This is a genomic window from Aquabacter sediminis (assembly GCF_028863665.1).
Taxonomy (GTDB): Bacteria; Pseudomonadota; Alphaproteobacteria; order Rhizobiales; family Xanthobacteraceae; genus L1I39.
In genome coordinates, this window is sequence record NZ_JARBFX010000006.1 from 343,594 (window position 1) to 401,264 (window position 57,671).

Below are 57,671 nucleotides of genomic sequence, written 5' to 3' on the forward strand. Positions count from 1 at the left end.
CAGCGCCCCGGCCACCGGCCAGCGCGCTGGCGAGCGGCAGCACCGAGAGGCCGGCCTCCAGGCCGTGCAGGTCCGAATGGGCGCGAGAGAGCACACCGTTCACGAACAGGATGCGGCGGGCGCCGGGGATGGACAGCGCCCGGAACGAGCCTTCGGCCGCATCGGCATCGGACAGCGCCCCGGCGGGGGTTGGCGCGGTGCGCAGCAGGGCGCGCAGATCCGTGTATTTCCACTCCTCCACCCGGCGGTGGGGCAGGCCGAAGCGGGCAAAAGCGTCGGCGCCGGATCGGCGCAGCTCGCTGATGCGGGCGCCGAGCGGACCTTCCACCGGATCGGAGACGAGGCGGGCATCGAGAAAGCCCTTCAGGGCCTCCTCGGCCGCGGTGCGCGGCGGCTGGTTCTGGATGTTCATCGACCGATCCTCACGCCGCGTCCTGGCCATAGGCCGCATAGCCGGAGGCTTCCAGCTCCAGCGCCAGCTCCTTGCCACCGGAGCGCACGATGCGGCCCTTGTGCATCACATGCACCACGTCGGGCACGATGTGGTTCAGCAGGCGCTGATAGTGGGTGATGACCACCATGCCCCGGTCGCGGCCGCGCAGAGCGTTCACGCCCTCGGCCACCACTTTCAGCGCGTCGATGTCGAGGCCGGAATCGGTCTCGTCGAGGATGCAGAGCTTGGGCTCCAGCAGCGTCATCTGGAGGATTTCGTTGCGCTTCTTCTCGCCGCCCGAAAAGCCTACATTGACGCCGCGCCGCAGCATCTCCTGGGAGATGCCAAGCGGCGCCGCCTTCTGCTTGACCAAGCGCAGGAAGTCGGGCGTGGAGATTTCCTCCTCGCCGCGCGCCTTGCGCTGGGCGTTCAGCGCCGTGCGCAGGAAGGTCATGTTGGCGACGCCGGGGATCTCGATGGGATACTGAAAGGCCAGGAACAGGCCGGCGGCGGCGCGGGCGTCCGGCTCCATCTCCAGCAGGTTCTGCCCGTCGAGCAGCGCCTCGCCGTCGGTGACCTCATAGTCTTCCTTGCCGGCGAGCACATAGGACAGGGTCGACTTGCCAGAGCCGTTCGGCCCCATGATCGCGTGCACCTCACCTGGGTTCACGGTGAGGTCGAGGCCGCGCAGGATGTCGTTGTCCTCGATGCGGGCGTGCAGGTTCTTGATTTCGAGCAGAGCCATGGTCGTGTCCGTTTCGTTGGCGCTGCCGCCGGCCGCGGCGCCCTGACATGGGGCCGCGCGGGGCGCGCGATCACAAGGGATGCGGCCGGACACCCCGGCCGCGAAGAGCATCGGGCCTCAGCCCACCGAGCCTTCCAGGCTCACCGCGATGAGCTTCTGGGCCTCCACGGCGAACTCCATGGGCAATTGCTGGAGCACGTCCTTGACGAAGCCGTTGACGATCAGCGCCACCGCCTCCTCCTCGGAGAGGCCGCGCTGGAGGCAATAGAACATCTGGTCCTCGGAGATTTTCGAGGTCGTCGCCTCGTGCTCGAAGACGGCGCTGGAATTCTTCGCCTCGATATAGGGCACCGTGTGCGCGCCGCAGCGGTCGCCGATCAGCAGCGAATCGCAATTGGTGAAGTTGCGCGCATTGGTGGCCTTGCGGTGGGCGGTCACCTGGCCGCGATAGGTGTTGTCCGAATGGCCGGCGGCGATGCCCTTGGAGATGATGCGGCTCGACGTGTTCTTGCCGAGGTGGATCATCTTGGTGCCGGAATCCACCTGCTGGTAGCCATTGGAAATGGCGATGGAATAGAACTCGCCCTGGCTGCCGTCGCCGCGCAGGATGCAGCTCGGGTACTTCCAGGTGATGGACGAGCCGGTTTCCACCTGCGTCCAGGAGATCTTGGAATTGGCGCCGCGGCAATCGCCCCGCTTGGTGACGAAATTGTAGATGCCGCCCTTGCCGTCCTTGTCGCCGGGATACCAGTTCTGGACGGTGGAATATTTGATCTCCGCATCCTTGAGCGCCACCAGTTCCACCACGGCGGCGTGGAGCTGGTTCTCGTCGCGCTGGGGCGCGGTGCAGCCTTCCAGATAGCTAACATAGGCGCCCTCGTCGGCAATGATGAGGGTGCGCTCGAACTGGCCCGTATTGCGCTCATTGATGCGGAAATAGGTCGACAACTCCATGGGGCAGCGCACGCCCTTGGGGATGTAGACGAAGGAGCCGTCCGAGAAGACCGCCGTGTTGAGCGTGGCGTAGAAATTGTCCGAGACAGGCACCACCGAACCCAGATACTGCTTCACCAGGTCGGGATGCTCGCGGATGGCTTCCGAGATGGAGCAGAAGATGACGCCGGCCTTGGCCAGCTCCGCCTTGAAGGTGGTGGCCACCGACACGCTGTCGAATACCGCGTCCACCGCCACCTTGGGCGCGCCGCTCTCGATGCCCAGCAGCGCCTCGCGCTCGCGCAGCGGGATGCCCAGCTTGTCATAGGTGGCAAGGATCTCGGGATCGATCTCGTCCAGGGACTTGGGCTTCGCCTTGGGGGCGGAATAATAGTAATAGTCCTGGAAATCGATCTTGGGATAGCTGACCCGGGCCCAGGTGGGTTCCTCCATGGTCAGCCACCGGCGGAAGGCGTCGAGGCGCCATTCCAGCATCCATTCCGGCTCGTTCTTCTTGGCCGAGATGTAGCGGACGGTGTCCTCCGACAGGCCCTTGGGGGCCTTCTCGCTCTCGATATCGGTGACGAACCCATACTTGTACTGATCGACGTCGATCGACTTTGCGAGGTCGATCGTCTCCTGGACCGCAGGCATCTTCCTGTCTCCTCTCCCGCGCGGGTTCAAGGCCCGCGGGTCAAGTCCTCATGCCACCCGTGCCGGGCGACTGCTCAAACGCGGCACCGCGCGGCCAAGAGCCGCCAGCGCCAGATCCACATCCTCTTCCCCGCTCGACCAGCCGAGCGAAAACCGTATGGCGCCCGCCGTCGCCTCCGGCCCGAGGCCGGAGGCCGCCCCCATGGCCGCGAGCACATGCGAGGGACCGACCTTGCCCGAGGAGCAGGCAGACCCGGCGCTCACGCGGACATGGGCGAGATCGAGCGCGATCACCAGGGTTTCGGCCTTGAGGCCCGGAAACACCGCACAGACCGTATTGGGCAGGCGCGCCGCACCCGCCCCCGCGATCCACGCGTCCTGGAGCCGTTCCACAATCCCCGTTTCGAGGCGGCGGCGCAAGCCCGTCAGGCGCATGGCCTCTGCGCTCAGATGGGCCGCCGCGTCGGCGGCAGCAGCGCCGAAGCCGACCATGGACGGCACATTCTGCGTGCCGCCCCGTCGGCCCCGCTCCTGGCCCCCGCCCGCCATCAAGGGCACGCGGGCTCGGCTGTCGGGATGGGCGGCCACCAGGGCACCCGCCCCCTGCGGCCCGCCCAGTTTGTGGGCGGACAGCGTGACGAAATCCGCCTGCAAGGCGGCGCAAGTGGTCTCCACCCGCCCGGCGGCCTGGACCGCATCACAATGGACGACGCCACCGACCGCGTGCACCCGCTCTGCCGCCTCCGCCACCGGCTGGAGGACACCCGTCTCGTTATTGGCGGCCATGAGCGAGAGGTAGGGGCGAAGACCCATGGCGGCAAGGGCGGCGAGCCGGTTTTCGAGGACTTTGAGGTCGATTACGCCCGCCTCGTCCACAGGGATCACCTCGACCTTGTCGACCGGGAAACGGTGACCCGACAGGACGCAGGGATGCTCCACGGCGGAGACGAGGAGCACATCGCAGGTCACTGGCCGGCCGGCAATCTCCAGATCGGGGTGAAGGATGGCGCAAGCCGCCTCGGTAGCCCCCGACGTGAAGGTCACGCCGCGCGGATCCACATCCAGGAGCCCCGCCACCTGCCCTCGCGCCCGCTCGAGACGCGCGCGCGCGGCGCGCCCGTCCGCATGCACGGACGAGGCATTGCCGCCCGCCTCCAGCGCCTCAAGAAAGGCCGCTCGGGCGGCGGGACGCAGGGGGGAGGTCGCGTTGTGGTCGAGATAGGCGACCGTGCGTGGGGAGGTGAGGGAGGCGGCGCTCATGCCGCGCCCCTTAGCTTGAAGATTATGAGAGGCATAGAGGCTGGCGCGCGGACACAGGTCTGCGCGTGCGAGAAGGAGCCATCCTTCCGCCCGAGCCAAGGCTTGCAATTGCGCCCGATCTCGGTCATACCTCAAACTTCATCCGATCCTGCCTTGCCGCGAGACCACTCTCGCACGCCCGGCTGGGATAAATTAGAATTATTCTAAATAGATAGGGTGGCGTCCGGGCTGAGTCAAGACGTCGAGCACTGACGTCCGAGCGGGACGCGCGATTCCGGGGCACCCGGAAACGAGATCCCCGACTTCGCCGCGCCCCCCAGAGGTTGCGGACTCCATGCCAGAAGTCATCTTCACCGGCGAGAAGGGGCGGCTCGAAGGTCGCTATCAGCCCGCAAAGACGCGCAATTCCCCCATCGCCATCATTCTTCATCCCCACCCCCAGTTCGGGGGGACGATGAACAACCCGCTCGTCTACAATCTGTACTACCAGTTCGTGAACCGCGGCTTCTCGGTGCTGCGCTTCAATTTCCGTGGGGTCGGCCGCAGCCAGGGCTCGTTCGACCACGGCACGGGCGAACTCTCGGACGCCGCCGCGGCGCTCGACTGGGCGCAATCGGTCAATCCCGATGCGCGCGCCTGCTGGATCGCCGGCGTCTCCTTCGGCGCCTGGATCGGCATGCAGTTGCTGATGCGCCGTCCCGAGGTGGAAGGCTTCATCTCGGTGGCCGCCCCGGCGAGCCTCTATGACTTCTCCTTCCTCGCCCCCTGCCCCTCGTCCGGCCTGTTTGTGCATGGCGACAAGGATGCGGTGGTCCCCACCTCGGCGGTGGCGACCCTGGTGGACAAGCTGAAAACCCAGAAGGGCATCGTCATCGAGCAGCAGATCGTGCCCGGCGCCAACCACTTCTTCGACGGCAAGAATGACGAGCTGATGAGCGTGGTGGGCACCTATCTCGACAAGCGCCTGCCCGGCACGCGCAAGGACAGCGCGGCCTGAGCCTGACCCGGCGCCTTGCGGCGCCGCGTGCGAGACATCTGAAGCGCCCGGCCCTCGGCCGGGCGCTTTGCGTTTCAGCTCCCTTTTTGCGGTCCGGACCCGTCTCGCCTCAGTGCTTGTGGCGCAAGGCGCTTTCCGCGCGCACCACGCCATGATCGCCGATCTGTGCCTCCGCCAGCACCTCGTCGGAGACATAGGCCCGGAACTTCGCCTCGCTCAGGCGGCAGCGCACCGCGTGGTAGAAGACGCCGATGGAGAGCAGCACCACCAGGAGAGTATCAAGGCCGTGGGTGAGGACCCCCATGCCGCCGAATGTGCTCAGTCCCGAAATGGCGCCCATGCCAACGAAATAGGGCCCGAGCCAGGCCGCCTCCGCAAGGTCCGTCGTACCCTTGATGTGCCGTACCCCATAGGTGAAGAACAGCACCGCACCCGCCGCCAGGCACAGGCCGAGGCGCCACACGGTGCTCCAGCCCGCCCACAGGATGATGAGACCGCACACCACGAAGGCGGCGCAGGCCAGCACCTTCACTGCCGGTAGCACGATGGGCCGGCGCGCCGTGGGCAGGATATAGCGCAGCGCCACCACCCCCACCGGGCCGACGATGAAGGACAGCATGATGGCGGATTCGTTCAGCTTCACCACCTCCTCGAAGGGCAGGAGGATGAAGGTGAAGACCGCCACGGCAAGGTTCATGAACAGGGCGGTCAACGGCACGCCCCGGTCCGACAAGGTGGCGATGAGGCGCGGGAAGAGGCCGTTTTCGGCGAGGGCGAAGCTGATGCGGGCGCACGAGCCGGTCGCCACCAGCGCGCCGCCCATGGGACCGACCACCGCGCCCACGTTCAACAGGCTCACCAGCCACATGAGACCTAGCGCGCTCGCCACCGCGCCCAGCGGGCCATAGTCGGAGGACAGCTTCAGCGACCCCCAGCCATTCACCAGCTCCTCCGGCTTCAGGGCGCCGATGAAGGCCAGTTGCAGCCCGCCATAGATCAGGAAGCAGATGAAGACCGAGAGGATCAGGGCGGTCGGGATGGTGAAGCCGGGATTGCGCACCTCGCCGGCCATGTCCACCGCATGGCGGAAGCCGATATAGGAGAAGATGACGCCGCCGGACGACACCGCGCTCATCACCCCCGCCCACTGGAATGGCGCGAAACCCCCATGGTCGGTGAAGTTGGAGACCTCAAACCGGGTCGCCAGCAACATCACCACCAGGATCAGCGGGATGGCGATCTTGGCCCAGGTGATGGAGCTGTTCACATAGGCGAAGAACTTCACACCGATGGCGTTGATGACCACGAACACCGCCAGCAGCGTCATGGAGATGGCGATGCCGGTCCAGGACAAATCGGTGCCGGGGCCGGCCACATAAAGCCAGTTGGCGTGCGGCCCCACATAGCGCAGCATGGCCTCCACCTCGATGGGGGCCTGCGTGGTATAGCCCACCCAGCCGCTCCAGCCCATCATGGTGCAGACGAAATTGCCGTGGCTGAACAAGGGCACGCGGGCCACGCCGCCAGGCACCGGCAGCATGGCGGAGATTTCCGCGAAGGTGAGCGCCAGCAGCAGCATGGCGACGCCGCCGATGATCCAGGCGATCAGCGCGGCCGGACCCGCATGCTGGGCAGCAAGCAGCGGCGCGAACAGCCAGCCCGAGCCGATGATGCCGCTGACCGCGACGAACGTCAGGCCCACGAGCCCGATGTCACGGTGCATCTTGTGGGATCCGTGCGCTTCCATATTCCCCCCGCTGGGCCTTTTTCGTCACCCTGACGGATCGCCCGCTTTTCCCCCGCTGGCGGCCCCTCCGGGAGGTAGTCTAGCGCAACCATTTAGCCGCGCATCCCCCCGGCGGCGGTCAATCCGCTTGAAAAATCAAGCCGCCCGTGAGGGGGGCCGAGACCCCCGTTGTGGTGGGAAAGGTCAAGGGCAGGCCTCGCAGCGCGCGCACCGCCAGATACCCGAAGGCATGGGCTTCCAGGGCATCCGCCGACCAGCCCACCGCCTCCGCCGGTCGTACGGGGCGGTGGAGGCGCCCCTCCAACTGTCCCAGCAGCACGGGATTGCGCGCCCCGCCCCCGCCGACGATCCACATCTCAGGCGGGCGCGGCAGGAGGGGGACCAGTGCCGCCACCGCCGCGGCGGTGAGCGCGGTCAGCAGCAGAGCCCCATCCGCCGTGCTGCGGCCGGAAAGGCCGGCGCGATCCGCCACGAAGGCGCGGAAATCGTTCCGATCCAGAGACTTGGGCGGCGGAGCGGTGAAGAAGGGATGGCGGAGGAGATCGGCCAGAGCCGCCTCGTCCAGCCTGCCGGATGCGGCGATGCGGCCGCCCTCGTCAAACGGCAGACCGGTGCGGGCAAAAACGAAATCATCGATCAGCGCATTGCCGGGGCCGGTGTCGCAAGCAATGGGATCGGCCTTGCCGTCGAGCCAGGTGACATTGGCCACGCCCCCCACATTGAGCACCGCCACCGGACCGGGAAGGTTGAGGCTGGCCACCAGCGCCTGGTGAAAGACCGGCACCAAAGGGGCGCCCTGCCCGCCCGCCGCCACGTCGGCGGCCCGGAAATCGGCCACCACCCGAGTGCCGAGGAGCCGCGCGAGGCGCGCACCCTCCCCGATCTGCACGGTAAGCCCCGCCTCAGGGCGATGGAAGACGGTCTGGCCGTGAAAGCCCACCACGTCGAGGTCGGAGGGGGACAGGCGCAGCGGGGTGAGAAGCGCATGCACCGCCTGCGCATGAAGGTCCGTGATCCGCCGTTCCGCCGCCGCGAGCGCGCCCGGCCGGCCGTCCCGGCTGTTCAACCCGCGTGCGTCCTCCAGCGCCGCGCGCAGGAGCGCCCGGTCGTCCTCCCCATAGGGCAAAGTGAGGGACGGCCCGAGCCAGTGCACCCCCTCTCCGTCCGTGTCGATGAGGGCGGCGTCGATGCCGTCCATGGACGTGCCGCTCATCAGCCCCAAAGCCCGCATGACAGCTCCCCCGGCACGACCGATGCATTTATCGGCAAACCCTGTTAAAGGAGCCCCCTTTCCGAAGCCTTTTCGCACGGGCCCCCATGACTGGTTTTCGCTCCGACTTCATGCGCACCCTCGAGGCGCGCGGCTATATCCACCAGTGCTCCGACGCCGAGCGCCTGGATGCCAAGGCGTGCGAAGGGCCCATCACCGCCTATATCGGCTTCGATGCCACCGCCTCCAGCCTCCATGCCGGGCACCTGTTGTCCATCATGATGCTGCGCACGCTCCAGCGCACCGGGCACACCCCCATCGCGCTCATGGGCGGCGGCACCACCAAGATCGGCGACCCGTCCGGCAAGGACGAGGCGCGCAAGATGCTCACGGACGAGCAGATCAATTCCAACATCGCCTCCATCCGCCGCGTCTTCTCCCGCTTCCTGGACTTCGATGCCGGGGCGATCATGGAGAACAATGCCAACTGGCTGGACGAGCTGAAATATATCCCGCTGCTGCGGGAGGTGGGGCCGCACTTCACCATCAACCGCATGCTGACCTTCGATTCGGTCAAGCTGCGGCTGGAGCGCGAGCAGCCGCTCACCTTCCTCGAATTCAACTACATGATCCTGCAGGCCTACGACTTCGTGGAGCTCAACAAGCGCCATGGCTGCGTGCTTCAGATGGGCGGCTCCGACCAGTGGGGCAACATCGTCAACGGCATGGAACTGGGCCGGCGCATGCACGGCGCCGACCTGTTCGCGCTGACGACGCCGCTTTTGACCACCTCCTCGGGCGCCAAGATGGGCAAGACGGCGGGCGGCGCCGTGTGGCTGGATAGCGACCTGCTGCCGGCGTTCGAATATTGGCAATATTTCCGCAATACCGGCGATGCGGACGTGGTGCGTTTCCTGAAGCTCTTCACCGAGCTGCCGCTGGACGAGATCGCCCGGCTCGGCGCGCTGGAAGGCCAGGAGATCAATGTGGCGAAGGAAATCCTCGCCACCGAGGCCACCGCCCTTCTGCATGGCCGCCAGGCTGCCGAGGACGCCCGCGCCACCGCCCGCGCCACCTTCGAGGAAGGCGCTTTGGCGGTGAACCTGCCCACCATCGAAGTCCCCGCCGCGACCCTGGAGGTGGGCCTGCCGGTGGCCACCGCATTCGTGACCGCAGGCCTCGTCGCCTCCACCTCGGAAGCCCGCCGGCAGATCAAGGGCGGCGGCCTGAAGGTGAATGATGCGGGCGTCGCCGACGAAAAGGCCGTCCTCACGCCGCGTGACCTCACCCCCGAGGGACTGCTGAAGCTCTCGCTGGGAAAGAAGCGGCATGTGCTGCTGAAGCCGGTGTGACGCAAGAAACCGCCCGGCTTAACGCCGGGCGGTTCCGTTTTCAGGGGTTGCTCGGGACGAGGGCGCCCGGTCAGCGCTTCCAGCGGCCCTCATACTTGAATTCGGGGGCGGCCTTGAGGGCGTCGCGGGTGGTGTTCATCACCGCCGTCCATTTGGCGTCCTTGTCCGAATAGGCGATCTTGATGGCATTGGGGCGCACGATCACATAGCGCTCGCCGATGCCGAGGAAGCCGCCCACGGAGAGGATGTAGCCGGCCAGCTCGCCCTGAGAGAGGATGAGATCCTTGATCTCGCCCACACTCTCGTTCTGGCCGTTCACCACGTTCAGGCCGATGAGGTTGTAGCTGAGCACGTCGGTGGGACGAGCGGCGGTGAAGGTCTCGGTGGCGACCGCATTCTGCGCCATGGCGCCCGCCTGGGGCACGATCAGGGCGGCAGCGGTGGCGAACGCGATCAAGGTCGTCTTCATGGGAAAATCATCTCCTGCCGAGGCGCGCGAAGCCGTTCGGGCAGCGGTCACCCGCCCGGGACATCACATGCCAAGTCGTTGAGAGACGGACGCTCTTTGAACCGGCGCCGCGCGTCCGGGACAAGCCTCCGTCTCGGCAGGATAAATTCCCAAGCGGGGCTATTGGTTCCGGGGCGGCCGGAAAATACCCGCGCTGGACGCTAGGACGCGGCCCGGATGGAGCGGGAAGGCGCGGTCCGCCTTATCGTGGCGGCACAGGCGGGGCGTCGTTCTGGTCGCGGAACTCGAACATCTTGCGCAGGAAGCCCGGCGCCACGGCGGAGAGCGGGTTCACAGTGAGGCGCGGGCCGCTCAAGGGGCCGACAATCTCGAAGGTCACGCCCACCAGGCCCTCATTGGGCCCGCCGCCCAGCAGCGCCCCGATCACCGGCAGCTTGGAGAACAGGTTGTTGAGGCCATAGGCGGGCACATAGGTGCCGCGAATGCCGATCCGCTCGGCGATGAAGTCCACCGAGCCGTCCAGCGTCACGCCCGCCACCGGCCCCCAGATGGCGGCCTCGCGCACGGCGATGGCGCCGGGGGTGCGGGTGAACTTGGCCTGCGCCTTCTGGAACACCGCCGTGCCGGCTTCCGCCTTGCCCGAGGAATCGCGGGCGGCGTCGGAGAGGATGGCAAGGCCCGGCTCGCCGCGCACCACGAAGTCGCGCAGGTTGAGTGTGCCTTCCTGCGGCGAGGGATCGGAGCGGGGGGGGTCGAGCACCACCCACATCTCGCCGCCGTCGATCTTGGGATAGACGTCGAGGAAGCGCAGCACCGCGCCGGCATCGGAGGTGGTGACCAGCATGGCCCGCTTGCCGTTGGGCATGCCGCGGATCTCGCCGGCCACGGTGCCGTCGCGCCCCGCCTTGGCGCTCAACTGAAAGCTGCGCAGTTCCACGCCCCGGCGCCCCAGCGACAGGTCCATCTGGCGGAGCACCTCGCCATGATTGCCGGTGAGGGCGCCGATCTTGGCCTCCACGTCCACATCCTGGCCGGTGCGGTTCTGGCGCTGTTCGCGCCGCGCCGCCGCGCTCGACGAATTGGCAGTGGCGGCGGTGGCCGGAGTGCTCATGAGGCTCTTCATGATGCCGCGGGCGTCGATCACCTCGCCGGTGATCTTCACCTTCAGCACATCGCCTGCCCGGTCCGCCTTCAGGCTCGCCTTGTCGCCGTCGGAAATCTGGAAGACGGGGAAGTTGGCCCCGTTCACCTCGCCCGCATTGGACAATTCCAGCGAGCCCTTGATGAGGGTGCCGGAGCCTTCCAACGTCAGGTCATTGATCTTCAGCGACGAGCCGCTGTCCACCGAGGCGAACTTGGCTTTCAGCGGCTTGCCCGCTGGCTTGGTGAGGCCGGGCACCAGGTCGCTGATGCGGGCATTGGTGAGGTCGAGTTCGATATTGGCCCGGGTGTCCTTGTTGTTGGTGGTACCCACCAGGCGCACCAGCACCGGCCCGCTGACGGCGGGCAGGTTCACGCCCAGCTTGCCGCGGGCACTGTCATCCAGGGTGGCGTTCACCTTGATGTCGGCGTCGGCCACGTCCTTGCGCTTCTCGTATTCGAAATTCATGGGCGCGCCGGCAATCTTGCCGTCGCCGCGCAAGAGGATGCCCGCGGGGGTCGCGAAAGCGGAGACGGTGGCGCCCTCCACCCGCTGGCCGGCGAACACATTGTCGAGGCCGAAATCGGTGAGCGTCGCCTCCACCGAATAGTCAGTGTCTGTAGGATCGGCCACCTTCCGGAAATGGATATTAATCTGCACCAGGGCCGAAACCTTGCCCCGGGTGGTTGCGGGATCATAGGCGGTGCCGGTGGGGCCCTTGAGGGCGTCCATGCCCAAGATCTCAACACCCGCATCAGCGGGCCCGGCAAACTTCACCCGCACCTGCGCCTTGGGTTCGCGGGGGAAATAGTCGGGCATGAAGAAGACCCCGTCGGAAACCGCCAGCTTGCGGTTCTGCGGCGTCACCACGGTGCCTTCGGGGATATCCACGCGCACGGAGCGCCCGGTCACCACCACGGACAGGCGCATGTCGCGCAAAGGGGGCAGGCCCTTCAGTGCCATTAGGGTGAAGCCGGAGCCGGTCATCTCCAGATGCACCGCGTCCTCCGGCAGCGGCACTTCCTTCTGCCCGATCAGGTCGATGGGCATGTTCACCGTGACCTTGGTGCCGTCGACGGTGCCGCCGGAGAGGTTCTCCAGCACATAGGCGCGCGCAGGCGGGGCGATGCTCACGGGCCAGAAGCGCCGCACGGTGGAGGCCGGCATGCGCGAGCCGGTAGCGTTCAGCTTGATGGTGGGCACGTCCATGCCGAAATCCACCATGCCCGCGAAGGTCAGCGACCCGGTGGGGCCGGCGAGGGTGCCGGTGTCGAACATCAGGCGCTTGTCGGCGGGCACATAGCGCCCGGTAACGGAGACGGTATCCATCACCAGCGGCGGGTCGGGCATTTCCGGGCCGGCGAACAGCACCTTCTGCTGGCGCAGCACATAGGGCCATTCGGCGCCAGCGGTGGCGGGCACGGTGATCTCGCCGGTCAGCGCCACGATATTGGCATTCTTGCCAGCGCCGAGCGGATCGATGGTGATGATGCGCCGGGCGGGATCGAGTTTCAGCCCGAGCTTCATGTAATCGAGGACGAATCGCTCCTGCGGGTCCTCGCCATTGCCGATCTGGCCGGCGCCCAGCTCCACATGCGCCTCGCCCGCGAGCACCCGTCCATCGCGGGCGATACGGGCGGACACGGACGCATTGAGCGGCATGTCCATGTAGAAGCGCTTCCAGTCCTGGGTGAAGGCGTGGACCAGGTCCTCGGTCTCCACATTCTTCACTTCGAAGGTGAGCGAGCGCTCGTTCCCGGTGACGGGTCCCACCCCGGCCGTCAGGCTCGCGGTGCCGCTCGGCCCTTCCGTGCTGAAGGTGAGCACCGCGCCGCCGCCATCGGGACGGTTCAGGGAGATGGAGATATCGTCGAATGTGACGCGGCGGCCGTTGGATTCGTTCTCCACCTCCACGGTGGCATCGCGGATGCCGATCTCGCGCAACGCGCCGCCATCGAACACGCCGTTGTCCAGGTCCTCCATCCATTGGGCGAGCACCCGCAGGACCAGAGGATCCATGCCCGCGGCCCCGTTGGCGGCCGGAACGGCCGGCGCACCGGGCGCCGAGGACTGCGCCGGCGCCACCACGGGCGGGGCGGGGGCGACGGGTGTGGAGGTGATGGGCTTGGCGCCCTTGCCGGTGGAGACCGCCAGGCTGCCGGAGGCCGCGATCTTCACGAACATTTCGGCGCCGATCAGATCGAGGCGCCCCACCTTGGGCGAGAGGGTCAGGATGGAGCCTTCCATCTCCACCTCGGCGGAGGGGGCGGAGGCGATCAGCTCGCCCTTGGGGCCGAGCACGCGGATGTCGCGCACCACCAGAGCGGTTGAGCCCTTCTTCATGGTCTCGAAGGCGATGGCGCCGATCTGGACGTCATATTCGCCACCGAGGCGGGCTTCGATGGCGCGTTCCACATAGGGGGTGGCCATGTTGGCCGTCAGCACGCCCGTTGCGACCAAGCCATAGACGCCCAGCGCCAGCGCGCCCGCCAGCGCCACCAGCCACACCAGCGACCAGACGAGGATGCGCGCAAAACGCCCGCGCGGCACCAGCGCACCGGCAAGACCCCGCACATGCCCCCGTCGCAGATGGCGGCCGCCCGCAACGGTCGAGCCGCTCTCTTCGCTCATCCCCACGTCGTGCTCCGCGCCCTCATCGTGCCCCGCTGCGCTGCGCACCGCCTTTCCAAGGCCGGCAGAATGGACCATCCATGGTGTCAGGCAAGACCCGGACTTAACCGAGGTCCGCCTGGATGTCCTGCCGGTAGGACGCGCTCACGTCGAAAGGAAGGCAGATGACGAAGATTCCCGCGCCCGGCACGCCCGCACCCGCATTTTCCCTCAAGCGGGACGGCGGCGGGGAGGTGTCGCTCAAGGACTTCGCTGGCCGCAAGCTGGTGCTCTACTTCTATCCCAAAGCCAACACCTCAGGCTGCACAAAGGAAGCCATTGCATTCAACGGACTTCGGCAGGACTTCGAGAAGGCGGAGACGGCGATCCTTGGAGTCTCCGCCGATCCGGTGGCCGCCCAAGACAAGTTCAAGGCCAAGTATGACCTCGCCTTCCCCTTGGCCTCCGACGAGCAGACGCAGATGCTGTCCGACTATGGGGTGTGGGTGGAAAAGAGCATGTATGGCCGCAAATATATGGGGATAGAGCGCGTCACCCTGCTCATCGACCGCGACGGAACGGTCGCGAAGGTGTGGCCGAAGGTGAAAGTGGACGGCCACGCCGCCGAAGTGCTCGCCGCCGCACAGGCGCTGTGATTCGCGGCGGGCGGGAGGCACGCCCTCCCCGCCCGCCCGGTGCCCTGTAGCGGAGGCCGCCCGGCCCGCCGGTCAGTCGTCCCAACCCGCATTCACATGGGGCACCGACCAGCGCTCCACCGCCTTGGGCTCCAGCACCGGCGCGCCGAGGAACGGGGCAGAGAGGCAGTAGAGCCCCGCATGGGTGGACAGCCAGATGAGGTTGCGGTCCCACTCGATGAACACCGCCTCCGAAGTGCCCCGCCGCCAGCTCATATAATCCTCGATCTCCCCATCCCGGGGCGGGACGAAATAGGCCACCTCCTGTGGCGCGGTGGGGTCGGAAATGTCGAACAGGCGCAGGCCGGCATTGAGGTAGGACAGGGCGACGATCTCCGGCCGCGCCTTCCCCGGCGCGATCCAGTGCTGCATCACCCGCGAGGAAAACCGCCCGCGTGCCATGGCGAAGTCCTTATAGGGGGCGTCCGGATGGGGGATGGGGCGGGGGAAGAGGCCGATGATGCGCGGCTTTTCCGGGTCCTTCACATCGATCACATAGCTCGTATGGAAAGGCTCACGGCAATCGGCCTCCAGGCTCTCGGGGATGCCGATGACGAGATTTTGGAGGTGCGGGTGGGTCTGCGGGTCGGCTTCCACCGGCACCACATGGTGGAAGGGAATGCCGCCGATCGCCTCCAGCGGATGGGCGACCTTGCCCAGCACCTTCGGGCGGGTGATGTCCGAGAGATCATGGACATAAAAGCCGAAATGGCCCCAGCCGCCATAACCGATCCGACCGCCATCCTCCACGCGCTTGGGCACGATGCAGGGGGTGCGGTTGGAGGTCCATGAGCATTGGTCGCCGGCGAAGGGATAGGTGGCGCGATAGAGGGCCTCTTCCTCCAGCCGCTGGCCCGGCACCCACCAGCGCGAGACTTCCTTTACCGCTGAGGGATCGGCCATGTCGACGATCATGAGGCCGTTGGAGAAGACACGCTCGGTGCTCTCCATGCGCATCTGGTCGTCCCAGCCGCAGGCCAGATACGCATAGCGCCCACCATCATAGAAGGGCGCATGGACGCCGTGGCCGGTGGCGCCGGTTTCGAAGGCGTTGAGCAGGACCGGCCGTTCAGGGTTCGTCACGTCATAGGTCTTGATGCCCCGAAAGCCCGGATCCTCCATCGACTTGCGGGCATAATCGGGATGGTACTTGCCGCGCGGATATTGGGGCGTGCCGGGAGTGAGCGGCATCTGGTGGGCGACCACGCGGATCCACTTCTTCAGCGCGGTGTTGAAGACGCAACTCTGGAAGACGCCGAGCCCGCTCTCGCCAATCACGCTGGCCTTCAAGGGATCGGTGATGTCCACAAAGCCGCCCTGATAGGCGAGCATGCGCCGCGCGCCCCGCGCCCAGAGGCAGGAATGCTCGTCCCCGAAGATCATCAGCTTGATGTCGGGAAAATAGGAAACCACCTCCATGTTGGAGATGTAGGAGGCGCGGTCCAGATAGGTCAGCGCGCCCGCCGGCAGGCGAAACGGCACGGTGCCGCCGCCTTCCATGACGCCGGGAGCGGGGTGAGGCGCTTCGAGGTTGGGATGGGTGCCGTGGGGGTGATGATCGCCAGCCATGCGGTTTCCCTCGCCAGTGGCCCGCGCGGGCGTGCGCGGCAAGGGAACGCTAGCAGCATTAAGGCTTCTTTCAAATCACTTGAATAAAGAGAAAGAGACTTGAAGGAAGCTCGGGCGGCCGCTCGGCCGCCCGTCGGACGTCAGTCCACGTCCTCCACCTGGGCGGGGCCGCCGCCATAGGCACGCTGGGCGAGGGCGGCTTCCATGAACGGATCGAGATCGCCGTCCAGCACCTCCTGGGGGGTGCCGGAGGTCACGCCCGTGCGCAAATCCTTCACCAATTGGTAGGGCTGGAGCACATAGGAGCGGATCTGATGACCCCAGCCGATGTCCGTGCGGGCGGCCTGCTCGGCGGCGGCGGCTTCCTCGCGCTTCTTCAGTTCCATCTCGAACAGCTTGGCGCGCAGCATGTTCCAGGCGGTGGCCCGGTTCTTGTGCTGGGAGCGGTCGCCCTGCGAGACCACCGCAATGCCGGTGGGAATGTGGGTCAGGCGAACGGCCGATTCGGTCTTGTTCACGTGCTGGCCACCGGCGCCGCCGGAGCGCATGGTGTCCACGCGCACGTCGCTTTCGTTGATGTCCACCACGATGCGGTCGTCGATGACCGGATAGACGTCGATGGAGGCAAACGAGGTCTGGCGGCGGGCATTGGAATCGAACGGCGAGATGCGCACCAGGCGGTGCACGCCGGCCTCCGTCTTCAGCCAGCCATAGGCATTGTGGCCCTTGACGATGATGGTGGCGGACTTCAGGCCCGCCTGCTCGCCGGCGGACTCATCCACCAGTTCCACCTTGAAGCCGTGCCGCTCGCACCAGCGCCGGTACATGCGCAGGAGCATCTCGGCCCAGTCCTGGCTGTCGGTGCCGCCGGCGCCCGCATGGACTTCCAGATAGGTGTCGTTGGAGTCGGCTTCGCCGGACAGCAACGCGTCCAGCTCGCGTCGCGCCAGCTCCACCTTCAGCGCGTCGAGCGCGGCGGAGGCCTCGGAGATGACGCCCTCGTCGCCTTCCATCTCGCCGAGCTCGATCAGCTCGATATTATCAGCCAGGTCCTGGGTCACCCGGTCGATCGCGCCCAGCGCATCCTCCAGCGAGGTGCGCTCCTGCATGATCTTTTGCGCCCGCTCGGGATCGTCCCAGAGCTTGGGGTCCTCGGCGATGGCATTGAGCTCCGCGAGGCGCCGGCGCGAGCGGTCCACGTTGAGATGCTGGCGCAGCAGCTCAACGGACTTGTTGACCTCGTCGACTTTCGCGGCGAGTTCCGCACGCATGGTTCACTGAGCTCCGATGAAAGGCCGCGGAAAATAGCGAGGGGGGCCCGCAGTGTAAACGGCCCTTTGGGCAGGGCCGCCTCGGAAAAAGGCAGCCCCGCATGTCACGGTGGCGGGATTTAAGGTCCGGCTAATAGAGCCCGCCGGTGCCTGAGCGCACCGCCCGCTCCGCCTCTGGGGTGACGCCGAGGCTCGAATCGGACGAGCCGATCACCGAATAGCTGTCGGGGGGTGCCGTGCCCGGCTTGAAGGCTTCCAGGATGGAATTCTCGCCCGGCCCGGCGCGCAGGCCGCTCTTGGGATTAATGCGCACCAGCTTGATACCGGTGGGCACCCTGAAGGGAATGGCCGGCTGGTTGGCCAGCGCTTCCTTAAAGAAGTCGCGCACGATCGGGGCAGACAAGACACCACCGGTCGCGCCCTTGCCCATGGCGCGGGGACGGTCATAGCCGAGATAGACACCCACCACGAGCTGGGGGGTGAAGCCCACGAACCAGGCGTCCTTCTCGTCATTGGTGGTGCCGGTCTTGCCGGCAATAGGCCGTCCCAGCTCTTTGAGCGCGGTGCCCGTGCCGCGCTGGATCACGCCTTCCATCATGGAGGTGATCTGGTAGGACGACATGGGATCGAGCACCACCGGCCGCCGGTCGATCAGCGACGGCTCGGACTGGTTTTCCCACTTGTCCGCGTCGCAGCCCCGGCATTCGCGCTCGTCATGGCGGTAGATGGTGTGGCCGTAGCGATCCTGGATGCGGTCGATGAGCGAGGGCGTCACCTTGCGCCCGCCATTTGCGATCATGGCATAGGCGCTGACCATGCGCATGAGCGTGGTCTCGCCCGCGCCCAGCGACATGGACAGCACGGGGAGCATGTCGTCATAGATGCCGAACTTCTTGGCATAGTCGGCCACCAGCGGCATGCCGATGTCCTGCGCCAGGCGCACGGTCATCACGTTCCGCGACTGCTCCAGCCCGAAGCGCAGGGTCTGCGGGCCGTAGAACTTCTTGGCATAGTTTTCCGGCGCCCAGACCGGCATGCCCGGCCCTTGGTCGATCTCGATGGGGGCGTCCAGCACCACGGTGGAGGGCGTGTAGCCATTGTCGATGGCGGCCGCATAGACGAACGGCTTGAAGGACGAGCCCGGCTGGCGAAGCGCCTGGGTGGCGCGGTTGAACTGGCTTTCGTCATAGGAGAAGCCACCGACGAGCGCGACCACGCGGCCGGTCAGCGGCTCCATCACCACCATTGCCCCTTCCACGTCGGGGATCTGGTGCAGACGATACTGGCCGTCCTTGTTGGCGATGGGCTCCACATAGATGACATCGCCGGGCTTGAGCACCTGCGCCACCGACGTGACCGCGCGTCCCGCATCCGGCCCCTTGGTCCAGCGCGCCCATTTCACGCCATCGAGGGTGATAAGCCCCACGTCGCGCTGGGTGGAAATGATGCCGCCCTTCTCCCGCGGCGGCTGCAGGCCGATGCGCGCATTGTCCTTGCTGGAATCCAGGACCACCGCCAGCTTCCAGGGGATGTCGGAATAGGGTTTGATCTCGGCCAGCTTGGCGCCCCAGTCCGGCCCCAGCTCGATCTTGGTGATCGGCCCGCGCCAGCCGCGCTGCTCGTCGAACCGCACCAGCCCATCGGTCAGAGTCTTCTTGGCGAAGCGCTGGAGCTTGGGGTTGAGCGCGGTGCGCACCGAAAGCCCGCCCTCATAGAGCTTGTTCTCGCCGTAGCGGTCGATGATCTGGCGACGCACCTCTTCGGCGAAATATTCGGCCGCGAAGATCTGCGCGCCGGTGGGCCGGGGGGTCACGTCGAGGGACGACTTCTTGGCCGCCTCCGCCTGGGCGGCAGTGATGAAGCCGTTCTCGGCCATGCGGTCGATGACCCAGTTGCGCCGGTCGATGGCGCGCTCGCGGTCGCGGAAGGGGTTGTAGGAAGACGGCGCCTTGGGCAAAGCGGCGAGATAGGCCACCTCGGGCACGGTCAATTCGTCCACCGACTTGTCGAAATAGACCAGGGCTGCGGCGGCGATGCCGTAGGCGCCCATGCCCAGATAGATCTCGTTCAGGTAAAGTTCGAGGATGCGGTCCTTGGAATAGGCGCGCTCGATGCGCAGGGCCAGCAGCGCCTCCTTGATCTTGCGATCGAAGGACACCTCGTTGGTGAGCAGGAAGTTCTTGGCCACCTGCTGGGTGATGGTGGACGCGCCCTGCGGCCGGCGGTTGGAGCCGAAATTCTGCGCGTAGACCATGGCCGCGCGGAAGATGCCGGACGGGTCGATGCCGCCGTGCTCGTAGAAATTCTTGTCCTCGGCGGAGAGGAAGGCCTCGATGACGAGCTTCGGTACGGACTGGATGGGGATGTAGAGCCGGCGCTGGCGCGCCCATTCGGCCACCAGAGCACCGTCGTCCGCATGGACGCGGGTCATGACGGGCGGCTCGTAATTCTGGAGCTGGGTATAGTCCGGCAGGTCCTGGGAATATTTCCACACCAGGTATGTGGCCGCGGCGGCGCCTCCCAGCAGCACCACGGTGCCGAGCGCAAAGAGAAAGCCGAAGAACCTCAACAGCAGCCGCATAAGCGGGCTCCTTCCGCCCCTGGAGCCTGACCCGGCGAGCCCTTCGGCCCGGCCGACCTTTCAGCCTCGCCACCAACCAATAACACCTGGGCAGATCGCGCCGCGCATCCGACCCCGCACTTTCCATCCCCGGCACCACCCCGGAGAGGACCAGCCGCCCACAAGCCTCAACTCCGGCAGCGACGCAAGGGTTCGTTCACGAGCGCGAACTTTTGCGCCCGCTCTCCCCGCGGCTTCCGGACGGCTCAGAGTCCGATCCGGTCAACTGCGTGCCATGCAGTCTGATCGGAACCGGCTCCAGGTGCCTGTGGGTCCGCTATGTTGGCTAAAAGTGGCTGCTTCGCGGCCAAGCCCCCTATTCGCCCTGCGTCATGGGGCCCTGACGCACGGAAATGGCGCCCTAGCCATCTTACGCAAGGGCAGACCGGTCACTTTCCGGCGGGCGTACGGGCCGTGATGGTGCCGGTGGCGCCGACCCCGGAGGCAAAGCGCGGGGCGAAGAAGTCGTCGATCGCCCCCGCCATGGCCTGGGCCAGCTTTTCCCGCCAGGCGTCGGAGGTCAGCAGCTTGAGGTCCTCGCGCGAGGACATGTAACCCAGTTCGACCAACACAGAAGGCACGTCATGGGCTTTCAGCACCTTGAAGCCGGCAGACTTTACTGGCGTCTTGTGCACCCGCCCGACGCTTTTCATGGCGACCACCATGGTCCGGGCGAAGGTGGCGGAGAAGTTGCGCGTCTCGCGCTGAGCGAGGTCGAACAGGATGCCGGCCACCTCGTCGCTCTCCTCGGACAGATCGACGCCTGCGATGAGGTCCGCCTTGTTCTCCTTTTCCGCCAGATGGGCGGCGTCGGCGTCGGAGGCGGTCTCAGACAAAGTGTAGACGCTGGCGCCCCGGGCATTGCCATCGTCGCGGGCGAGGGCATCCGCATGGATGGAAATGAACAGCGCCGCCCGGTTGGCACGGGCGATCTGCACCCGCTCACCCAGCGGCACGAACACATCCGTGCTGCGGGTCATCACCACCCGGTAGCGTCCCGCGCGCTCCAATTCCGTGCGCAGCGCCAGGGCCACGTCCAGCACGATGTTCTTCTCGTTGAAGCTGGAGGCGCCGGACGTGCCCGAATCGATCCCGCCATGGCCGGGGTCGAGCACGATGACGGGGCGCACGTCGCCATCGGCCACCGGGCCCGGCGCCAGAGCGGCCGACGGCGCGCCGCGCGCCTCGGCGGCGGTGGCCACCGTGGTGTTGAAGGTGGCCGCATCCGTGCGCACCAGGTCCAGCACCAGGCGCGCCGGCTGGCCCTCGGCGGGGGGCAGCACGAAGGCCTTGTCGATCATCACCGGCTCGGTCACGTCCAGCACCATGCGGGCCTTGCCGGGGGCCAGGACGCCGTAGCGGAAGCTGGAGACGAGGCCGCGCCGGGTCTGCACGCGGGTCTCGGCGAGGGTGAAGGTCACATCCGTCAGATCGAGGATGACCCGATAGGGGTTGGCCAGGGTGAAGGCACGGAATTCCGCCGGCTTGCTGAGGTCGAGGATCAACCGGGTACGCTGCCCGTCGCCCGCCAGGCGCGCATCAAGGGCGGAGACCGGCGGCGGCTCCGTGGCCGGGTCCGTCGCGGCAGCCACCGGTACGGAGAGCGGGATGGCGGAGGGGGAGCTGGCGGCGGGGGCGGCGGCGGCGACCATCGGCGCGGGGTTTGGCGCACCCTCCCCCGCAACGCCGGCCGCGGACGCGCGCTCGCCCGCGCGCACCATGCCTGTGGAGCCGACTGCCCCCATAGCCAACAGGGCCGCTAGAGCGAGAAGCGCCACCAGCTTGCGGCCAATGGAACGGGCAACTCGACCGGCAGGGCGGCGCGAGAGCAACGGGACAAGGGCCCGTGCAAGGGCAAAAGCGGCACCCGGCGCGCCGGAGCGCTCCGCGCGCGCGCGACTCAAGGCCCGGAGTTGCGCGTTCCGGACGTGTGAGTTCCGAACCTGCGCGGACTGCCGCGTGTGCGCCACCATGGGCTCACCCTCGTCCCGATCGGCGAACATTATCATAGCCAAGGGATAGGCGCCCGCCGTTAATCGAGGGTTCACGGCCCCCAATCGCCCCCGCCCCGCGCGCCGGCCGGGCCTTCGGCGCGTCCCGCGCAACCTTTCGCCACGGGAGAATGTTGCCGCGCAAACAGGCATGAACCTTGCCAAGATGCGAGCCCGACGTTTAAGAAGGAACTCGCATATGGTTCGCGTTCCGGAGCAGGCTGTTCGGCCCCGGGTGCGCGGCACCCGCCGATACCTCCCTCCGGCCAAGCCGGGCCTGGGGTGTCACCCGTCGTGCGTTCTCCCCCGCCAGGCCGTTCATGCCAGGCCAGAGACCGGCCGGCGAGCGCGCGATACGCGTGCGAGGGCGGAGGGTCGCCATTCGACGATAGGCCGGGCGCCCCGCATTGAAGGGGACCGAGCGGACATATGCCGGGGTCGGACAGCAGTCCGATCCGAACGCTTCGCTTGAGGGACTGGTTACCCAGGGCATGGACGCTCAACCGCACGAACGCCGCGCAATGCGTGCTCCCGTGTGCCCCGACGCCGATCGCGTCGCGCTGAGGCCTGACTGCCGCCGCCCCTCACCTTCCTTCCGCCTTCATTCGTGGCGCAACGACGGTCCGCAGGCCTTGCCGCGCCGGCCGTTGCCGAGCCTTGGGTCCGCCCATGGCCGCAGCGCCGCCCAGAGAGATTTACATGGCCAACAAGATGCTCATCGATGCCACCCACCCGGAGGAGACCCGGGTGGTGGTCGTGCGCGGCAACCGGGTCGAGGAATTCGACTATGAGTCCGCGTCCCGCAAGCAGTTGCGGGGCAACATCTACCTTGCCAAGGTGACCCGCGTCGAACCCTCCCTCCAGGCGGCGTTCGTGGAATATGGCGGCAACCGCCATGGCTTCCTCGCCTTCAGCGAAATCCATCCCGACTATTACCAGATCCCCGTCGCCGACCGCCTCGCTTTGATCGAGGAAGAAGAACGCGCCGCCCGCCTTGCCGACGAGGAAGATGAGCGCCGCGAGCGTCGCCGCGAGCGCTCGCGCCCCCGCCGCGCCGCCGAGGACGACGCCGTCTCCGGCAATGTGGTGGAGATCGAGGACGCCGAAGTGGTGGAGACCATCGAGGACGGCCAGATTTCCGGCGGCGACCATGACGAAGATGGCGACGCGCCAGTCGCCGAAGCCCTGTCCGAGCAGCCGTCCGATCCCTCCGAGGCCCCGGAGGCCGACGGCGCCATCGCCGGCGAAGACGGCACCAGCACCGATGCCGTCGTCGGGACGGCAGAAGAGGCTCCCGCGATCGCGCCCGTCGAGACGCAGGGTGAATCCGCGTCGGAGGCAGCTTCCGCGCCCGAAGCCCTGCCCGCCCCCCAGGAGCAGGCCGCGCACAGCGACGCCGAGCAGGCCGCCGAAGCCCCCGAGGGTGAGCGTGAGGAGTCCCCCGTCGTCAACGCCTTTGCCGAGGCGGCCCCCACCGAGGCCTCCGACGACGAGGATGAAGACGACAGCGACATCGAGCAGATCGACGACGAGGAAGAAGTCGTCGAGCAGCTCGGCTCCGGCGACGACGCCATGGAGGAAGTGCCCGAGCGCACCCCCCAGCGGCGCGGCCGCACCTACAAGATCCAGGAGGTCATCCGCCGTCGGCAGGTGATGCTGGTCCAGGTGGTCAAGGAAGAGCGCGGCAACAAAGGCGCGGCGCTCACCACCTATCTGTCCCTGGCCGGCCGCTATTCGGTGCTGATGCCCAACACCGCCCGGGGCGGCGGCATCTCGCGCAAGATCACCAATGCCGTGGACCGCAAGCGTCTGAAGGAAGTGGTGCAGGACCTGGAGGTGCCCGAGGGGATGGGCGTCATCCTGCGCACCGCCGGCGCCAACCGCACCAAGGTGGAGATCAAGCGCGACTTCGAATATCTCCTGCGCCTGTGGGAGACAGTGCGCGAGCTGACGCTCAGCTCCAGCGCCCCGAGCCTCGTCTATGAGGAAGGCTCGCTCATCAAGCGCGCCATCCGGGACCTCTACAACAAGGACATCGACGACATCCACGTCGCCGGCGAGGAGGGCTTCAAGGAAGCCCGTGACTTCATGCGCATGCTCATGCCGAGCCATGCCAAGAACGTCATTCCCTATCGCGAGGCCCAGCCCATCTTCGCCAAGCATGGCGTGGAGCACCAGCTGGACGCCATGTTCTCGCCGGTGGTCCAGCTCAAGAGCGGCGGCTACATCGTCATCAACCCGACCGAGGCGCTCGTTTCCATCGACGTGAATTCGGGCCGGGCGACGCGCGAGCACCATATCGAGGACACCGCGCTCAAGACGAACCTGGAGGCCTCCGAGGAGATCGCCCGCCAGTTGCGCCTGCGCGACCTTGCCGGCCTCATCGTCATCGACTTCATCGACATGGAGGAGAAGCGGAACAATCGGGCGGTGGAGCGCAAGCTCAAGGACTGCCTGAAGAATGACCGCGCCCGCATCCAGGTCGGCCGCATCTCCCATTTCGGCCTCATGGAGATGTCCCGCCAGCGTATCCGCACCGGCGTGCTGGAAAGCTCCATCGAGGTGTGCCCCGTCTGCGGCGGCACCGGCCATGTGCGCTCCGCCGCCTCCGTGGCGCTGCAGTTGCTACGCGCTTTGGAAGAGCAGCTGCTGCGCTCCACCACCCATAACCTTATCGCCCGCACCCGCGGCGAGGTGGCCCTCTATGTGCTGAACCAGAAGCGCGCCCATCTGCGCGAGCTGGAAGACCGCTTCTCGGTGACGCTGATCATCAGCGCCGACGAGAGCGTCACCGGCCACCAGCCCTTCCTGATCGAGAAGGGCGACCTGGCCGCCCCCGCCCCCGCCGCGCCCCGTTCCGGCCGCGTGGTGCAGCCCGATTCCATCCTTCCCGACGAGGAGTATGAGGAAGAGGACGAGGCGCTGGAGGAGGCCGAGATCACCGAGGCGACCGAAAGCGCCGAGGAGAGTGAGGACAATTCCGAGCGCGGCGAGGATGGCGGCCGCCGCCGGCGGCGCCGCCGCCGTCGCCGTGGCGGCGAGCGTGACGTGGAAGCCCGCGAGCCGCGCCCCGAAGGCGAGGCCGCCGAGGGCGAGGATGACGCCGCCTCCACCGAAGCCGACGGCGAGGCCGAAGGCGAGGAGGGGGACGACGAGGACCGCTCCGAGAGCCAGAACGAGCGCCGCCGCCGCCGTCGCGGCCGTCGCGGTGGCCGCCGCAATCGCCGTGAAGGCGAGGAGGGCGCGCCCTCCGAGCGCGGCGAGGGCGAGGAGGATGGGGCCGAGGACGGCGAGGCATCGACCGATGCCGAAGCGCCCGTGACCTTTGCCTCCGGTGCCATCTCCGAGGTACCGCAGGCGGAGCGCCCGTCCGCCGAAGCCGCCAGCTTCGAGAGCCCCGCCCCCGCGCCGGACATGACGGCGCAGGACGCATCCACTCCCGCAGCGGCTGTCGAGCCGAGCGCCCTTGCCGAGCCGGCTCCCGTCGCAGAGGCGCCCGTCGCGGCTCCTGCGATCCCGGCAGAGCCCGCGCCCGAGCCCAAGCCCACCCGTCGCCGCTCGACGGTGCGCGAGAAGGCACCGTCCGTGCTCGCCGCCGCACCGGCCGAGACCATTGCGGCCGAGGCCGCCCCGGTCGAGGCCGCTCCGGCGGAAGCCGCTGTCACCGGCGAGGAGACGGCCCGTGCGGGTGAGCCGAGCATTGATGCCACCGGCGCCGACGCCTCCATGCCCATCTCCAACGCAGACTTCGCCAGCGGCGCTGGCGTGACCGAGACGCCGGCCGCCGAGCCGGCGGCCGAAGCCGCGCCGGCCGCCGCCCCCCCGCAGACCGAGGACGCTCCGAAGGACACCGGCAAGCGCAAGTCCGGCTGGTGGCAGCGCAAGCTGTTCGGCGAATAGTCCAACCTGCGCTTGAACGTTCCTGAGCGGCGCCGCCGCACCCGAGGCGGCGCCGCTTGCGTTTGGGGCGCACGGCTGCGCCTACAGCCCCGCGCCGGGCACATGACCGATGGCGGGGCGATGGCGTTATCATGGGGCAACCGGCCGGATCACACGCGCCGGGCCAAGACACGGGGTCGCACCCCGCAGGGAATGGAGATGCCAGGGCCCTCCGGTCGGTTGGATCAATGCGACCGGCATGTGTGCCCGCCATAGGTTTGATCGCAGACGGGGCTCGGCCGCGCCCTGGGTCACGGATGATCCGACGGCCAGGCTTCCGCCGTGGCAGAGGAGGCAGACCATGAAATGCCAGTTCAAGGACGATGACTTCCACCAGGCCATCCTCGACATCGTGGCCGACAAGGACGGGCAAGCCCTCGTGATCCAGGTGGTGGGAGGCGCCACCATCACCGGCTTCGCGCCCGTGAGTGTCGGCCGGGACTATCTGCGCTGCCAGGTTTCCGCCGGCGGCAATCACAAGGAGCAGATCGTCCCCTTCCACTCCATTACCTGTATCAGGTAGGGTGCCGCCCGCGCGGTCCCCGCGCCCGGTCTCTGCCGGTTCCCGCCTCCTTCGCCGACCGTCCCGGGCGAGCCGAGCTTGCCCCCGACGGCGCGGCATTCCCGCGCTCAGCGCGCTGTCCCGTCCTGAAGGAAGTTCCGCCATGGCTCTCACCGCTTCCGCCCCCATTCCCGGCGACGCGCCCGAATTTGCGCTGATGCGCGAGCAGATGCTGATCGGTGGGAAATGGGTGGACGCCGATGGCGGCGGGACCATCGCGGTGATGAATCCGGCCACCGGCGATCTGCTCGGAACCGTTCCGGATGCCGGCGGCGCGGAAACCCGCCGCGCCATCGAGGCGGCGGCCGCCGCCTTCCCCGCCTGGCGGGCAAAGACCGCCGCCGAACGCGCCACCGCGCTCCACAAGCTGGCCGACCTGATCATCGCCAACACCGATGAACTGGCCCGCCTGCTGACCACCGAGCAGGGCAAGCCGCTGGCCGAGGCCAAGGGCGAGATCGGCGCGTCCGCCGCCTATGTGCGCTGGTTCGCAGAAGAGGCCCGCCGGCTCTATGGCGATGTCATCCCCTCCCCCTGGCCCGGCCGCCGCATCCTGGTGACCAAGGAGCCGGTGGGGGTGGTGGCCGCCATTACTCCCTGGAACTTCCCCTCCTCCATGCTCTCGCGCAAGATCGGCGCGGCGCTGGCAGCCGGCTGCACCGTGGTGTGCAAGCCCTCCGAACTCACCCCCTATTCGGGCCTCGCCTGGGGCGTGCTGGCCGAGCAGGCGGGCATTCCGGCGGGTGTCATCAACATCGTGCTGGGCGATGCCAAGGCCATCGGCGCGGAGATGACCTCCAATCCGTTGGTGAAGAAGGTGACCTTCACCGGCTCCACCCCCGTGGGCAAGCTGCTCATGAAGCAGTCCGCCGACACCATGAAGAAGATCTCCATGGAACTGGGCGGCAATGCCCCCTTCCTGGTGTTCGACGATGCGGACGTGGACGCGGCGGTGGAGCAGGCCATCGCCTCCAAGTATCGCAATGCCGGGCAGACCTGCGTGTGCACCAACCGCTTCTATGCCCAGGCCGGCATCTATGATGCCTTCGTGGAAAAGCTCGCCGCCGCCTCGAAGGCGCTCAAGGTGGGCAACGGCCTGGATGAAGGCGTGGTGCAGGGTCCGCTGATCGAGGAGAAGGCGGTGGCCAAGGTGGAGCGCCTGTTGCAGGACGCGCTCGACAAGGGCGGCCGCGTGGTCACCGGCGGCAAGCGCTCGGAGCTGGGCGGCACCTTCTTCGAGCCCACCGTCATCGCCAACGCCACCTCCGACATGGCCTTTGCCCGCGAGGAGATTTTCGGCCCCATGGCCCCGGTCTTCAAGTTCGAGACCGAGGAAGAGGCGGTGCGCCTCGCCAACTCCACCGAATATGGCCTGGCCTGCTATTTCTTCACCCGCGACGTCGGCCGGACCTTCCGCGTCTCCGAGGCGCTGGAATATGGCCAGGTGGGCGTGAATGCGGGCGTCATCACCACCGAAGTGGCCCCCTTCGGCGGCGTCAAGGAGAGCGGCGTCGGCCGCGAGGGCTCCAAGTATGGCTGCGACGACTATCTCAACATCAAATATGTGTGCATCGGCGGGCTCTGAGTCCGGGATCACGCCCTTCACCTGCCGGGCAGGGGCGCCGGCCCGTGCGTAACCCAGCCTGCGACCGGGCCCGCTTCGGCGGGCTCTTTCGTTTCGGGCGCAGCGCAGATTGAGCGGGAAGAGAAAGAGAGAAGCGCGGCGCCTCTGGGTGGGGGGCGGAAGAGGCGCCGCGCTTTGCTTCGACCGATCCGAGGGTGGGGAGATCGGAGCCGGTTACCGAAGTGAATTCACCCTAGACGGCGAAGCTTGCGTCAGGCTGTTGCTGCAAGTGCGGTATGCACGGGCCACAGCGCGCGCAGGACGGGCAGACAGGCCGCGCCGGGCGAGGCATGATCGGCAAAATAGGAGGAATCATGCGCGTCCAGGCCTTGCTTCTGGCGGCCCTGCTCGCCCTCGCCCCGCTTGCGGCGAAGGCCCAGCCCGTGGCCCGGCCCAGCACGGAACCCGCCGTGCCGCTGGCGGTGGAGGTGCGCAATGACAGCGTGCCGGAGACCTGCGCCGAGAAGGACAATGTGGCGCTTACCTTCTCCAATCCGGCGGTGCGCCGCTTCCGGGTGGAGGCGGTCCATCCCGCTTATATCGGCACGCTCCAGCGCGACCGCACCGCGCCGGACTGGACCGCCTGCGACATGACGGCGGACCCGGTGGTGCCGGCCCGTCCCCGGCGGGACGTGCTGTTCAATTCCGATCGCTACCGGCTGGTGGGCTTCACCTTCCCCTCCTTCTGGCGGCCCGCCGACGTGCCGGTGCGCATCGGCGGCCATGTGTTTCCCGGGCTGCACATGGTGCAGCTCTTCGTGCCCCACGGGGTAGGGCGCTATGAGGTGCTGGTCTTCTATCCGCCTGACGGCTATTGGCGCGCCCGTCCCATGGCGCCCTTCCCTCTGCGCGAGGCCGCCTACGGCTCCTCCTTCCTCCTGGGCCCGGTGGAGGTGCAGGGTCGGCCGCTGGTGCGGCTGAAGGAAGTGGTTTTCGAGCCCGAGACCGGAAGCTTCACCTTGTCCTTCGCCGCCGGCGGCTCGGCTCAGTTGCGCATCGCCACCCTGGATGCCGAGCGCCAGGTCCTGGACGTGACCTTGGACGCCACGCCGGGCGACCGCCCGTTCGCGGCGCTGCGCTCCATGTATGTGACCGCTTTCAACAACGACGTATCGTCCGTGGCCTGGCGCGCGCCGGGTGCGGCCGGCTGGAAGGAAGGTCCGATCATGGACTTTCCTGGCGGTCAAGCCCTGGGCCTGTGGGCGGGGCGGCTCACGCCGTCCCGCCACAATACCAGCTCGCCCGACATGGTGTTCGGGCCGTTCGGGGCAAGCCCCTGACAGGGGGCGACCTCACATGGCCTTGGTGGGCAGCACGGCCATGTCGCGCACCTGCCCCGTGAGCCCGGTGATCTTGCCCTTCGCAATCGCCGCGCCGGAGGTGAGGTCCACCGAGTAGAGCGTGTCGCCGGCGATCAGCCACGTCCCATTGCCGGCGCCGTCGGACACAATGTCGAAGGCCACCCCGTTACCCACCACTCCGAGCTTGCCCACGCTATTGAGGACCCCATCATTGGGCGGAGCCTGCTTCAGCAGGGTGCCGGAGGCGTCGATGTCGAACAACGCCGTCTCCTTCGCCCCCTTCACCGAATTGGTATAGGCGCCGGCCACTACGGTGGGCTTCCTCTCCTTCATGGCATCCGAGCCGGCGAAGTTCAGGTTGCCATCGCGGATCACCTTCCCGTCATCCACATTGACCCGCAGATTGGTGCCGTCCGAGCCCATGAGGCGCAGGCGATCGGCCACCGGATTGAAGTCCACGGTGGCGGTGACGCCCGCCGGCAGCGTGCTTTCCAGTTTGGCCTTCATCGTCGCCTTGCCGGTTGCGGTGTCGAGGGTGACGATCGAGCCGTCGTCGATCACGGCATAGAGGAGGCCGTCGGAGGGCCGCACGTCGATGCCGAGCACCTTGCCGGAAACGCCCGAGACCGGCCGGCTCTTGCCGGCGCTCCTGGTGGCCACGTCGACCATCACGATCATGTTGTCGCCGACCAAGGCGGCGACGCTCTGCGCGCTCGCGCCGGTGGCGAGGACGGCGCCGGTTGAGGCGAGCAGCGTGGCGAAAAGGGTGCGCTTGAGCATGTGATGTCTCCCTGTGATGGGCCGGCCTGTCCGCCGGTCGTCAGGGCTACACGCCACCTCCCGCCCCGGATGCAGGGACCTTCAGAAAAATTTTCCCCGCGGCGGACGCATCCAAGTGCCGCTCCGGCATGTACTGTCACAGAACGGGAGAGAGCGACGCGATGACAGCCGCCGCGCGGACGGAACCGGTCCTTGATTGCGAAGCTGCGCTTCTTGCCTGTGCAAAGGGCGAACGGGAGGCGCTGCAGGCCCTCTATGCCGCCGAGGCCGGCCGCATGCTTGGGGTCGCCCGCCGCATCCTGCGCCGCGATGCCCTGGCCGAAGAGGCGGTGCATGACAGCTTCGTCCTGATCTGGCGGCAGGCGGGCTCGTTTGATCCGACGCGAGGCGGCGGACGCACCTGGATCTATGCCATCCTGCGCCATCGCGCCCTGAATATCCTGCGCGGGGAGACCCGCACCGACCTGATGGACGACATGGAGCCGCTCGGCCTCGAAGCGCCGGAGGACAGCCCCGAGGCGGCGATGCTGCGTCTGTCGGAATCCGGACGCCTGCGGGCATGCCTCGAGCGGCTGGAGGCGCCCCGGCGCGGCGCGCTGCTGCTGGCCTATGTGAGCGGCCTCACCCATGGCGAATTGGCCGGGCGCTTCGGCGTGCCGCTCGGCACCATGAAGTCCTGGATCCGCCGCTCCCTCCTCTCGCTGCGGGAGTGCCTGGCATGAGCGCGCCCCCCGACGAGACCGAACTGCTGGCCGCCGAATATGTGCTCGGCCTTCTGGACGCGCCCGACGAGGCGCGAGCCGCCCAGCGGGTGCACGCTGATGCCGCTTTTGCCACCCTGGTGGAAACCTGGCGCGCACGCTTCGCCGAGCTGGACATCACCGCGCCCGCAGGCGCGCCAGATCCAGCCCTGTTCGCCCGCATCGCCGCGACGCTGGACCAGGACGAGGCGCCAGCATCCTCCCCCAGAGCGGCACCCGAGCCCTCACCCGCGCGCGCCGAGACGGCGCCGGCCCGGCCGTCGGCCGGGCGCGCCACGCATGGCGGGGCGGACAGCCTTATGGCGCGCCTATGGGACAGCCTCGGCTTCTGGCGCACGGCGGGCTTTGCGGGCGCGGCGGCAAGCCTCCTCCTGGTTCTGGCCATCGCCTTCAGCCCGCTCGGGCGGGCGCCGCAGCCGCAATTCGTGGCGGTGCTCATGGAAGCCCAGGGCGAGCCGGCGGCGGTTGTGAACGCCTATGCGGACGGCACCGCCGACCTCATTCCGCTGCGCCCCATCGCCGTTCCCGATGGCCGGGTGCTGGAAGTGTGGACGCTCCAGGACCCGGCGCGAGGTCCCGTCTCCATCGGCCTTGCGGGCGAGGCGCGGCGCATCCGGCTCGACTTGAAGACTCTGCCGCGCACCGGGCCGGACCAACTGTTCGAGATCACCCTGGAGCCCCGTGGGGGCTCTCCCATCGGGCGGCCCACGGGGCCAATCCTGATGAAGGGCACCACCAGCCTCGCCTTGTGAGCGGGCGGGGCCGGCAAGAGACCAAAGGCGCCCAAAGGGTGCCCAATGTAAGCCGGCCATTGTCTCGCCGGCTTTCGGGTGTTAAGAACGCGCCCTTCAAGAGGACGGCCACGCCGATCCAGCCGACCGGGCCGAGAGCCCGGAGGTCCCCGCCCGACAGCGCGATGCGCCCTCGGGCGCGATGGGCGTTGGGCGCACCCTCGCGAAACCCCTCTGGCCTTGCGGCCGGAGATCACCGGACGGACCCATGTTCGACAGCCTTTCCGACCGCCTCGGCGGCATACTCGACAAGCTCAAGCGGCGCGGCGCGCTCACCGAGGCCGACGTCGGGGAAGCCATGCGCGAAGTGCGGCGCGCCCTGATCGAGGCGGACGTCGCCCTCGACGTGGTGAAGAGCTTCACCGACAAGGTGCGCGAGCGCGCCATCGGCGTCGAGGTGGTCAAGTCCGTGACCCCCGGCCAGATGGTGGTGAAGATCGTCCATGACGAACTCGTCGCCATGCTGGGCTCGGACGCCGATCCCATCGACCTCAACGCCCCTGCCCCCGTGCCGATCCTCATGGTCGGCCTGCAGGGCTCGGGCAAGACCACCTCCACCGCCAAGATCGCCAAGCGCCTGACCGAGAAGGGCAAGCGCCGCGTGCTGATGGCCTCGCTCGACACCCGCCGCCCGGCAGCCATGGAGCAATTGGCGACGCTGGGTTCCCAGGTGGGCGTGGCGACGCTGCCCATCGTGGCCGGCCAGTCGGCGGTGCAGATCGCCCGCCGCGCCATGGAGGCGGGCCGCTTCGGCAATTATGACGTGGTGATGCTCGACACCGCCGGCCGCGTCACCCTCGACGAGGGGCTGATGGCGGAGGTGGCCGAGGTGAAGGCCGCCACCGGGCCGCACGAAGTGCTCCTCGTCGCCGACGCCCTCACCGGCCAGGACGCGGTGAACACCGCCAAGGCGTTCGACGCCCGCGTGGGCCTCACCGGCATCATCCTCACCCGCGCCGACGGCGACGGGCGCGGCGGCGCAGCCCTTTCCATGCGCGCCGTCACCGGCAAGCCCATCAAGCTGATCGGCACCGGCGAAAAGATGGACGCGCTGGAGGATTTCGATCCCAAGCGCGTGGCCGGCCGCATCCTCGGCATGGGCGACGTGGTGGCCCTCGTCGAGAAGGCGGTCGAAAATATCGACGTCGAGAAGGCCAAGGCCGTCGCCGAGAAGATGCGCAAGGGCGCGTTCGATCTCGAAGACCTGCGCGACCAGCTCGGCCAGATGCAGAAGCTCGGCGGCATGTCCGGCCTCATGGGCATGCTGCCCGGCATCGCCAAGGTGAAGAACCAGATCGCATCGGCCAATATCGACGACAAGGTTTTCCGCCGGCAGGTGGCCATCATCAATTCCATGACCCGCCAGGAGCGGCGGAACCCGAAGGTGCTGGACGCCTCCCGCAAGCGCCGCGTGGCCGCGGGCTCGGGCACCAAGGTGGAAGAGATCAACCGGCTGCTGAAAATGCATCGTCAGATGGCCGACATGATGAAGGCCATGGGCGGGGCCGCCGGCAAGCGCGGCCCCATGGCGGGCCTCGCCAACATGTTCGGCCTTGGCGGAGGCGGGCCTTCACCGGAAATGCTTCAGCAGATGGCCGAGAAGATGCCCGGTGGCGCTGGCGGGCTGCCGCCGACCATGCCGGGCCTTGGAAAGGGCCTGCCTCCCAACTTCCCCGGCGGGCTTCCCGGCCTGCCGCGCGGCCTTCCGGGTCTCGGAGGTCCGAAGAAGAAGTGACCGCGCGGCGGAGAGCGCCGTCGCGGCCGGATCGACCGGCCGTGTGCGGACCTTCGCCCGCGCCTCCACCCCAACCCCGCGCCGGCCTCGCTTCTGCCTGGACGTCGCGGTCCGAAACATGACGCCTTGAAAGGAAAAGTCCCATGTCCCTGAAGATCCGCCTCGCCCGCGGCGGCGCCAAGAAGCGCCCCTATTACCGCATCGTCGTCGCTGACGCCCGTTCGCCCCGCGACGGCCGCTTCATCGAGAAGATCGGCACCTACAACCCGCTGATCGCCGGTGAGCGCGTCACCATCGACGTGGAGAAGGCCAAGGCCTGGCTCGAAAAGGGCGCCCAGCCCACCGATCGCGTGGCCCGCTTCCTCGACGCCCAGGGCCTCCTGAAGCGCGAAGCCCGCAACAACCCGAAGAAGGCCGAGCCCGGCAAGAAGGCCCAGGAGCGCGCCGCCGAGCGGGCCAAGGCCGCCGAAGCCGCCGCTGCCGCCGCCTCCGCCGAGTGAGGTGGCATGGACGGCTCCCCGCGCCGGTCGTCGTGACCGCGGGGGTGCCGTCCTTTCGCCCTGAAGCGCGGCGGCCCCGCCGGCGCGCTTTTCCGCCCGCCCCGGAGACGGTGGCGGGATGACACCGTTTCAGCATGCAGGGCCTGCCATGACCGACCGTGTTCTCATCGCGCGCATCGGCGCGCCGCACGGGGTGCGGGGCGAAGTGCGCCTGTTCGTCTTCGGGGCGGACCCCGAGGCGCTGTTCGACTATCCCCTCACGGATGAAGCTGGCACCCGCACCTTTACGGTGGCGAGCCTGCGCCCTGCCAAGGACCATTTCGTCGCCCGCCTGAAGGGCGTCGACGACCGCAATGCGGCCGAGAAGCTCACTAACACGGACCTCTTTGTGCCCCGCGAGGCCCTGCCGCCCGCCGAGGACGAGGACACCTTCTACCATGCCGACCTGATCGGCCTGCGCGCCGAGGCCCCCGATGGCACGCTGCTCGGCACCGTCACCGCCCTGTTCGACTTCGGCGCCGGCGACATTCTTGAATATGCCCCCGCCGGAGGCGGCAAGACGCGCCTCGTGCCCTTCACCCGCGCCGCCGTTCCGGTGGTCGAGGTGGCGGCCGGTCGGGTGGTCATCGACGCTCCCGCAGAAATCGAGGGCGAGCCGCAAGGCGGCACCGACAGCGAAGCCCCAGACGAGACCTGATGCCGCACAAGGGTGCCGAGGCGGCCCCCGGCTGTCGGATCAGTGGCCTTTGGCGCTGATCTTGTCGGAGAAGGCGAGCACCAGGCTCGAGCCGACGAACACCACGTGGATGATGACGAGCCAGGTCAGGTAGCTCGGGTCCGCATCCGGCTTCAAATTCATGAACGCTTTGAGCAGCGCGATGGCGGAGATGGCCACGATGGAGGCCAACAGCTTCTGCTTGAGGCCGGCAAAGTCCACCTGCGTCATCCATTCCGGCCAGTCCGGATGCCCCTTCGGGTCAATCTTGGAGACGAAGTTCTCGTAGCCCGAGAAGATGACGATCAGCACCAGGTTGCCGGTGAAGGTCAGGTCCACCAGCGTCAGCACGCCCAGGATGATGTCGCTCTCGGAGGCGCTGACCGCGTGGGTGACGAAGTGCAGCAGTTCGTGGCCGAACTTGAACAGCAGCACCAGCAGCGAGACCACCAGCCCCACATAGAAGGGCGCCATCAGCCAGCGGCTGCGGAACAGCACCTGTTCAAGCGCGCGTTCGAGCATCGTCCCCAAGCCCCCATCGTCGTTGCGTGAGGGGTGCCATGCGGCAGCGCAAAAGGCAACGGGGCCGCAGCCCTTCGGCCCCGGCCCCGCCCGGTCCCATGCCCCGTAGGCCTGACCCTATTCCTTCACCGCACCGGTCATGGATGAGACGTAATAGTCCACGAAGAAGGAATAGAGGATCACCACCGGCAGCGAGCCGATCAGCGCGCCCGCCATCAAGGCTCCCCATTCATAGACGTCCGATCGCACCAGCTCGGTGAGCACGCCCACCGGCACGGTCTTGTTTTCCGACGACTGGATGAAGGTCAGCGCATAGATGAACTCGTTCCAGGACAAGGTGAAGGAGAAGATGCCCGCCGAGATCAGGCCCGGCACGGAAAGCGGCAGCAGCACCTTGATGAGGATCTGCCAGCGCGAGGCCCCGTCCACCAGGGCGCACTCCTCAAGCTCATAAGGAATGGAGCGGAAATAGCCCATGAGCAGCCAGGTGGAGAAAGGCACGAGGAAGGTGGGATAGGTGAGGATGAGGGCAAGCTTGGTGTCGTAGATGCCGAGCTTGAACACCATCAGCGCCAGCGGGATGAACAGGATGGACGGCGGCACCAGATAGGCCAGGAAGATGCCGAGCCCGACCCAGCGCGAGCCATGGAAGCGCAGGCGCTCAATGGCATAGGCGGCGAACACCGAAGCCATCAGCGAGATGAAGGTGGCGCACACCGAAATCAGCATCGTGTTCCAGAGCCAGCCCGGATAGGAGGTCTCGAACAACAGATACTTGATGTGCTCAAGGGTGGGCTCCACCACCCAGAGAGGAGAGTAATTGGTGTAGTCGGTCAGTTGGTAGTTCGGCTTGATGGCGGTGATCGCCATCCAATAGAACGGAAACAACAGCACGAAGACAAAGATGAGCAGCGGCAGGACCACCGTGATCAGGCGCTTCGGCAGGCTGTCCAGATAGCTCATGCCGGTGGAATTGTCGGTGACGGACGAGTTGCTCATGGCCGGGCCTCCCGAAGCGGGGGGTGGATCGCGGTGCGGGGCGTGAGAAGGATGAAGGCGCGCATCAGTCGCCCCCGCCCTGCTGCCACTTGCGGCGCTGCAGGCCGAAATAGCTGAACAGGATCGCCGCCAGCAGGAAGGGGATCATAGCCACTGCAATGGCCGCGCCCTCGCCCAATTGGCCGCCGGGAATGGCCCGCTGGAAGGACAAGGTCGCCATCAGATGGGTGGCATTGAGCGGCCCGCCTCGGGTGAGCACATAGATCAACTGGAAGTCGGTGAAGGTGAACAGCACCGAGAAGGTCATCACCACCGCGATGATGGGCGAGAGCATGGGCAAGGTGATGAAGCGGAAGCGCTGCCAGCCGCTCGCCCCATCCAAAGTCGCCGCCTCATGCAGGGATTGCGGGATGGTCTGGAGGCCCGCCAGCAGCGAGATGGCCACGAACGGAATGCCGCGCCACACATTGGCGGCGATCACGGACGCCCGCGCATTGGTGGAATCGCCGAGGAAGTTGATGTTGTGATCGATGAGCCCCATTTTGATGAGAGCCCACGAAATCACCGAGAACTGGGCGTCGAAGATCCACCAGAATGCGATGGCGGACAGCACGGTGGGCACCACCCACGGCAGCAGCACGATGGCGCGGAAGAAGCTCTTGAACGGCAGGTGCTGGTTCAGCAGCAGCGCCAGCCACAGGCCGAGTGCGAATTTCAGGATTGAGGCGGCGGTCGTGTAGAGGACGGTGTTGAACACCGCCAGCCAGAACACGCTATCCTCCCACATGAACTGGTAGTTCTCCAGTCCGATGAAGACCCCCTCCCGGCCGATGCGCGTGTCGGTGAAGCCGAGCCACACGCCGAGCCCGAGCGGGTAGGTGAGGAACAGCAGCAGGAACACCGCCGCCGGCAGAAGAAATACGAGGCCGAGCACATGCCGCCCCTGGCCGATGCCGGCCCACCAGGATCTGCCGGATGCCCGAGGGGCCTCCCGCGCCGCCACGTCTGCCATGAAACCGCCTCTGAAGACTTGAACCGAAAGGAAGGATGAAGGCCCGGGGCGCGCCCTCGCGTCCCGGCTCTGTCAGCCGGCCTGCGCCTCCAGGGGGAGACGCATCACGGATGGAGCGAGCCGGGCGCCCAAGGGACGCCCGGCCCCGTCCTCAGCGATAGATGCGACTGGCGCGCTGCTCGGCGCGCCGGGCGGCTTCCTCGGGAGTGCGCTGGCCGGTGGCGGCTTCCGCCACCATGTCCACCACGATCCAGTCCGCCATAGCGGCCGCGGACTGGGGACCGAGCGGGCCGGAATAGCCGTTCGGCCGCAGGGTCTCGGACGCCCGCGAATAGGGCTTGTGGATCGGGTTGTCGGTCCACACCGGATTGGAGGCGAAGGCCTTGAGGGTCTGGCAGCAATAGGCGCTGGCACCCGTGATCCAGGCATTCATCTGCGGCGCGTCGAACATGAAGGCGAGATAGGCCTGCGCCGCCTGTGGGAACTTGGAATATTTGAAGATGCAGGCAGAGGTGGTCTGGTGCAGCTCGATCTCCTTGCCCACCGGGCCGATGGGGAAGTTGGTGGAGCGCATGTCCGCCGCCATGTCGGCGAGCTTGGGGTCGTTCTTGGCCCCGTAATACACCGACACACCATTGGCGGTGCAGGAGATTTCGCCGGCCAGGAAGGCGCGGTTGTTGTTCACGTCGAGCCAGCTCTCGGTGCCCGGAATGAAGGTCTTGTAGAGCTCGGCCACATATTTCAGGGCGGCGACCGTCTCAGGGCTGTTGATGACCACCTTGCCGTTGTCATCCACCATCTTGCCGCCGTGGCTCCACAGCACCCAGTGGCAGAAATTGTTGCCGTCGCCGACGCCATGGCCGAGCGTGAAGCCCATGGGATGGCCCTTGGCTTTGAGCGCCTTGCCGAGCTCAAGGAAGCCCTTGGTGTCCTTCGGGAACTCGCTGAAGCCGGCTTCCTTCATCCAGCTGTCGCGATAAACGACCGCATTGCCGATGGTTGCCAGCGGCAGGGCGATGAACTTTCCATCCTTCTTGGCATAGAGGGCGGGGGCCTCGTACCAGCCGCCATACTTGTTGCCGAGCGCAGTGGCCAGCGGCGTCACGTCCAGGAGCTTGTCGGGATATTGCTGGGCGTCATCGAACCACACCCACACGATGTCCGGGCCCGAGCCCACATTGGCGGCCACCGCCGCCTTGGGACGGATGTCCTCCCAACTCTCCTTGTCGATGCGCACCTCGATGCCGGTGGCCTCGGTGAACTTCTTGGTGTTGGCGAGCCAGGCATCCTCCTCGCCCTTCACGAAGGGCGACCAGCGCAGCACGCGCAGCGAGGCACCGGCTTCCGGCTTGAACTCGGGCATGGCGCCCTGCGCGAAAGCCGGCCGCCCGGCCATGCCGCCCAATGCGGCCGCGCCGGCAAGCCCGGCGCCGCTCATGAGAAGATTGCGACGGGAAATATCCATTTGGCGTTCCTCCGGTGACGTCTTGGGGTCACTTCAAGCGCCGGCCGCTTCGTCTTGTGCGAGCGGTCTTTTCGGCGCGGTTCAGCTGGCGAGGCGCGTACCGCTTGCCTCGTCGAACAGATGCGGCATGCCCTCCAGAGGCATGATGCGGATGGTCTCGCCGGGCGCAAGGGCCAGGCGCTCGCGGAACAGGAGGGTGATCTCCTGGCTGCCCTTGCCTTCCTCGCCGATGCGAGCCACCGCGAGGATCTCGGAGCCGGTCGGCTCCACCACGATGATCTCGACGGGCACGCCGGCGGGATCGAGCCGCACATGCTCGGGCCGCAGGCCATAGATGGCCCGGCGTCCGTCGCTGCCGGCGGGTGCGGTGTCGAGGGGGAAGGTGGCGCCGCTGTCGGTGACGAAGGTCGCCCGGCCATTGAGGCGCACAGTGCCCTTGATGAAGTTCATGGCCGGCGAGCCGATGAAGCCGGCCACAAACTGGTTGGCGGGCCGGTCATACAGGTCGAGCGGGGCGCCGATCTGCTCCACGATGCCGTCATGCATGACCACGATCTTGTCGGCCATGGTCATGGCCTCGATCTGGTCGTGGGTGACATAGACCGTGGTGGTCTTCAGGCGCTGGTGCAGTTCCTTGATCTCAGTGCGCATCTGCACGCGCAGCTTGGCATCGAGGTTCGAGAGCGGCTCGTCGAACAGGAACACCTGCGGATCGCGCACGATGGCCCGGCCCATGGCCACGCGTTGGCGCTGGCCGCCGGAGAGCTGGCGGGGATAGCGGTCCAACAGATGGGTCAGGCCCAGAATGCCCGCCGCCCGCTGCACGCGCCCGTCGATCTCCGACTTGGGCGCCTTTCGCAGCTTCAGCGAGAAGCCCATATTGTCGGCCACCGTCATGTGCGGATAGAGCGCGTAGTTCTGGAACACCATGGCGATGTCCCGTTCCTTGGGCGGCACCTCGTTGACCACGCGGTTGCCGATCAGGATCTCCCCACCGGTGATATTTTCCAGCCCGGCAATCATGCGCAGGAGGGTGGACTTGCCGCAGCCGGAGGGCCCCACCAGGACGACGAACTCACCGTCGCGAATTTCCACATCGACGCCGTGGATCACGGCCGTCGTACCATAGGCTTTCTTCACACCGCGAATGTCGACGGTCGCCATCCGTAAAAGCTCCCTGAGACTTCCAACCCGATCTATCGGCCTTCGGTCTCTCCGCCTTGAGGCGGGGCCGGGCCTTTCTTTGGACCGCAGGAAACGGTCGTTCGTCCGCCTTTTGCGGGAAGCCTCCGGCTGGAGCCGGACACGTCTCGGCGGTACGCGAACGATCATGGTGTGGCCGCCCGGCTGGATCAAGTGAATTTTAAAACGATTGAACAAGCCATTGAATCCGCCTGCCGGGGCGCTTATCCAGGCAAGGCCGCCACCCGGCGGCGGACCGCCCCCAACGACCGAGCTTGCGCCATGACCTCAGCCCCCCGCCCCTTCCTCCTCACCACCGGCTCTGTGATGGATCATGTGGTGGAGCGGCAACTGGCCGAGCATTTCACCCTGGTGGGCGGCATGGACGTGGAAGGGGCGATCGCGGCCCACGGCCCCGAGATCCGCGCCATCGCCACCCGCGGCCGCCTGAAGGTGGACGAGGCCATGATGGCCCGCCTGCCCAAGCTTGAGATCGTCTCCAATTTCGGCGTCGGCTACGACACCGTGGACGCGTCCGCCGCCGCGAAGCGAGGCGTCGTGGTCACCAACACACCCGAAGTGCTCAACGAGGAAGTGGCCGACCTGACGCTGGGCCTGCTGCTCGCCACCGTCCGCGAGATCCCCCAGGCGGATCGCTTCCTGCGCGAAGGCAAATGGCTCAACGGCGCCTATCCGCTGGGCCTCACCCTGCGCGAGCGCAAGGTGGGCATCGTTGGCATGGGCCGCATCGGCAAGGCCATCGCCCGCCGGATCGAAGCGTTCGGCCTGCCCATCTCCTATCACACCCGCACCCCGCAGGCGGACCTGCCCTATCGCCACTATGGCGACCTGGTGGCGCTGGCTGCTGACGTGGACACGCTCATCCTCATCCTGCCCGGTGGTCCCTCCACGAAGCACCTCATCAATGCGCAGGTGCTGGAGGCGCTGGGCCCCGACGGGATCCTGATCAATGTGGCGCGCGGCACCGTGGTGGACGAGCAGGCCCTTATCGCCGCCCTGAAAGCCGGGACCATCCGCGCCGCCGGCCTTGATGTGTTCGAGGACGAGCCGCGCGTGCCGGCCGAGTTGATCGCCATGCAGAATGTGGTGCTGCTGCCTCACGTGGGCTCCTCCACCCACTACACGCGCACTGCCATGGGGCAGTTGGTGGTGGACAACATCCTCTCCTGGTTCGCGGGCAAGGGGCCCATCACCCCGGTCGCCGAGACCCCCTGGCCGAAGGCCTGAGGCGGCCCGCCTTGCACCCGAGCGGACGACACCCGTCGTCCGCTCCCCGCCGCCTGCAGCGGCATTGACGCGCTTCCCCATTGCGGGGGCCTGGGCTAGCCTTGCCCCATGATGCGCCTGCCTACCGCCCCGCTCCTTCTCGCCTTGTGTGCCGCGAGCCTTGGCGCCGGGCTGGACGCGTCCATCTCCCCCACCTTCGCCCAAGGTGCGGGCACGCCGAAAAGCGAGCCTCGGCCGGCAACCCAGAAGCCTGCACCGCCCAGGCCGGCCAAGGTCGACCCGGCGCTCCAGGCGGCCGCCCAGAAGATTGCCGGCCCCTTCATCCTGTCCAGCGCCGATGGCGCGCGCACCTGCCCCCTGACGCTGCGCGCGGACCCCGCGTCAAATGCAGCATCGGGCTCCGGTGCGGCCTTCCTGGTCAGCCAGGAGGGGGGTCCCTGCACGGCCATCGCCTTCGCCCCGCAGATGGTCGCCTGGTCGCTGGACCCCTCCGGCGCCATCCGGCTGCTGGACGCGCAAGGCCGCCTTGGGGTCGAGTTCACCGAGGCCACGGGCGGCAGCTACGAGGCCCTGCGCGAGGGCGACGGCGTCTATTTCCTCGCCCATCCCGCCGCGCAGAGCGGCATTGAGGTGTCGGTGGAGGAGATGACCGGCGACTGGGACCTCGCCCGGACGGCCGGCAAGCCCATCTGCCGCTGGACCCTTTCTCCTGACCCCGGACCCGGTGGCAGCCTGATGGTGCGGGTGGCACCGGGATGCGACGCGGGGCTTTCGCAGTTCGTCCCTTCGGGCTGGCGGATCGAGGGCGGGAATGTCCTGGTGGAGTCCGGCTCGGGTGCACCGCCGGTGCGATTCGCGCGACAGGAAGATGGCAGCTGGGCGAAGGTTCCCGAGCGCGGTCGCCCGCTCCTCCTGTTGCGCCCCTGACACAGTCGGGCCGCAGGACAGGCATTTCCCACACGGAAAGAGGATGCTGCACTGCGGCCTAAACCTTGGCCGTGCGCTGAGTTTCCCCTGCCCGTTGCGATTTTGCAACATTGAAATCCAGCATTCATGCGGTGTTGTCTAATTTTTGGTCAGCGCGTGCTCCTTTTTTCACATTGGACAATGTGGAGAAATTTGGTCTCAATCAAATCAGATTTCTTCTTGGGGGTAGGTGTATGAAAAAGCTCGCACTCGCTGCCGCTGCCAGCACGATGATCGCCGGCTCGGCTTTCGCGGCCGATCTGTCGACGATGCCCGTGAAGGCCGTGGTGGCGCCGCCGCCGCCCCCCATGTGGGACCTGGCCTTCGGTGTGACTGGCACGTCCGACTATCTGTTCCGCGGCATCAGCCAGACCAACAACAACCCCGCCATCCAGGGCTATGTCGAGCTGCAGCTGTTCGACTGGGTTTACCTGAACGTGTGGGGCTCCAACGTTAACTGGGTCGGCACCACCATTTCGGGTCTCGGCTACACCAACCCCAACAGCTCGCTGGAAGTGGACTTCTCGGGTGGCCTGCGCCACACCTGGAACAACTTCACCCTCGACGTCGGCGCGGTGTACTACACCTATCCCGGCAGCAGCGCCTCGGTTGACCCGGCCACCGGCCTGTCCACCGGCCCCGGCTCGACCGACTACAATTACTGGGAAATCTACGCCAAGCCCTCCTATCAGGTGGCGCCCTGGCTGAACCTCGGCCTGAACCTCTACTGGACCAGCGACTTCGCTGCCACCGGCACCGACGGCACCGCGCTCTCGGTCACCGCCAAGGTTCCGCTGCCCGCGTTCGGCCCCGGCGGCGACTTCGGCTGGTACCTGTCTGGCGAGTTCGGCCATCAGTGGCTGTCCACCAGCGCCTACAATTACGACGTGACCAACGTCTTCACCGGCTACACCTACAACACCACGATCGCTGGCTACAATTGGTGGAACGTCGGCGTTGGCTTCACCTACAAGGCGGCCACCCTGGATCTGCGCTACTCCGGCACGGATCTGAGCAACGACAACTGCGCCTTCATGATCAGCAACCAGAATGCTTGCGGCAACAAGTTCGTCGCCAGCCTCTCCTTCGCGACCTCCTTCAACGCTCTGAAGTGATGTCGTCCTGGCTTCGGCCAGGGTTGCACCTCGCATCTGCCGCGCCTTGGCGCGGTGCTCGAGACCAGAAGCCCCGTCGGATCTCCGGCGGGGTTTTTGTTTGTCTCGCAAGTCAACGGGCGGGCGGGGACCGCCACGCCCTGATCCTGCCATCCCAAGCGCGCAAACAAGGGGATGCCACGCCCGGCGTGCTGCATTGCTGGGCGCCCAAGGGGGGATTGCTAGGCGGCGTGCCGAGCGTGGAGGTGGCTTGCGGGGGTGTGGCCCGTGTGTCTCGCGCAGGCGAACATGCCGGGCGCAGGCGTCGCAGATTCGGCGATCCCATGTCCAACCGGCGAAGCTGGGCGGCGCTCAGTTCCGGTCGGCTCAGGCCTGGCCTGCACGCACCATGCGGACGGATGGCGCGGCGGTCATCGCCTCGACGCGGGCAAGGAGCGTGTCCAACTCGAACGGCTTGGTCAGCAGCTCCGTGCCCGGCCGGCGGTCTGCCTGGCCGAGATCCAGCTCGTGGGCATAGCCGGTGACGAACAGCACCTTCAGGCCCGGACGCCGCGCCCGCCCCGCATCCGCCAGCTGGCGCCCGTTCATGCCGGGTAGCCCCACATCGGTCACCAGGAGATCAATCACGGCGCCGGACTCCAGGATAGCCAAGCCCGAGGGACCGTCGGCCGCCTCCATCACCCCGTAGCCGACCTCGGCGAGCGCCTCCACCACCAGGGCGCGCACCGCGGCCTCGTCCTCCACCACCAGCACCCGCGCCGTCTGGCCGGCATGGCGCAGCGTCAGGCCCGGACTGTCGGAGGGCGCCTGTTCGGCGGGTGCATCGCTGCGCGGCAGAAGAAGCATCATCTTCGTTCCCGCCCCTGGCGCGCTCTCGATGCAGGTGGAACCGCCGGACTGCTGGGTGAAGCCATAGATCATGGACAGGCCAAGCCCTGTCCCCTTGCCCAGCGGCTTGGTGGTGAAGAAGGGGTCGAAGGCCTTGGCCATGGTCTCGGCCGACATGCCATGGCCGGTATCGGAGACGGCGACAAGGACATAGTCGCCCGGCTGTGCCAGCCGGTAGCGTCGACACTGCGCCTCCTCCACCGGCAGGTTCCTGGCCGCGATGGCCAGCTGTCCGCCATGGGGCATGGCATCCCGGGCATTGATCGCCAGGTTGAGAATGGCGCTTTCCAGCTGGTTGGGGTCGCAGGTTGCGGGCCACAGGTCGGCTGGCGCCTGCACTTCCAGCGTGATCAGCTCGCCAATGGACTTGCGGATGAGGTCTTCCATCCCCCGCACCAGCGCCATCACATCCACGGGCCGCGGATCCAGCGACTGGCGGCGGGAAAAGGCGAGGAGGCGCTGGGTGAGCGATGCCGCCCGGTCGGCGGAGGCGCCGATGATGGATAGATAAGTCCCGACGTCCGCGCCCGCATCACGCGCACGCCGCCGGCGGATCATGTCGAGGGAGCCCGTGATGCCCGTCAGCAGGTTGTTGAAATCATGGGCGATGCCCCCCGTCAGCTGGCCCACGGCCTCCATCTTCTGCGCGTGGCGCAGCGCCTCCTCGGCGTGCAGGAGGGCTTCGGCATTGGCCTTCTGCTCGGTAATGTCGCGGCCATAGCCAAAGACGAGACCGCCCTCCCGCGCCGTGTGCCAGGAGATCCAGCGCAGCCCGCCGTCAGCGGTGCGGAATCGGTTCTCGAACGCGGTCAGGTCCTCCCCCCCGACAGCCCGCCGCAAGGCGGAGGCGGAGCCCGGCACGTCCTCGGGCGGCATGAATTCCGCAAAGTTGCGGCCGACCACCTGGTCCGGCGCATGGCCGAGGATACGGGTCCATGAGGGGCTGACCGAGCGAAAGATGCCATCAGCGGTCACCGTGACCAGCAGGTCGCGCGAATGGGACCAGATGCGGTCCGCACGCCGCCGCTCCTCCGCCAAGGCCGCCACATTGGCCAGGGCGCCGCTGATCTGCCCGGCCAGCAGGCGCGCGAGATCGGTCACATCGGTGTCGCTGCGCAGATAGGGGTTGAGGCCCAGCACCAGATGTCCCGCCGGCCCTTCCTCGGAAGCCCCGGGTATGGGCACCAGCAGCGCGCGCGCGGGCGGCACCTCCCAGGCCCCCATGGGGCGGGGCAGGTCCACCGGCAGATCAAGGAGGCGCCAGGGGGCTGCGCGGCTTTCCAGTGGCGCATCCAGGGGCCAGGGGTGGGACACAAGCGGCCCAGCGGCCTGCGAACAGGCAACGCCCCGCCACCCCTTCTCGCCCCGCAGATAGATCAGGGCGAATGGAAAATCGCGGGGATTGGCGCCCAACACGGTGCGGGCGGCGGCGCAGACCGCTTCATCGGTGGTTGTGCCCACCAGCTCCATGCCAAGCATGCGCAGCGAACCCAGCCGGCGCTCGGCGATGACGCGCTCAGTGACTTCCGTCACCACGCAGAGCAGCCCATCCACCGCGCCTGTTGGCCCGAACAGCGGACTGTATGAAAAGCTGTGATAGGTCTCCTCGGGAAAGCCGCTGCGCTCCAGCAGCAGGAGGAGGGCGTCGTTCCAGGTGGCCTCTCCCGCGCGCACGCGCGCCACCTGGTCAGCCACATCCTCATAGACCTCCGCCCAAACCTCGCGGAAGGGGCGCCCGAGCATGGCGGGATGCTTCAGGCCGAGGGTGGGAATGTAGCTGTCATTATAGAAGAAATTCAGGTCCTCCCCCCAGCCGAGCCACATCTCGAACCTTGAGGTGAGCAGCATGCGCAGCGGGATCTTCAGACCCTCCGGCCAGGACCGCGGATCGCCCAGCGGCGTTTTCGACCAGTCGTGCGCCCGCATGCGAGCGGCCATTTCGCTCGAGCCGGGAAACACCTCCGCGAGATCTGGACGCGGCTCCGCCACCTTGCCTTCCCCCTGACCTTATGCGGCGCCCAAGTTTGGGGCACCCGGCACAACGCCTCCGCCACGCTTTGGTTCACGCTGGCGGTGCGTTTTTGCGCCCGCGGTGAGAGGGCGAGCGCGGGTGCACATCATAAGGCAAGCGGGCGCCTCGGCCAGCCGTGCCCTGCCTGACGGCCTGAAAGGCGGGAGGCGTTCCACAGAGCGCAGAGTGGGAGCCGATCCTAACCCTGGTCACCTCCACCCACGGGAAGGACCGTGCCGGTGATGTAGGAGGCCTCGTCAGAGGCCAGGAACAGGATGGCAGCGGAGATTTCGGCAAGCTCCCCATAGCGCCCCAGATGGGTGGAGCGGACCGTCTGGTCCACCACCTCCTGCATCCAGGCCTTGTCCTGATCCGTGGGGAGGTCGGTGCCGCGCGGAATGCGGCGCGGCGGAGCGGCCACCCCGCCCGGTGCCACCGCATTCACGCGAATGCCGGTGCCGGCCAGCTCGAAGGCAAGCGAGGCGGTCAGCGCGTTCACGCCGCCCTTGGATGCTGAATAGGGGATGCGGTTGATGCCCTTGGTGGCGATGGACGAGACATTCACGATGGCGCCGCGCCCCTGCTCCAGCAGATAGGGCAAGGCTGTGCGGCAACCCCACAGGGTGGGAAAGAGCGAACGACTGATCTCCGCCTCGATCTGCGCCTCGCTGAAGGTATGGAAAGGCCGCATCCAGATGGCGCCGCCCACATTGGTCACCAGCACGTCGATTGCGCCGTGGGCCGCCATGGCGCGGGCCATGACGCGCTCATTGCCCGCATAGATCTCCAAGTCCTCCTCCAGCGCCACCACGGGAGCGGTGCCGGGAAGGGCCTCGATCTCCCGCGCCACCTCATGGATGAGGGGCGAGCGGTCAACGATGACGAGGCGCGCGCCCTCGGCGGCGGCCTCGAGCGCCACTTGCTTGCCCACGCCCTGGGCGGCGCCGGTCACCACCACGCTCTTGCCGGCGAAGCGGGCGCGGGAAGTCTTCTGGTCCATGGAACGGCTCGGCTCCTCGTCAGGTCCGTGCGGCGCGCCCAAACGGGGCGCACCGGTTCAGGGTTTCAAGCCGCCCCTCAATGGGCAGGAACATGGGCGCGGTCGACCACCGTCTTCGGCGCGTCGGCCCGCTCCTTGGTGAGCACGATGTCGAACGTCGTGCGGGCGAAGGGCTGGTTGAAACCGGCATCGCGGATCGCCTCCGCATCGGTCACGCGCTCCAGCGTCACCACCAGTTCCTCGCGGGTGCCGAAGGCAAAGTCGGTATAAAGATATTCGTCGCCGGTGAAGTTGAACTGCGTGGTCAGCTGGCGATAGCCCGGCGCCGAGATGAAATAATGCACATGGGCGGGGCGCTCCGCATGGCGGCCCACTGCCGTCATCAGCTGGCGGGTGGCGCTTTCCGGCGGGCAGCCATAGCCGTTGGGCACGATGGTGCGGGCGCGGTAGCGGCCTTCCGCGTCGGTCTCGATGCGCCGGCGCAGATTATAGGGCGCCTGCTCGCCATCGATGAAGGAATAGCCGCCCTTGGAATTGGCGTGCCAGATATCGACAATGGCGCCGGGAATGGGGGTGCCGGCCTCGTCGGTCACCTGGCCCTCGATGATGAAGATCTCGCCGGGATCGGTGCCGTCATCCATCCGCGCCTCGCCTTTGGAGAGCGGCGCGCCGGCCACGTAAAGCGGCCCCTCGATGGTGCGCATAGTGCCGCCCGAAAGGCCCGCGAGGCGCTCGGCCTCGTCGAGCCGCAGGTCGAGGAAATGCTCCAGCGCGACGCCGGGCACCAGCAGGCCCAGTTCGTCATTCTTGGCCGCCTTGCCGATGAAGGCGACAGCCGCCCAGAACTCGTCCATGGAAACATCGCACTCGTCGATCACCTGCATCAGGCGATAGAGCAGCTTCTCGGTGACCTCCTTGACGCGGGCATTGCCCTTGTCGGTGTCCGTGCCCGCGGCACGGGCGGCGAGCAGCTTCTTGTCGGCGTCGGAAATGAGGTTCGCAGGCATTGGCGTTTCCTGTCTTGGTCTGATTGGGTCAAGGCCCCCGAGCGATCCGGGTCGGCGGCGTGGAAGTTGGAAGGGTCGCGGCGTTCAGCCCGCCTGCCCGGCGGTGCTCACCACATGCAGCGAACGCTCTGCCCGGTCGCGGCGGAAGCGGGCGAGCTGGCGCTCGCTCAAGGTCACGCCGAGGCCGGGGCCGGTGGGGACCGCGAGGCCGAAATCGGAATAATCCAGCGGGGTTTCCAGGATTTCCTCGGTGAGCAGCAGCGGCCCGAACAATTCGGTGCCCCATTCCAGGCGGCCGAGGGTGGAGAAGAGATGGGCCGAGGCAGCGGTGCCGACCCCCGCCTCCAGCATGGTGCCGCCATAAAGGCCGATGCCGGCGGCTTCCGCAATGGCCGCCACCTTGGCGGCGGCGAACAGGCCGCCGGACTGCTCGATCTTCAGCGCGAACACGTCGGCCGCCGCCTGGGCGGCGAGCACGAAGGCGGTGTCCGGGCCGTAAAGGGCCTCATCCGCCATGATGGCCACCGGCGTCTCCCGCGCGAGGCGGGCGAGGCCCGCCACGTTGCGCAGGGCGACCGGCTGCTCAATCAGGTCGACACCCGCCTCGGCCAGCAGGGGCAGCATGGCGGAGGCGGTGGCCTCCGACCAGGCCTGGTTGATGTCCACCCGCACGGACGCCCGCGTGCCGAGCGCCCGCTTGATGGCGGCCACATGGGCCACATTGGCGCGCGGATCGCCCTTGCCGATCTTCAGCTTGAAGATGTTGTGACGGCGGCGCGCCAGCATCTCCTCGGCCTCGGTGATGTCGCGCTCGGTATCGCCGCTCGCCAGGGTCCAGGCCACCGGCAGGCGGTCATGCTGGCGCCCGCCCAGCAGCTCGGAGATGGGGAGCCCCACGCGCTGGCCGAGCGCGTCGAGAAGCGCCGTCTCCACCGCGCACTTGGCGAAATGGTTGCCCTGCACCGACGTGCCGATGGTGGCCATGGTGCGGGCGACGCGGTTGGCGTCGCAGGCCAGGAGGATGGGCGCCATATAGGTGTCGATGGCGAGCTTCATGCCCTCCGGACTCTCGGCGCCATAGGCCAGCCCGCCAATGGTGGTGCCCTCGCCGATGCCCACCGTGCCGTCGGACATGTGGAGGCGCACGATCATCAGCACCTGCTGGCGCATGGTGGCCATGGCCAGCTGGTGGGGGCGGATCGTCGGCAGGTCGACGATGAAGGTCTCGATCCGCTGGACTTTCACGGCCTCGGCCACGGGGTGCGCTCCTGCATCTTTGGAGAGAGAAAAGGGGCGGCGCGCAGGCGCGCCGCCGGAAAAGGAGGGGCGAAGGTCGCCCCTTTTGGTCAGTGCGCGGCGGGAACCGGCTCGCCCTGCGGCTCGGAGGAGGTGCGCACCGTGAGGGTGGCCAGCGCCGCCAGGGCCAGCGGGATGGCGAGCGCCATGAAGTAGCCGGAAGGACCGGCCCCCGAGAGCAGCTGGCCGCCAATGGCCGAGCCCACGATGGCCCCCGAGCGGCCGATGCCGATGCCCCAGCCCGTGGCGGTGGCGCGCAGCTGGGTGGGATAGGCATTGGCGATCAGGTAGTTCAGCACCAGCTGCTGGCCGCCGATGCCGAAGCCGGCAACGGCGATCAGGGTGAAGACCACCGGCCAGCGGTCGCCCGCCATGCCGAGCCCGATCGCCGTTCCGATGCCCACCAGGAACATGAACACCAGGAGCTTGCGGGCATCCACCTTGGGCAGGAACGAGGAGAGCGGCAGGGCCATGGCGATGAAGGCGGCGTTGACTGTGACCGTGCCATAGGCGGCCTGAGCCTTTTCGAGACCAAGCCCGGTGAGGGCCGTGGGCAGCCACTGGAGCAGCAGGAACCAGGCGATCCAGTTGAACAGATAGATGGCGGAGATGGCGATGGTCACGGCCCGGTAGCGGCCCTCGAACAGGCCGGCGATGGAGCCGCCGCGTTGCACCTTGGCGGGGCTGACGAGGCGGATGTCGGCTGGGATGCGCTGACCGGTCATCTGCTCCAGCAGCTTGCGGGCCTGGGCCTGGCCGTCATTCTCCTTGCGGGAGACGAGGTAGGCGGGGGACTCGGGCAGCAAAAAATAGATCACCACCATCAGCGCAAGGGGAATGGCACCGCCCAGCAGGAAGATGCCGCGCCAGCCGAGCACCGGCAGCCAGCTCGCCGCGATGAGGCCGCCCAGCATGGCGCCGGCGGGCAGGCCCAGCAGGACGCCGGTGATCATCATGCCGCGCTTGGAGCCGGTGCTGTATTCACCGGCGAGCGCCAGCAAGGAGGGGGTCGCGCCGCCCATGCCCAGGCCGATCAGGAAGCGCAGCACGATGATCTGCGTCGGCGAGGTGGCATAGGCGCCCATGAGGGAGAACAGGCCGAACAGGAAGACGGCGATCAGGATCGCCTTGCGACGCCCGAACTTGTCGCCGAAACTGCCAAGCCCGATGGCGCCCACCGTCATGCCGATGATGGAGGCGGTGATCACCCAGGTCATTTCCGCCGGCTTCATGCCGAATTCTTGCGCGATGGCCGGGCCGATGAAGGCGATGGACTGGGTGTCGAAGCCATCCAGCAGCGCGATGATGAAGCACAGCCCCACCACCGCCCAGCGGCGGCCGGTCATGGATCCGGCGTCGATGATGTCCTTGATGTCCCGTGTCGCCCCTCCCGGGGCCGTGATCGGTGTCGGCATGGGTTTCCTCGCTTGTTCTGATGGTTGCCTGATGAGGCGAAAGAGACGCGCACGGCCGCAGAGCGTGCGCGGCGCGGCCCGGGCCGCGTCTGGAAGGAGGATCTGAAGAGGGACGCGGGGGCGCCCGATCCTCCGGCTCTAAGGAAGCGGAAGGCGCGCGGGCGAGGCTGCGCCGAGGCGCACCGTGAGGCTGCCCGATCGTGCGGCGCGCGCAGGGAATGCGCCAAGCAGTTGAAAGGCCGTCATGTTTCCTCCCATGGCGCACCGCCACGCGCCCCTTAAGGGCACCCGCGACTGTCCGAGCACGCTCTTCTTCTTGGGGCTGACCCTACCCGGCGCCGGGCGCGCGGCCCAACATCATTTCGGTCTATCTTCATACCCTTTAGGTATAATAGGATCGGGATGGACACGCCGTGCGGGGGCAATCTGGCCGTCCACGCCTTGGATTTTCAACCCAAGCGATGCATACGTACCTCATCGCCATCCACGTCATACCTCCTGAGTATTCGCGACGGACATCCCCATGGATCTGCGACATCTGCGCTACTTCATCACCGTCGCCACCGAGGGCTCGTTCAGCCGGGCGGCGGAGCGCCTCCACATGGCCCAGCCGCCGCTCAGCCGGCAGATCCAGCAATTGGAGGAGGAACTGGGGGTGCGGCTCCTCGACCGGGGGCGGCCGCTGAAGCTCACCGAGGCGGGACGCCATCTGTTCGAGCAGGGCGCGCAAATCCTCCAGCGCATGGAGGAGATCAAGACCACCACTCGGCGCATCGGTATGCGCATGGTCTTCCAGTTCAATATCGGCTTCGTCGCCTCCACCCTCTATGACGCCTTGCCCGAGCTGATCCGCGAATTCCGTATCCACGCGCCGCAGGTGAATGTCCAGCTGCTTGAAATGACCACGCTGGAGCAGATGGCGGCGCTGAAGGATGGGCGCATCGATGTGGGCTTCGGCCGGCTGCGCTTCGAGGACGAGGCGCTGGTGCGCGAGGTGCTGCGAGAGGAGCCCCTCTGCGCGGCGGTGGCCGCCGCCCATCCCCTGGCACAGGCCGGCGCGCGGCCGCGCCTGGCCGACCTCCAGGCCGAGCCGCTCATCCTCTATCCCCATTCGCCCCGCCCGAGCTATGCGGACCAGGTGCTCTCCTTCTACCGGGAAGCTGGCCTCTCGCCCCAGATCGGCATGGAGGCGCGCGACGTGCAGACGGCGCTCGGCCTCGTGGCCTCCGGCATGGGCATCTGCATCGTCCCCGCCTCCATCCGCCGCCTGGGGCGGGATGACGTGCGCCTGCTGGACCTGAACGAGCGCTTCTCCAGCCCCATCATCGTCAGCTACCGACGCAATGACGGCTCCGCCCTGCTGCGGCAATTGCTCAAGCTGATGCAGAAGCTCAAGGAGAAAGGGTAAGGGCAAATCCTTCGCGGGGCTGGACGGGGGTGACATGCGGGTATATACACGCACCCATGACGACCCCCTGCTATTGCAATGTGCTCCGCAAGGCGGCCCGGCGTGCCAGCGCGGCCTATGATGCGGTGCTTGCCCCCTTTGGCATCAACGTCGCCCAGTTCGCCCTGCTGCGGATCATCACCGTAAAGGGACCGCTCAGCCTGACCGAGCTGGCGCGCCTTGCGGAGTTGGACCGCTCCACCATGGGTCGCAATGTCCGCGTGCTGGAAGGGATGGGGCTGATGAAGACCCTGCGCAGCGACGAGGACCAGCGGGAGACCGTGGTCGCCCTCACCGAGCGCGGCATCGGGCTTTTCAACCAGGCTTCGCCGGCCTGGGAAACTTGCCAGGGCCAGATCGAGGCGCGGCTCGGCCCCGAGAAGATCGCTGCGCTCAAGGACATTCTCGCCGCCGTGTGAGGGCGCGTCCGCGCGCCATTCTACGCTCATTTACGGGCATATACCCACATCTGGATCCGCCATGACCGCACCTTCCGCCTCCACCTCCCTCCCGCCCGGCCTGCCCGGCGCGTTCGCTGCGCGCGGCATCCACTATGGCTGGGTGGTGGCGGGCGTCACCTTCCTGACCATGTTGGTGACGGCGGGCGCCGTGGGCGCGCCGGGCGTGCTCATCGGCCCGTTGCAGGCGGAGTTCGGCTGGGCCACCGCCGACATCTCGTCGAGCTTTGCCATCCGCCTCATTCTGTTCGGCCTCATGGGCCCGTTCGCGGCGGCCTTCATGAACCGGTTCGGCCTGCGCCCCGTGGCGGTGGTGGCCCTCACCCTCATCGGCGCGGGCATTGCCGGCTCGTTCTTCATGAGCCGGCTCTGGCACCTGGTGCTGCTGTGGGGCGTGGTGGTGGGGCTTGGCACCGGGCTCACCGCCATGGTGCTGGGCGCCACCGTCGCCACCCGCTGGTTCTCCGCCAGACGCGGACTCGTCATGGGCTTGCTCACCGCAAGCACCGCCACCGGACAATTGGTGTTCCTTCCCTTGCTCGCCCGCCTCACCGATACCATCGGCTGGCGCGGCGCGCTGGCGCTGGTGCTCGGTATGATCTTCCTCGCTGCCCTCGCTTTGCTGGCGCTCATGCGCGACCGCCCCGCCGACCTCGGCCTCCTACCCTACGGAGCGACGGAGGCGGTGCCCACGCCCGCCGCCCCTTCGACGTTCACGGCCATGCTGGCCTCGCCGCTCCTGTCGTTGCGCGAGGCCGCCTGCACCGCCACCTTCTGGGTGCTGTTCGGCACCTTCTTCATCTGCGGCGCCAGCACCAACGGCCTGGTGCAGACCCATTTCGTTTCCCTGTGCGGGGATTATGGCCTGCCCGCCGTCACCGCCGCCGGCATGCTGGCCATGGTGGGCGTGTTCGATTTCATTGGCACGGTGGGGTCGGGCTGGCTCTCCGACCGCTATGACAGCCGCCTCCTGCTGTTCTGGTATTATGGCCTGCGCGGTCTCTCGCTGCTCTATCTGCCCTTCAGCGACTTCACCTTCTACGGCCTGTCGATCTTCGCGGTCTTCTACGGCCTTGACTGGGTGGCGACCGTCCCGCCCACAGTGAAGATCGCCGCCGACCGGTTCGGCGCGCGCTCCAACCTGGTCTTCGGCTGGATCTTCGCCGGGCACCAGATCGGCGCAGGCGTCGCCGCCTATGGCGCCGGCTTCAGCCGCACCTTCTACCAGACTTACCTGCCCGCCTTCTTCGTGGCCGGCATCCTCTGCCTCATCGCCGCCATCGCCATCCTGGTGGTGCGCGAGCGCTCCGGAAGCCCGCCCGCTTCGGCGAAGGCCTGACCCCCACTTCAGATCCCAACCCAGGAGGCCCCCATGGCCACCGACATCATCCTTGCCCATCCCGTGCGCACCGCCATCGGCGCCTATAACGGCGCCCTGAAAACCATCCCCGCCACCCAGCTCGGCGCCATCGTGGTGCGCGAGACCCTGCGGCGCGCCGGGCTCGATCCAGCCGCCGTAGACAGCGTGGTGATGGGCAATGTGATTCAGGCAGGCAACCGGATGAACCCGGCCCGCCAGGCGGCCCTGAATGGCGGCCTGCCCGTCGCGGTGCCCGCGGTCACGGTGAACCGGGTCTGCGGCTCGGGCGCGCAGGCCATCGTCAGCGCCGCGCAGGAAATCGTGGCCGGCGCGGCGGAATTGGTCGTGGCCGGCGGCATGGAGAATATGGACCGGGCGCCCTATCTCCTGGATGGCGGCCGCTGGGGCTATCGCATGGGGCCGGCCGAGATCCTCGACAGCATGCTCACCGACGGCCTCCAGGATGCCCTTTCGGGCGAACATTCCGGCTGGCACACGGAGGACTTGGTCTCGAAGCTCCAGATCAGCCGCGCCGCGCAGGACGCCTTCGCCGCCCGCTCGCAGCAGCGCTTCGCGCAGGGACAGGCGGCCGGGCACTTCGCGGACGAGATCGTCCCGGTGGAGGTGAAGGGCCGCAAGGGCGTGGAGCTCTTCGCTGTGGACGAGGCGCCACGCCCCGACACTACGGTGGAGACCCTCGCCAAGCTGCGCCCCGCCTTCCAGCCGGAGGGCACCATCACCGCCGGCAATGCGCCCGGCCTCAATAGCGGTGCCGCCGCCATGATCGTCGCCTCCCGCGCCGCTGCGGACGCCAAGGGCCTTGCGCCCATCGCCCGCCTGGCCGGCTACGGGGTCGCGGCAGTGGAGCCGGGCCTGTTCGGCCTCGGGCCGGTCCCGGCGGTGAAGCGCGCCCTGGCGCGGGCCGGCTGGGCAATCTCGGACCTGGAGCGCATCGAGATCAACGAGGCCTTCGCCGCCGTGCCGCTGGCCGTGGTGCAGGAACTCGGCCTGCCGGAGGACATCGTCAATGTGGAGGGCGGCGCGGTGGCCCATGGCCATCCCATCGGTGCGACGGGGGCCATCCTGGTGACCCGGCTGCTCCATTCCATGAAGCGGGACGGCCTCACCAAGGGCATGGTCACGCTGTGCATCGGCGGCGGCCAGGGCATCGCCCTGGCGCTCGAGGCGATCTGAGAGGACACCCCCATGACGGACCGGGTCCAGCCGCATGTTGCCGGGCCGTCACGGGCCCTGCCGGACGATCATCGCACCCGGCGCCTGCTGGAGGCGCCGGTGGTGCCGCTGCTGCTGCGGCTCGCCTGGCCCAATGTCCTGATCATGCTGGCCCAGGCCTCCTCCGGCCTGATCGAGACCTGGTGGGTGGCCAAGCTCGGCACCGATGCCCTGGCCGGCATGGCCTTGGTGTTCCCGGCGGTGATGCTGATGACGACCATTTCCGCCGGGGCGCTGGGCGGCGGCATCTCGTCCGCCGTCGCGCGCGCGCTGGGGGCGGGGCAGCGGGATGTGGCGGATGGGCTCGTGCTCCACGCCATCGCCATCAACCTGCTGTTCGGGCTTGCTTTCTCCGTGCTCTTGCTGGCCGCGGGTCGGCCCATCTATGCCCTTCTGGGGGGATCGGGCGGGGAGCTGGAGGCGGCGCTCACCTATTCCAATGTGGTGTTTGCGGGCAATGCGCTGGCCTGGACCATGAACGGCCTCGCCAGCGTGGTGCGAGGCACCGGCAACATGCTGGTCCCGGCCCTTATCACCTGCATCGGGGTCGCCCTGCTCATCCCGCTCTCGCCACTCCTGATCTTTGGGTTCGGCCCGATTCCTGGCTTCGGCATTGCCGGCGGGGGCCTGGCCTTGGTGGCCTATTATGCGGGCGGCACCCTGGCCTTGGCCGGGTACATCCTGTCCGGCCGCAATGCGGCGCGGTTTCGCTGGGTCCGCCTGCAATGGGCGCCGATCGTCTCCATCACCCGCGTCGGCCTGCTCTCCGCGTTGCAGTCGATCCAGACCAACATTGTGATCGCCGGCGCCACCGCTTTGGTGGCCGCCCATGCGGGGGTGGAAGCGGTGGCGGGCTTCGGCACCGGGGTGCGCCTGGAATATCTGCTCATTCCGCTCATCTTCGGCATCGGCGCGCCGGTGGTGGCGCTGGTGGGCACCAATATGGGCGCGGGCCAGAACGCCCGGGCCGTGCGCATCGCCCTCACCGGGGCCGCCTTGGCCTTCACGGTGACCGAGGCCATCGGGCTCACCGCCGCGCTGTTTCCCGAAGCCTGGCTGGCGCTCTTCAGCGCGGAGCCGGACATGATCGCCGTGGGCAGCGCCTATCTGCGCAGCGTCGGCCCCTTCTACGGCTTCTTCGGCATCGGCCTGTCGCTTTATTTCGCCGCGCAGGGGGCGGGGCGGCTGTTCTGGCCCACCGTTGGCGGCTTCCTGCGCCTCGTGATCGCGCTGGGTGGTGGCTGGCTGGCGCTGGCGGCGACCGGCTCGCTCCATGCGCTGTTCGCGGCGCTTGCGGTCGCGCTGCTGGCTTATGGCCTCTCCCTGCTGGCGGTGGTGCGCTCGGGCCTGTGGCTCAAGTCCCCTTGGGGCTGAGGACACGCCCTCAGTCCGCCAGCGGCGGAAGGCGGGCGCGCAGGGCCTCCGTGAACAGGTTGGTCATGGGGCCTGTGGTGCTGCGCGCCCGCGCCACGAGGGCCAGTGGCTGGGGATCGAGGAAGGGCTCCACCAGCCGGCGGAAGGCCAGGGTGCCCTGCGCGCATTCGTAGGCGACATCCAGCCGGTTCAACAGGGTCACGCGGCTGGTGCCGGTGACGAGCCGCTTCAAGGTCTGGATGGAATTGGTTTCCACCACCGGGGCGGCATCCACCGACATGCGGGCAAAGGCATTGTCGATGACCGCCCGCAGCCGCGCGCCGGTTTCCACCAGCACCAGCGGATAGCCGAGAATGTCCGAGAGGCGCAGAGCCGGCGCGGAGGCGAGCGGATGGGCGGCGTCCATCACCACCCCGAACCGCGTGTCGAACCGCATCAGAGGCCGCAAGCCGCTATTGGGCAGGAGATAATAGCCGAGCCCCAGATCCACATCGCCGCTGATGACCGCATTGGCGATGAGGTCCACACGCATGCCACGCAAAGCGATCTGCACGCCCGGCCGCTGCTCCAAAAAGTCCGACACGATGTCGGGCACCACCCCGTCGGCCAAGCCCGGGGTGAGCGCGATCTGGATGCGCCCGCGCACGAGGCCCGACAAGGCATCGAGCTTGGCAAGGGCACGGTGGTGCGCCTTCAGCGTCTCGCGCACATGCTCGATGACGACTTCGCCGGCGGCGGTGAGCAAAAGCCGGCGGGGCAGCCGCTCGAACAGGGGCATGCCCAATTCCTCCTCGAGCGCGATGAGCTGCCGGTTGATGGCGGAGGACGCCACGTTCAGCTCCGCCGCCGCCTTGCGGATGGAGCCGGTGCGCGCGATGGCGTCCAGATAGCGCAGCATGCGGGCGTGCAGCACGGGCGCCTCCTGTGATGCCTTTGCGGCAGCGCTCCGTGCTCTTTTAGGCGCTTTTAAGCTCCGCAGGAAGATGGGATGCCTTGGGGGTCGGCAAGGAGATCCAGCGCAATGGACGACATCCTCTATTCGGTGCGGGGCCCCAAGTCCTGGACCACCATGACGTCCCAGGAACTGGCGGAGCAATTGACGCTCACCGACGTGGTGCTGGTGCCCGTGGGCGCCATCGAGCAGCATGCGGGGCACCTGCCACTGGGCCAGGACAATTTCCAGATCGAGGAGATCGTCCGCCGCGCGGTGCTCAAGCTGGACGCCAAGGGGCGCAAGGCCATTTTCGGCCCCACCATTCCCTATGGCC

Annotated in this window: 45 protein-coding genes and 1 pseudogene (2 of these 46 only partly in view); 21 read left to right on the plus strand and 25 right to left on the minus strand. The window is 67.6% G+C overall.

Annotation, left to right across the window (positions count from 1 at the left end):
• The 4 genes from sufD to PV781_RS15005 all read right to left on the minus strand — a co-directional run.
• Nucleotides 1-412, minus strand: partial view of a Fe-S cluster assembly protein SufD gene (sufD, locus tag PV781_RS14990; protein WP_274776429.1) — the 5' portion only. Its footprint begins 929 nt before the window's first position; only the first 412 of its 1,341 coding nucleotides appear in the window; its start codon is at nt 410-412; the stop codon falls past the left edge of the window.
• A 10-nt stretch (nt 413-422) separates the two neighbouring features.
• Nucleotides 423-1,178, minus strand: a complete 756-nt coding sequence (sufC, locus tag PV781_RS14995) for a Fe-S cluster assembly ATPase SufC (protein ID WP_274776430.1) — start codon at nt 1,176-1,178, stop codon at nt 423-425.
• Nucleotides 1,179-1,295: 117 nt separating this feature from the next.
• Nucleotides 1,296-2,765, minus strand: coding sequence for a Fe-S cluster assembly protein SufB (sufB, locus tag PV781_RS15000; RefSeq protein WP_274776431.1), 1,470 nt, complete (start codon nt 2,763-2,765; stop codon nt 1,296-1,298).
• Between the two features lie 48 nt (nt 2,766-2,813).
• Nucleotides 2,814-4,025 carry a cysteine desulfurase family protein gene (locus tag PV781_RS15005; RefSeq protein ID WP_274776432.1) on the minus strand — a complete coding sequence of 404 codons (1,212 nt, stop codon included), beginning with the start codon at nt 4,023-4,025 and terminating at the stop codon, nt 2,814-2,816.
• Between the two features lie 334 nt (nt 4,026-4,359).
• Here PV781_RS15005 and PV781_RS15010 point away from each other — a divergent pair, with 334 nt between their 5' ends.
• A complete protein-coding gene (locus PV781_RS15010) occupies nt 4,360-5,022 on the plus strand; it encodes an alpha/beta hydrolase (protein ID WP_274776433.1) in 663 nt (220 codons plus the stop codon).
• 109 nt (nt 5,023-5,131) lie between these two features.
• On the opposite strand, the gene PV781_RS15015 is transcribed toward PV781_RS15010, so the two are convergent.
• Nucleotides 5,132-6,745, minus strand: coding sequence for an APC family permease (locus PV781_RS15015; RefSeq protein WP_274776434.1), 1,614 nt, complete (start codon nt 6,743-6,745; stop codon nt 5,132-5,134).
• 142 nt (nt 6,746-6,887) lie between these two features.
• Nucleotides 6,888-8,000: an anhydro-N-acetylmuramic acid kinase gene (locus tag PV781_RS15020; protein WP_274776435.1), complete on the minus strand. Its 1,113-nt coding sequence runs from the start codon at nt 7,998-8,000 to the stop codon at nt 6,888-6,890.
• 86 nt (nt 8,001-8,086) lie between these two features.
• Between PV781_RS15020 and tyrS the strand changes: the two genes are divergently transcribed.
• The gene (gene tyrS, locus PV781_RS15025; RefSeq protein WP_274776436.1) at nt 8,087-9,331 is read left to right on the plus strand and encodes a tyrosine--tRNA ligase; all 1,245 of its coding nucleotides are present in this window, start codon (nt 8,087-8,089) and stop codon (nt 9,329-9,331) included.
• 70 nt (nt 9,332-9,401) lie between these two features.
• On the opposite strand, the gene PV781_RS15030 is transcribed toward tyrS, so the two are convergent.
• Together PV781_RS15030 and PV781_RS15035 are read right to left on the minus strand one after the other, a co-directional pair.
• On the minus strand, nt 9,402-9,800 hold the full coding sequence (locus tag PV781_RS15030; RefSeq protein ID WP_209102403.1) for a PRC-barrel domain-containing protein: 399 nt from the start codon (nt 9,798-9,800) through the stop codon (nt 9,402-9,404).
• A 241-nt stretch (nt 9,801-10,041) separates the two neighbouring features.
• Complete coding sequence (locus PV781_RS15035; RefSeq protein ID WP_274776437.1) at nt 10,042-13,650, minus strand: YhdP family protein; 3,609 nt, start codon at nt 13,648-13,650, stop codon at nt 10,042-10,044.
• Between the two features lie 86 nt (nt 13,651-13,736).
• On the opposite strand from PV781_RS15035, the gene PV781_RS15040 reads away from it, so the two are divergent.
• Nucleotides 13,737-14,207 (plus strand): peroxiredoxin, encoded by a 471-nt coding sequence (locus PV781_RS15040; RefSeq protein ID WP_274776438.1) that lies wholly within the window; start codon nt 13,737-13,739, stop codon nt 14,205-14,207.
• A 72-nt stretch (nt 14,208-14,279) separates the two neighbouring features.
• Here the strand turns inward: PV781_RS15040 and PV781_RS15045 are convergent, their stop codons facing one another.
• The 4 genes from PV781_RS15045 to PV781_RS15060 all read right to left on the minus strand — a co-directional run bounded on the left by PV781_RS15045 (nt 14,280) and on the right by PV781_RS15060 (nt 21,484).
• The gene (locus PV781_RS15045; protein ID WP_274776439.1) at nt 14,280-15,815 is read right to left on the minus strand and encodes an LVIVD repeat-containing protein; all 1,536 of its coding nucleotides are present in this window, start codon (nt 15,813-15,815) and stop codon (nt 14,280-14,282) included.
• Nucleotides 15,816-15,955: 140 nt separating this feature from the next.
• Nucleotides 15,956-17,086 (minus strand): peptide chain release factor 2, encoded by a 1,131-nt coding sequence (gene prfB, locus PV781_RS15050; RefSeq protein WP_274776440.1) that lies wholly within the window; start codon nt 17,084-17,086, stop codon nt 15,956-15,958.
• 130 nt (nt 17,087-17,216) lie between these two features.
• Nucleotides 17,217-19,667, minus strand: coding sequence for a penicillin-binding protein 1A (locus PV781_RS15055; protein WP_274776441.1), 2,451 nt, complete (start codon nt 19,665-19,667; stop codon nt 17,217-17,219).
• Between the two features lie 428 nt (nt 19,668-20,095).
• A complete protein-coding gene (locus tag PV781_RS15060; RefSeq protein ID WP_274776442.1) occupies nt 20,096-21,484 on the minus strand; it encodes an N-acetylmuramoyl-L-alanine amidase in 1,389 nt (462 codons plus the stop codon).
• Nucleotides 21,485-22,396: 912 nt separating this feature from the next.
• Here PV781_RS15060 and PV781_RS15065 point away from each other — a divergent pair.
• From PV781_RS15065 to PV781_RS15080, 4 genes are all read left to right on the plus strand, one after another.
• Nucleotides 22,397-25,597, plus strand: a complete 3,201-nt coding sequence (locus tag PV781_RS15065; protein WP_274776443.1) for an Rne/Rng family ribonuclease — start codon at nt 22,397-22,399, stop codon at nt 25,595-25,597.
• A 340-nt stretch (nt 25,598-25,937) separates the two neighbouring features.
• Entirely contained in the window at nt 25,938-26,159 is a 222-nt protein-coding gene (locus PV781_RS15070) for a hypothetical protein (protein WP_274776444.1), read from the plus strand.
• 142 nt (nt 26,160-26,301) lie between these two features.
• Nucleotides 26,302-27,783 carry an NAD-dependent succinate-semialdehyde dehydrogenase gene (locus PV781_RS15075; protein ID WP_274776445.1) on the plus strand — a complete coding sequence of 494 codons (1,482 nt, stop codon included), beginning with the start codon at nt 26,302-26,304 and terminating at the stop codon, nt 27,781-27,783.
• A 353-nt stretch (nt 27,784-28,136) separates the two neighbouring features.
• Nucleotides 28,137-29,102, plus strand: a complete 966-nt coding sequence (locus tag PV781_RS15080) for a hypothetical protein (RefSeq protein ID WP_274776446.1) — start codon at nt 28,137-28,139, stop codon at nt 29,100-29,102.
• 12 nt (nt 29,103-29,114) lie between these two features.
• On the opposite strand, the gene PV781_RS15085 is transcribed toward PV781_RS15080, so the two are convergent.
• Nucleotides 29,115-29,903 (minus strand): DUF4394 domain-containing protein, encoded by a 789-nt coding sequence (locus PV781_RS15085; protein WP_274776447.1) that lies wholly within the window; start codon nt 29,901-29,903, stop codon nt 29,115-29,117.
• A gap of 161 nt (nt 29,904-30,064) precedes the next feature.
• Between PV781_RS15085 and PV781_RS15090 the strand changes: the two genes are divergently transcribed.
• The 5 genes from PV781_RS15090 to rimM all read left to right on the plus strand — a co-directional run bounded on the left by PV781_RS15090 (nt 30,065) and on the right by rimM (nt 34,387).
• Entirely contained in the window at nt 30,065-30,625 is a 561-nt protein-coding gene (locus PV781_RS15090; RefSeq protein WP_274776448.1) for a sigma-70 family RNA polymerase sigma factor, read from the plus strand.
• Complete coding sequence (locus PV781_RS15095) at nt 30,622-31,416, plus strand: anti-sigma factor (protein WP_274776449.1); 795 nt, start codon at nt 30,622-30,624, stop codon at nt 31,414-31,416. Before PV781_RS15090 ends, PV781_RS15095 begins: the two co-directional genes overlap by 4 nt.
• Before the next feature lie 247 nt (nt 31,417-31,663).
• The gene (gene ffh / locus PV781_RS15100; protein ID WP_274776450.1) at nt 31,664-33,190 is read left to right on the plus strand and encodes a signal recognition particle protein; all 1,527 of its coding nucleotides are present in this window, start codon (nt 31,664-31,666) and stop codon (nt 33,188-33,190) included.
• A gap of 143 nt (nt 33,191-33,333) precedes the next feature.
• A complete protein-coding gene (rpsP, locus tag PV781_RS15105; RefSeq protein ID WP_274776451.1) occupies nt 33,334-33,690 on the plus strand; it encodes a 30S ribosomal protein S16 in 357 nt (118 codons plus the stop codon).
• A 148-nt stretch (nt 33,691-33,838) separates the two neighbouring features.
• A complete protein-coding gene (gene rimM, locus PV781_RS15110) occupies nt 33,839-34,387 on the plus strand; it encodes a ribosome maturation factor RimM (protein ID WP_274776452.1) in 549 nt (182 codons plus the stop codon).
• 39 nt (nt 34,388-34,426) lie between these two features.
• Here rimM and PV781_RS15115 read toward each other — a convergent pair whose 3' ends face one another.
• From PV781_RS15115 to PV781_RS15135, 5 genes are all read right to left on the minus strand, one after another.
• A complete protein-coding gene (locus tag PV781_RS15115) occupies nt 34,427-34,927 on the minus strand; it encodes a TIGR00645 family protein (protein WP_274776453.1) in 501 nt (166 codons plus the stop codon).
• Nucleotides 34,928-35,044: 117 nt separating this feature from the next.
• Entirely contained in the window at nt 35,045-35,926 is an 882-nt protein-coding gene (locus tag PV781_RS15120; RefSeq protein ID WP_274776454.1) for a carbohydrate ABC transporter permease, read from the minus strand.
• Nucleotides 35,927-35,990: 64 nt separating this feature from the next.
• The gene (locus PV781_RS15125) at nt 35,991-36,938 is read right to left on the minus strand and encodes a carbohydrate ABC transporter permease (protein ID WP_274776455.1); all 948 of its coding nucleotides are present in this window, start codon (nt 36,936-36,938) and stop codon (nt 35,991-35,993) included.
• Between the two features lie 151 nt (nt 36,939-37,089).
• On the minus strand, nt 37,090-38,403 hold the full coding sequence (locus tag PV781_RS15130; protein WP_274776456.1) for an ABC transporter substrate-binding protein: 1,314 nt from the start codon (nt 38,401-38,403) through the stop codon (nt 37,090-37,092).
• 81 nt (nt 38,404-38,484) lie between these two features.
• Nucleotides 38,485-39,567, minus strand: coding sequence for an ABC transporter ATP-binding protein (locus PV781_RS15135; RefSeq protein ID WP_274776457.1), 1,083 nt, complete (start codon nt 39,565-39,567; stop codon nt 38,485-38,487).
• Nucleotides 39,568-39,867: 300 nt separating this feature from the next.
• Between PV781_RS15135 and PV781_RS15140 the strand changes: the two genes are divergently transcribed.
• From PV781_RS15140 to PV781_RS15150, 3 genes are all read left to right on the plus strand, one after another.
• Nucleotides 39,868-40,833 (plus strand): 2-hydroxyacid dehydrogenase, encoded by a 966-nt coding sequence (locus tag PV781_RS15140; protein ID WP_274776458.1) that lies wholly within the window; start codon nt 39,868-39,870, stop codon nt 40,831-40,833.
• 108 nt (nt 40,834-40,941) lie between these two features.
• On the plus strand, nt 40,942-41,760 hold the full coding sequence (locus PV781_RS15145) for a protease inhibitor Inh/omp19 family protein (protein WP_274776459.1): 819 nt from the start codon (nt 40,942-40,944) through the stop codon (nt 41,758-41,760).
• A gap of 233 nt (nt 41,761-41,993) precedes the next feature.
• Nucleotides 41,994-42,914, plus strand: coding sequence for a TorF family putative porin (locus PV781_RS15150; protein ID WP_274776460.1), 921 nt, complete (start codon nt 41,994-41,996; stop codon nt 42,912-42,914).
• Nucleotides 42,915-43,280: 366 nt separating this feature from the next.
• Here PV781_RS15150 and PV781_RS15155 read toward each other — a convergent pair whose 3' ends face one another.
• The 6 genes and pseudogenes from PV781_RS15155 to PV781_RS15175 form a co-directional block, all read right to left on the minus strand.
• Entirely contained in the window at nt 43,281-45,026 is a 1,746-nt protein-coding gene (locus PV781_RS15155) for a response regulator (protein ID WP_425532406.1), read from the minus strand.
• Between the two features lie 297 nt (nt 45,027-45,323).
• A pseudogene (locus PV781_RS24125) lies at nt 45,324-45,740 on the minus strand (PAS domain-containing protein); the annotation flags it as partial.
• Nucleotides 45,741-46,012: 272 nt separating this feature from the next.
• Nucleotides 46,013-46,813, minus strand: coding sequence for a 1,6-dihydroxycyclohexa-2,4-diene-1-carboxylate dehydrogenase (locus PV781_RS15160; protein WP_274776462.1), 801 nt, complete (start codon nt 46,811-46,813; stop codon nt 46,013-46,015).
• A 77-nt stretch (nt 46,814-46,890) separates the two neighbouring features.
• On the minus strand, nt 46,891-47,820 hold the full coding sequence (locus PV781_RS15165) for a dioxygenase family protein (RefSeq protein WP_274776463.1): 930 nt from the start codon (nt 47,818-47,820) through the stop codon (nt 46,891-46,893).
• A gap of 84 nt (nt 47,821-47,904) precedes the next feature.
• Nucleotides 47,905-49,077 carry a muconate/chloromuconate family cycloisomerase gene (locus PV781_RS15170; protein WP_274776464.1) on the minus strand — a complete coding sequence of 391 codons (1,173 nt, stop codon included), beginning with the start codon at nt 49,075-49,077 and terminating at the stop codon, nt 47,905-47,907.
• An 89-nt stretch (nt 49,078-49,166) separates the two neighbouring features.
• A complete protein-coding gene (locus tag PV781_RS15175) occupies nt 49,167-50,531 on the minus strand; it encodes an MFS transporter (protein ID WP_274776465.1) in 1,365 nt (454 codons plus the stop codon).
• Between the two features lie 523 nt (nt 50,532-51,054).
• Here PV781_RS15175 and PV781_RS15180 point away from each other — a divergent pair.
• The 5 genes from PV781_RS15180 to PV781_RS15200 all read left to right on the plus strand — a co-directional run bounded on the left by PV781_RS15180 (nt 51,055) and on the right by PV781_RS15200 (nt 56,403).
• Nucleotides 51,055-51,939 (plus strand): LysR family transcriptional regulator, encoded by an 885-nt coding sequence (locus PV781_RS15180; RefSeq protein ID WP_274776466.1) that lies wholly within the window; start codon nt 51,055-51,057, stop codon nt 51,937-51,939.
• A 56-nt stretch (nt 51,940-51,995) separates the two neighbouring features.
• Complete coding sequence (locus PV781_RS15185) at nt 51,996-52,397, plus strand: MarR family winged helix-turn-helix transcriptional regulator (RefSeq protein ID WP_274776467.1); 402 nt, start codon at nt 51,996-51,998, stop codon at nt 52,395-52,397.
• Between the two features lie 61 nt (nt 52,398-52,458).
• A complete protein-coding gene (locus tag PV781_RS15190; RefSeq protein WP_274776468.1) occupies nt 52,459-53,775 on the plus strand; it encodes an MFS transporter in 1,317 nt (438 codons plus the stop codon).
• 33 nt (nt 53,776-53,808) lie between these two features.
• Nucleotides 53,809-54,990 carry a thiolase family protein gene (locus tag PV781_RS15195; RefSeq protein ID WP_274776469.1) on the plus strand — a complete coding sequence of 394 codons (1,182 nt, stop codon included), beginning with the start codon at nt 53,809-53,811 and terminating at the stop codon, nt 54,988-54,990.
• A 12-nt stretch (nt 54,991-55,002) separates the two neighbouring features.
• Nucleotides 55,003-56,403 (plus strand): MATE family efflux transporter, encoded by a 1,401-nt coding sequence (locus tag PV781_RS15200; protein ID WP_274776470.1) that lies wholly within the window; start codon nt 55,003-55,005, stop codon nt 56,401-56,403.
• A 10-nt stretch (nt 56,404-56,413) separates the two neighbouring features.
• Here the strand turns inward: PV781_RS15200 and PV781_RS15205 are convergent, their stop codons facing one another.
• On the minus strand, nt 56,414-57,316 hold the full coding sequence (locus PV781_RS15205) for a LysR family transcriptional regulator (protein ID WP_274776471.1): 903 nt from the start codon (nt 57,314-57,316) through the stop codon (nt 56,414-56,416).
• Nucleotides 57,317-57,424: 108 nt separating this feature from the next.
• Between PV781_RS15205 and PV781_RS15210 the strand changes: the two genes are divergently transcribed.
• Nucleotides 57,425-57,671: the beginning of a creatininase family protein gene (locus PV781_RS15210; protein ID WP_274776472.1), read on the plus strand. Its footprint extends 620 nt past the window's final position; 247 of the gene's 867 nt are visible here — the first part of the coding sequence; its start codon is at nt 57,425-57,427; its stop codon lies off the right edge, out of view.

Bases quoted from the DNA above. Each gene is read 5' to 3' on its own strand.
- PV781_RS15195 (WP_274776469.1), top strand. From the start codon at position 53,809: ATGGCCACCGACATCATCCTTGCCCATCCCGTGCGCACCGCCATCGGC.
- ffh (WP_274776450.1), top strand. From the start codon at position 31,664: ATGTTCGACAGCCTTTCCGACCGCCTCGGCGGCATACTCGACAAGCTC.
- PV781_RS15085 (WP_274776447.1), bottom strand. From the start codon at position 29,903: ATGCTCAAGCGCACCCTTTTCGCCACGCTGCTCGCCTCAACCGGCGCC.
- PV781_RS15140 (WP_274776458.1), top strand. From the start codon at position 39,868: ATGACCTCAGCCCCCCGCCCCTTCCTCCTCACCACCGGCTCTGTGATG.
- PV781_RS15180 (WP_274776466.1), top strand. From the start codon at position 51,055: ATGGATCTGCGACATCTGCGCTACTTCATCACCGTCGCCACCGAGGGC.
- PV781_RS15020 (WP_274776435.1), bottom strand. From the start codon at position 8,000: ATGCGGGCTTTGGGGCTGATGAGCGGCACGTCCATGGACGGCATCGAC.
- sufC (WP_274776430.1), bottom strand. From the start codon at position 1,178: ATGGCTCTGCTCGAAATCAAGAACCTGCACGCCCGCATCGAGGACAAC.
- PV781_RS15035 (WP_274776437.1), bottom strand. From the start codon at position 13,650: ATGGTCCATTCTGCCGGCCTTGGAAAGGCGGTGCGCAGCGCAGCGGGG.
- PV781_RS15200 (WP_274776470.1), top strand. From the start codon at position 55,003: ATGACGGACCGGGTCCAGCCGCATGTTGCCGGGCCGTCACGGGCCCTG.
- sufB (WP_274776431.1), bottom strand. From the start codon at position 2,765: ATGCCTGCGGTCCAGGAGACGATCGACCTCGCAAAGTCGATCGACGTC.
- tyrS (WP_274776436.1), top strand. From the start codon at position 8,087: ATGACTGGTTTTCGCTCCGACTTCATGCGCACCCTCGAGGCGCGCGGC.
- PV781_RS15125 (WP_274776455.1), bottom strand. From the start codon at position 36,938: ATGGCAGACGTGGCGGCGCGGGAGGCCCCTCGGGCATCCGGCAGATCC.
- PV781_RS15010 (WP_274776433.1), top strand. From the start codon at position 4,360: ATGCCAGAAGTCATCTTCACCGGCGAGAAGGGGCGGCTCGAAGGTCGC.
- PV781_RS15175 (WP_274776465.1), bottom strand. From the start codon at position 50,531: ATGCCGACACCGATCACGGCCCCGGGAGGGGCGACACGGGACATCAAG.
- PV781_RS15115 (WP_274776453.1), bottom strand. From the start codon at position 34,927: ATGCTCGAACGCGCGCTTGAACAGGTGCTGTTCCGCAGCCGCTGGCTG.
- PV781_RS15040 (WP_274776438.1), top strand. From the start codon at position 13,737: ATGACGAAGATTCCCGCGCCCGGCACGCCCGCACCCGCATTTTCCCTC.
- PV781_RS15135 (WP_274776457.1), bottom strand. From the start codon at position 39,567: ATGGCGACCGTCGACATTCGCGGTGTGAAGAAAGCCTATGGTACGACG.
- PV781_RS15165 (WP_274776463.1), bottom strand. From the start codon at position 47,820: ATGCCTGCGAACCTCATTTCCGACGCCGACAAGAAGCTGCTCGCCGCC.
- PV781_RS15015 (WP_274776434.1), bottom strand. From the start codon at position 6,745: ATGCACCGTGACATCGGGCTCGTGGGCCTGACGTTCGTCGCGGTCAGC.
- PV781_RS15150 (WP_274776460.1), top strand. From the start codon at position 41,994: ATGAAAAAGCTCGCACTCGCTGCCGCTGCCAGCACGATGATCGCCGGC.
- PV781_RS15090 (WP_274776448.1), top strand. From the start codon at position 30,065: ATGACAGCCGCCGCGCGGACGGAACCGGTCCTTGATTGCGAAGCTGCG.
- PV781_RS15120 (WP_274776454.1), bottom strand. From the start codon at position 35,926: ATGAGCAACTCGTCCGTCACCGACAATTCCACCGGCATGAGCTATCTG.
- PV781_RS15145 (WP_274776459.1), top strand. From the start codon at position 40,942: ATGATGCGCCTGCCTACCGCCCCGCTCCTTCTCGCCTTGTGTGCCGCG.
- prfB (WP_274776440.1), bottom strand. From the start codon at position 17,086: ATGCGTGCGGAACTCGCCGCGAAAGTCGACGAGGTCAACAAGTCCGTT.
- PV781_RS15185 (WP_274776467.1), top strand. From the start codon at position 51,996: ATGACGACCCCCTGCTATTGCAATGTGCTCCGCAAGGCGGCCCGGCGT.
- rpsP (WP_274776451.1), top strand. From the start codon at position 33,334: ATGTCCCTGAAGATCCGCCTCGCCCGCGGCGGCGCCAAGAAGCGCCCC.
- PV781_RS15030 (WP_209102403.1), bottom strand. From the start codon at position 9,800: ATGAAGACGACCTTGATCGCGTTCGCCACCGCTGCCGCCCTGATCGTG.
- PV781_RS15160 (WP_274776462.1), bottom strand. From the start codon at position 46,813: ATGGACCAGAAGACTTCCCGCGCCCGCTTCGCCGGCAAGAGCGTGGTG.
- PV781_RS15130 (WP_274776456.1), bottom strand. From the start codon at position 38,403: ATGGATATTTCCCGTCGCAATCTTCTCATGAGCGGCGCCGGGCTTGCC.
- PV781_RS15190 (WP_274776468.1), top strand. From the start codon at position 52,459: ATGACCGCACCTTCCGCCTCCACCTCCCTCCCGCCCGGCCTGCCCGGC.
- PV781_RS15045 (WP_274776439.1), bottom strand. From the start codon at position 15,815: ATGGCTGGCGATCATCACCCCCACGGCACCCATCCCAACCTCGAAGCG.
- PV781_RS15070 (WP_274776444.1), top strand. From the start codon at position 25,938: ATGAAATGCCAGTTCAAGGACGATGACTTCCACCAGGCCATCCTCGAC.
- PV781_RS15075 (WP_274776445.1), top strand. From the start codon at position 26,302: ATGGCTCTCACCGCTTCCGCCCCCATTCCCGGCGACGCGCCCGAATTT.
- PV781_RS15065 (WP_274776443.1), top strand. From the start codon at position 22,397: ATGGCCAACAAGATGCTCATCGATGCCACCCACCCGGAGGAGACCCGG.
- PV781_RS15080 (WP_274776446.1), top strand. From the start codon at position 28,137: ATGCGCGTCCAGGCCTTGCTTCTGGCGGCCCTGCTCGCCCTCGCCCCG.
- PV781_RS15055 (WP_274776441.1), bottom strand. From the start codon at position 19,667: ATGCGGCTGCTGTTGAGGTTCTTCGGCTTTCTCTTTGCGCTCGGCACC.
- PV781_RS15155 (WP_425532406.1), bottom strand. From the start codon at position 45,026: ATGGGGGCCTGGGAGGTGCCGCCCGCGCGCGCGCTGCTGGTGCCCATA.
- PV781_RS15095 (WP_274776449.1), top strand. From the start codon at position 30,622: ATGAGCGCGCCCCCCGACGAGACCGAACTGCTGGCCGCCGAATATGTG.
- PV781_RS15005 (WP_274776432.1), bottom strand. From the start codon at position 4,025: ATGAGCGCCGCCTCCCTCACCTCCCCACGCACGGTCGCCTATCTCGAC.
- rimM (WP_274776452.1), top strand. From the start codon at position 33,839: ATGACCGACCGTGTTCTCATCGCGCGCATCGGCGCGCCGCACGGGGTG.